The sequence below is a fragment of the Sinorhizobium garamanticum genome (assembly GCF_029892065.1).
Lineage (GTDB): Bacteria > Pseudomonadota > Alphaproteobacteria > Rhizobiales > Rhizobiaceae > Sinorhizobium > Sinorhizobium garamanticum.
The window spans coordinates 3,465,013-3,522,683 of sequence record NZ_CP120373.1 but is presented as its reverse complement, the minus strand read 5'-3'; the positions used below and the strand labels follow the sequence as shown (position 1 = coordinate 3,522,683).

Annotated in this window: 48 protein-coding genes (1 of these 48 running past the window's edge); 19 read left to right on the top strand and 29 right to left on the bottom strand. The window is 61.7% G+C overall.

From position 1 onward, the window contains the following. Positions 1–198 precede the first annotated feature (198 nt). Entirely contained in the window at positions 199–390 is a 192-nt protein-coding gene (locus PZN02_RS16570; protein WP_280659049.1) for a hypothetical protein, read from the top strand. Here PZN02_RS16570 and murI read toward each other — a convergent pair. Together murI and PZN02_RS16560 are read right to left on the bottom strand one after the other, a co-directional pair. Then, positions 387–1,232: a glutamate racemase gene (gene murI, locus PZN02_RS16565; protein ID WP_280659048.1), complete on the bottom strand. Its 846-nt coding sequence runs from the start codon at positions 1,230–1,232 to the stop codon at positions 387–389. The two genes, PZN02_RS16570 and murI, sit on opposite strands and share 4 nt — an antisense overlap. Next, complete coding sequence (locus PZN02_RS16560) at positions 1,219–2,049, bottom strand: RNA methyltransferase (RefSeq protein WP_280659047.1); 831 nt, start codon at positions 2,047–2,049, stop codon at positions 1,219–1,221. The genes murI and PZN02_RS16560 overlap by 14 nt, the downstream gene beginning before the upstream one ends. 227 nt (positions 2,050–2,276) lie before the next feature. Here PZN02_RS16560 and PZN02_RS16555 point away from each other — a divergent pair, with 227 nt between their 5' ends. Both PZN02_RS16555 and PZN02_RS16550 read left to right on the top strand, forming a co-directional pair. Further along, positions 2,277–3,491, top strand: a complete 1,215-nt coding sequence (locus PZN02_RS16555; protein WP_280659046.1) for an NADP-dependent isocitrate dehydrogenase — start codon at positions 2,277–2,279, stop codon at positions 3,489–3,491. A 175-nt stretch (positions 3,492–3,666) separates the two neighbouring features. Beyond that, on the top strand, positions 3,667–4,398 hold the full coding sequence (locus PZN02_RS16550) for an HAD-IIB family hydrolase (RefSeq protein ID WP_280659045.1): 732 nt from the start codon (positions 3,667–3,669) through the stop codon (positions 4,396–4,398). 40 nt (positions 4,399–4,438) lie between these two features. Here PZN02_RS16550 and PZN02_RS16545 read toward each other — a convergent pair whose 3' ends face one another. Then, the gene (locus tag PZN02_RS16545) at positions 4,439–5,290 is read right to left on the bottom strand and encodes an AraC family transcriptional regulator (RefSeq protein ID WP_280659044.1); all 852 of its coding nucleotides are present in this window, start codon (positions 5,288–5,290) and stop codon (positions 4,439–4,441) included. 170 nt (positions 5,291–5,460) lie between these two features. On the opposite strand from PZN02_RS16545, the gene PZN02_RS16540 reads away from it, so the two are divergent. Beyond that, on the top strand, positions 5,461–7,119 hold the full coding sequence (locus PZN02_RS16540; protein WP_280659043.1) for a SulP family inorganic anion transporter: 1,659 nt from the start codon (positions 5,461–5,463) through the stop codon (positions 7,117–7,119). 45 nt (positions 7,120–7,164) lie between these two features. On the opposite strand, the gene alaS is transcribed toward PZN02_RS16540, so the two are convergent. Together alaS and recA are read right to left on the bottom strand one after the other, a co-directional pair. Next, complete coding sequence (gene alaS / locus PZN02_RS16535; protein ID WP_280659042.1) at positions 7,165–9,828, bottom strand: alanine--tRNA ligase; 2,664 nt, start codon at positions 9,826–9,828, stop codon at positions 7,165–7,167. 224 nt (positions 9,829–10,052) lie between these two features. Further along, on the bottom strand, positions 10,053–11,144 hold the full coding sequence (gene recA / locus PZN02_RS16530; RefSeq protein WP_280659040.1) for a recombinase RecA: 1,092 nt from the start codon (positions 11,142–11,144) through the stop codon (positions 10,053–10,055). A gap of 267 nt (positions 11,145–11,411) precedes the next feature. Between recA and PZN02_RS16525 the strand changes: the two genes are divergently transcribed. Continuing rightward, the gene (locus PZN02_RS16525) at positions 11,412–12,359 is read left to right on the top strand and encodes a carbohydrate kinase family protein (protein ID WP_280659039.1); all 948 of its coding nucleotides are present in this window, start codon (positions 11,412–11,414) and stop codon (positions 12,357–12,359) included. Positions 12,360–12,495: 136 nt separating this feature from the next. Then, on the top strand, positions 12,496–13,425 hold the full coding sequence (locus tag PZN02_RS16520) for a pseudouridine-5'-phosphate glycosidase (protein ID WP_280659038.1): 930 nt from the start codon (positions 12,496–12,498) through the stop codon (positions 13,423–13,425). A gap of 151 nt (positions 13,426–13,576) precedes the next feature. Here PZN02_RS16520 and cckA read toward each other — a convergent pair whose 3' ends face one another. Next, positions 13,577–16,186 (bottom strand): cell cycle histidine kinase CckA, encoded by a 2,610-nt coding sequence (gene cckA / locus PZN02_RS16515; RefSeq protein WP_280659037.1) that lies wholly within the window; start codon positions 16,184–16,186, stop codon positions 13,577–13,579. A 370-nt stretch (positions 16,187–16,556) separates the two neighbouring features. On the opposite strand from cckA, the gene PZN02_RS16510 reads away from it, so the two are divergent. Beyond that, on the top strand, positions 16,557–17,528 hold the full coding sequence (locus PZN02_RS16510; protein ID WP_280659036.1) for a flagellar biosynthetic protein FliO: 972 nt from the start codon (positions 16,557–16,559) through the stop codon (positions 17,526–17,528). A gap of 116 nt (positions 17,529–17,644) precedes the next feature. Here PZN02_RS16510 and dksA read toward each other — a convergent pair whose 3' ends face one another. Continuing rightward, positions 17,645–18,064 carry an RNA polymerase-binding protein DksA gene (gene dksA, locus PZN02_RS16505; protein WP_136505565.1) on the bottom strand — a complete coding sequence of 140 codons (420 nt, stop codon included), beginning with the start codon at positions 18,062–18,064 and terminating at the stop codon, positions 17,645–17,647. Between the two features lie 502 nt (positions 18,065–18,566). On the opposite strand from dksA, the gene PZN02_RS16500 reads away from it, so the two are divergent. From PZN02_RS16500 to PZN02_RS16490, 3 genes are all read left to right on the top strand, one after another. Then, complete coding sequence (locus PZN02_RS16500; RefSeq protein WP_280659035.1) at positions 18,567–19,103, top strand: SixA phosphatase family protein; 537 nt, start codon at positions 18,567–18,569, stop codon at positions 19,101–19,103. Between the two features lie 162 nt (positions 19,104–19,265). After that, positions 19,266–20,759 carry a YcjX family GTP-binding protein gene (locus tag PZN02_RS16495; protein WP_280659034.1) on the top strand — a complete coding sequence of 498 codons (1,494 nt, stop codon included), beginning with the start codon at positions 19,266–19,268 and terminating at the stop codon, positions 20,757–20,759. Further along, entirely contained in the window at positions 20,756–21,832 is a 1,077-nt protein-coding gene (locus PZN02_RS16490; RefSeq protein WP_280659033.1) for a YcjF family protein, read from the top strand. The genes PZN02_RS16495 and PZN02_RS16490 overlap by 4 nt, the downstream gene beginning before the upstream one ends. A gap of 139 nt (positions 21,833–21,971) precedes the next feature. Here the strand turns inward: PZN02_RS16490 and PZN02_RS16485 are convergent, their stop codons facing one another. Beyond that, entirely contained in the window at positions 21,972–22,763 is a 792-nt protein-coding gene (locus PZN02_RS16485) for a molybdopterin-binding protein (RefSeq protein ID WP_280659032.1), read from the bottom strand. Beyond that, positions 22,760–23,620 carry a cytochrome b/b6 domain-containing protein gene (locus PZN02_RS16480; protein WP_425336252.1) on the bottom strand — a complete coding sequence of 287 codons (861 nt, stop codon included), beginning with the start codon at positions 23,618–23,620 and terminating at the stop codon, positions 22,760–22,762. The genes PZN02_RS16485 and PZN02_RS16480 overlap by 4 nt, the downstream gene beginning before the upstream one ends. Positions 23,621–23,855: 235 nt before the next feature. Between PZN02_RS16480 and PZN02_RS16475 the strand changes: the two genes are divergently transcribed. Beyond that, positions 23,856–24,407: a hypothetical protein gene (locus PZN02_RS16475; RefSeq protein WP_280659030.1), complete on the top strand. Its 552-nt coding sequence runs from the start codon at positions 23,856–23,858 to the stop codon at positions 24,405–24,407. A 63-nt stretch (positions 24,408–24,470) separates the two neighbouring features. Here the strand turns inward: PZN02_RS16475 and folK are convergent, their stop codons facing one another. The 3 genes from folK to folP are packed head-to-tail and all read right to left on the bottom strand — an operon-like array spanning position 24,471 to position 26,219. Beyond that, positions 24,471–24,995, bottom strand: a complete 525-nt coding sequence (gene folK, locus PZN02_RS16470) for a 2-amino-4-hydroxy-6-hydroxymethyldihydropteridine diphosphokinase (RefSeq protein ID WP_280659029.1) — start codon at positions 24,993–24,995, stop codon at positions 24,471–24,473. After that, positions 24,982–25,353: a dihydroneopterin aldolase gene (folB, locus tag PZN02_RS16465; protein ID WP_136505573.1), complete on the bottom strand. Its 372-nt coding sequence runs from the start codon at positions 25,351–25,353 to the stop codon at positions 24,982–24,984. Before folB ends, folK begins: the two co-directional genes overlap by 14 nt. Beyond that, a complete protein-coding gene (folP, locus tag PZN02_RS16460) occupies positions 25,350–26,219 on the bottom strand; it encodes a dihydropteroate synthase (protein ID WP_280659028.1) in 870 nt (289 codons plus the stop codon). The genes folB and folP overlap by 4 nt, the downstream gene beginning before the upstream one ends. A gap of 205 nt (positions 26,220–26,424) precedes the next feature. Here folP and PZN02_RS16455 point away from each other — a divergent pair, with 205 nt between their 5' ends. Further along, positions 26,425–27,051, top strand: coding sequence for a DUF922 domain-containing Zn-dependent protease (locus tag PZN02_RS16455; protein WP_280659027.1), 627 nt, complete (start codon positions 26,425–26,427; stop codon positions 27,049–27,051). Between the two features lie 561 nt (positions 27,052–27,612). Here PZN02_RS16455 and PZN02_RS16450 read toward each other — a convergent pair. Beyond that, complete coding sequence (locus tag PZN02_RS16450; protein ID WP_280659025.1) at positions 27,613–27,933, bottom strand: 2Fe-2S iron-sulfur cluster-binding protein; 321 nt, start codon at positions 27,931–27,933, stop codon at positions 27,613–27,615. A 202-nt stretch (positions 27,934–28,135) separates the two neighbouring features. Then, positions 28,136–28,501 (bottom strand): Hpt domain-containing protein, encoded by a 366-nt coding sequence (locus PZN02_RS16445; protein ID WP_280659024.1) that lies wholly within the window; start codon positions 28,499–28,501, stop codon positions 28,136–28,138. 513 nt (positions 28,502–29,014) lie between these two features. Between PZN02_RS16445 and PZN02_RS16440 the strand changes: the two genes are divergently transcribed. Together PZN02_RS16440 and PZN02_RS16435 are read left to right on the top strand one after the other, a co-directional pair. After that, a complete protein-coding gene (locus PZN02_RS16440) occupies positions 29,015–35,209 on the top strand; it encodes an apolipoprotein A-IV repeat region-like domain-containing protein (protein WP_280659022.1) in 6,195 nt (2,064 codons plus the stop codon). A gap of 679 nt (positions 35,210–35,888) precedes the next feature. Next, positions 35,889–36,311 carry a VOC family protein gene (locus PZN02_RS16435; RefSeq protein WP_280659021.1) on the top strand — a complete coding sequence of 141 codons (423 nt, stop codon included), beginning with the start codon at positions 35,889–35,891 and terminating at the stop codon, positions 36,309–36,311. Between the two features lie 197 nt (positions 36,312–36,508). Here the strand turns inward: PZN02_RS16435 and PZN02_RS16430 are convergent, their stop codons facing one another. The 5 genes from PZN02_RS16430 to PZN02_RS16410 form a co-directional block, all read right to left on the bottom strand. After that, entirely contained in the window at positions 36,509–37,381 is an 873-nt protein-coding gene (locus PZN02_RS16430; RefSeq protein ID WP_280659020.1) for a cytochrome c1, read from the bottom strand. Positions 37,382–37,413: 32 nt separating this feature from the next. Then, a complete protein-coding gene (locus PZN02_RS16425) occupies positions 37,414–38,694 on the bottom strand; it encodes a cytochrome b (RefSeq protein WP_280659019.1) in 1,281 nt (426 codons plus the stop codon). Positions 38,695–38,708: 14 nt separating this feature from the next. Then, positions 38,709–39,287: a ubiquinol-cytochrome c reductase iron-sulfur subunit gene (gene petA / locus PZN02_RS16420; RefSeq protein ID WP_280659018.1), complete on the bottom strand. Its 579-nt coding sequence runs from the start codon at positions 39,285–39,287 to the stop codon at positions 38,709–38,711. Positions 39,288–39,649: 362 nt separating this feature from the next. Continuing rightward, positions 39,650–41,515 carry an ABC transporter ATP-binding protein gene (locus PZN02_RS16415; RefSeq protein WP_280659017.1) on the bottom strand — a complete coding sequence of 622 codons (1,866 nt, stop codon included), beginning with the start codon at positions 41,513–41,515 and terminating at the stop codon, positions 39,650–39,652. A 150-nt stretch (positions 41,516–41,665) separates the two neighbouring features. Next, complete coding sequence (locus tag PZN02_RS16410; protein WP_280659015.1) at positions 41,666–43,519, bottom strand: ABC transporter ATP-binding protein; 1,854 nt, start codon at positions 43,517–43,519, stop codon at positions 41,666–41,668. A 468-nt stretch (positions 43,520–43,987) separates the two neighbouring features. On the opposite strand from PZN02_RS16410, the gene PZN02_RS16405 reads away from it, so the two are divergent. Then, positions 43,988–44,449 carry a tRNA (cytidine(34)-2'-O)-methyltransferase gene (locus tag PZN02_RS16405; protein WP_280659013.1) on the top strand — a complete coding sequence of 154 codons (462 nt, stop codon included), beginning with the start codon at positions 43,988–43,990 and terminating at the stop codon, positions 44,447–44,449. A gap of 17 nt (positions 44,450–44,466) precedes the next feature. On the opposite strand, the gene PZN02_RS16400 is transcribed toward PZN02_RS16405, so the two are convergent. Next, a complete protein-coding gene (locus tag PZN02_RS16400) occupies positions 44,467–45,705 on the bottom strand; it encodes an MFS transporter (protein WP_280659012.1) in 1,239 nt (412 codons plus the stop codon). Then, positions 45,702–46,277 (bottom strand): NADPH-dependent FMN reductase, encoded by a 576-nt coding sequence (locus tag PZN02_RS16395; protein WP_280659011.1) that lies wholly within the window; start codon positions 46,275–46,277, stop codon positions 45,702–45,704. Before PZN02_RS16395 ends, PZN02_RS16400 begins: the two co-directional genes overlap by 4 nt. A 79-nt stretch (positions 46,278–46,356) precedes the next feature. Here PZN02_RS16395 and soxR point away from each other — a divergent pair, with 79 nt between their 5' ends. Continuing rightward, complete coding sequence (soxR, locus tag PZN02_RS16390) at positions 46,357–46,830, top strand: redox-sensitive transcriptional activator SoxR (protein WP_280659010.1); 474 nt, start codon at positions 46,357–46,359, stop codon at positions 46,828–46,830. A gap of 115 nt (positions 46,831–46,945) precedes the next feature. Here the strand turns inward: soxR and PZN02_RS16385 are convergent, their stop codons facing one another. Together PZN02_RS16385 and PZN02_RS16380 are read right to left on the bottom strand one after the other, a co-directional pair. Continuing rightward, entirely contained in the window at positions 46,946–48,121 is a 1,176-nt protein-coding gene (locus PZN02_RS16385; RefSeq protein ID WP_280659009.1) for an MFS transporter, read from the bottom strand. 157 nt (positions 48,122–48,278) lie between these two features. Then, complete coding sequence (locus tag PZN02_RS16380) at positions 48,279–48,539, bottom strand: hypothetical protein (RefSeq protein WP_280659008.1); 261 nt, start codon at positions 48,537–48,539, stop codon at positions 48,279–48,281. Positions 48,540–48,813: 274 nt separating this feature from the next. Between PZN02_RS16380 and hemF the strand changes: the two genes are divergently transcribed. Then, on the top strand, positions 48,814–49,725 hold the full coding sequence (gene hemF / locus PZN02_RS16375; RefSeq protein WP_280659006.1) for an oxygen-dependent coproporphyrinogen oxidase: 912 nt from the start codon (positions 48,814–48,816) through the stop codon (positions 49,723–49,725). A gap of 79 nt (positions 49,726–49,804) precedes the next feature. Then, a complete protein-coding gene (locus PZN02_RS16370) occupies positions 49,805–50,083 on the top strand; it encodes a BON domain-containing protein (protein ID WP_280659005.1) in 279 nt (92 codons plus the stop codon). 322 nt (positions 50,084–50,405) lie between these two features. On the opposite strand, the gene PZN02_RS16365 is transcribed toward PZN02_RS16370, so the two are convergent. The 4 genes from PZN02_RS16365 to PZN02_RS16350 all read right to left on the bottom strand — a co-directional run bounded on the left by PZN02_RS16365 (position 50,406) and on the right by PZN02_RS16350 (position 54,553). Then, positions 50,406–51,023 carry an ABC-type transport auxiliary lipoprotein family protein gene (locus PZN02_RS16365; protein ID WP_280659004.1) on the bottom strand — a complete coding sequence of 206 codons (618 nt, stop codon included), beginning with the start codon at positions 51,021–51,023 and terminating at the stop codon, positions 50,406–50,408. An 86-nt stretch (positions 51,024–51,109) separates the two neighbouring features. Continuing rightward, entirely contained in the window at positions 51,110–52,480 is a 1,371-nt protein-coding gene (locus PZN02_RS16360) for an MlaD family protein (RefSeq protein WP_280659003.1), read from the bottom strand. Between the two features lie 93 nt (positions 52,481–52,573). Continuing rightward, positions 52,574–53,386, bottom strand: coding sequence for an ABC transporter ATP-binding protein (locus PZN02_RS16355; RefSeq protein WP_280659002.1), 813 nt, complete (start codon positions 53,384–53,386; stop codon positions 52,574–52,576). A 12-nt stretch (positions 53,387–53,398) separates the two neighbouring features. Continuing rightward, a complete protein-coding gene (locus PZN02_RS16350) occupies positions 53,399–54,553 on the bottom strand; it encodes an ABC transporter permease (protein WP_280659001.1) in 1,155 nt (384 codons plus the stop codon). Positions 54,554–54,758: 205 nt separating this feature from the next. On the opposite strand from PZN02_RS16350, the gene dgcA reads away from it, so the two are divergent. After that, on the top strand, positions 54,759–55,742 hold the full coding sequence (gene dgcA, locus PZN02_RS16345) for an N-acetyl-D-Glu racemase DgcA (protein ID WP_280659000.1): 984 nt from the start codon (positions 54,759–54,761) through the stop codon (positions 55,740–55,742). On the opposite strand, the gene PZN02_RS16340 is transcribed toward dgcA, so the two are convergent. Continuing rightward, positions 55,694–56,914, bottom strand: coding sequence for an MFS transporter (locus PZN02_RS16340; RefSeq protein ID WP_280658999.1), 1,221 nt, complete (start codon positions 56,912–56,914; stop codon positions 55,694–55,696). The two genes, dgcA and PZN02_RS16340, sit on opposite strands and share 49 nt — an antisense overlap. A gap of 114 nt (positions 56,915–57,028) precedes the next feature. Further along, positions 57,029–57,671, bottom strand: the 3' portion of a protein-coding gene (locus tag PZN02_RS16335; RefSeq protein ID WP_280658998.1) for a UDP-2,3-diacylglucosamine diphosphatase. It continues 203 nt past the right edge of the window; only the last 643 of its 846 coding nucleotides appear in the window; the start codon falls outside the window, past its right edge; the stop codon is at positions 57,029–57,031.

Genomic DNA, 57,671 nt, shown 5'->3' with positions numbered 1-57,671 from the left:
AGCACGGTTTATCCCACGACCATCCCGCAGATTCCGACAACCCACAGGGAATACTTCGTTGCGGCCGCCCCCTGAAGGGAAACTCACGGGCTTCCCCTTATTGCAAGGGAAAGTTGAATATCGGGGTCGCAGTGTCTTTCTTAGCTCTCCGACCGTCCCCATATGCGTTTGGTCCGTCACAGCTTGCTAGAGGCAGCGATGCACCAGAACGAAACCAAACAACAATTCGAGATGCACAAGCTCGATGAACGCATGCGCGAAGCGCACAAAGACGCCCATCGGGTCATATCCAAGAAGGAAGCGGCGCAAATGAAGGTTGCCAACGCGATTGTCGCGGGCGCCTTGGTTGTCCTTGTCGGCGGACTTTTGTTCTTGCTGGACGTTTTTTAAACGATAGCTTGGCTGGGTTTCGCCCGCTCATCGGGCACGGTGTTTGCAATCACCGTTAACCCAAAGCCCTGCATCAGCCGCCGCGTGGCGAAATCGGGTTTGCCGGAAGTGAAAATGGCCGGGTCATCGCCATTCAATGGCTCGAAGCCGTTCGGTAGCGCCACCAGCGAGCGCGCCCGCCGGGCGATCGCTTCGGCCGGATCCAGCCAATCGACCGGCCAGGGTGCGAGCCGCCGGAAGAGATTCGCCATAAACGGGTAATGCGTGCAGGCGAGCACGATAATGTCGGTCTTCTTCCCGTCCTTTTCGACGAAACAGGGGCTGATTTCCGCCAGAACCGCTTCATCATCGAGGCGATCGCCACGAATATAGGCTTCCGCCATGCGCGCCAGGTTTTCCGAGCCGACGAGCCGCACATGGCATTGCGAGGCGAAGGATTGGATCAGATCGCGCGTATAAGCGCGTTTGACCGTGCCGGGTGTGGCCAGAACCGAAACCAGCCCCGAACGCGTCCGCTCCGCCGCCGGCTTGATCGCCGGCACCGTGCCGACGAAGGTCATCTGCGGATAGGTGGCGCGGAGATCAGCGCCGACGAGCGTGAAGGCGGTGTTGCAGGCGATGATGCAGATTTCCGGAGCGTGCGTGGCGAGCAGTTCGCCGAAGAGCGTGATCACGCGCTCCTTCAACGCCCCCTCCTCCCAACCGCCATAGGGAAACCCGGCATCGTCGGCGACGTAGATGAAATGACGCTCCGGCATCAGCACGCGCGCCTCGCGCAGCACCGTCAGCCCACCAATCCCGCTGTCGAAGACGAGTATGGGTTTCAGTTCACTCGTTGTCACCCCCGCCTTGCACTTTCCTGTTGCGCCCTGCCGGTGCGCCGGAGCCGCGCGGATTTTCGCGCGTAAACCGGTCGAGTGAAGAGATGACGCCGCGCAGCACCTGGATTTCGGACTCGGTAAAGGATGGTCTTGTCAGAACAGCGCGGAGATTTTCGACCAATTTCGGCTTTTTGTCGGCGGAGCGGAAGTAATTGCGCGCTTCCAGGGCGTCTTCCAGATGATCGAACAGGCCCTGCAGATGCTCCTTGGTCGCCGGGCGCTGTGCGATCGCCTGGAAAGACGTTTCCTCTTCCGATTCCATGCCGGTCTTCATCCACTCGTAGGACATGAGCAGCACAGCCTGTGCGAGGTTCAGCGAAGCGAAGGCCGGATTGACCGGGAAGGTCACGATCTCGTCAGCCAACGCCACTTCCTCGTTGGTGAGGCCCGTGCGTTCGCGGCCGAAGATGATGCCGACAGCCTCCCCGCTCCTGAATCGCTCGCGCAGCGTGCGTGCCGCGACGATCGGCGAGCGCACGGGCTTGTAGCCGTCGCGGTCGCGGGCCGTGGTGGCGTAGACGAAGTTCAAGTCCGCGATCGCCTCCTCAAGCGAGCCATAGAGCTTGGCGCCATCGATGACGTGGTCAGCGCGGCTTGCGGCGGAGCGCGCCTTTTCGCTCGGCCAGCCATCCCGCGGATTGACGAGGCGCAGTTCCGACAGCCCGAAATTGGCCATGGCGCGCGCCACCATGCCGATATTCTCGCCGAGTTGGGGATAAGCGAGAATGATTGCCGGACCTTCCGTCAAGAGTTCGCGCTCGCTATTGGTACCTGCCATTGCCGTCGCCTTCTGTTTGGCGCTTCCCTCGCACAATTGCTCGCGAATTTAAAGTCTGCCGTTGAGTCCCGGCGAGACGGCAAATGGCGTCCGATGGCTGCCTCTCCTCCATCCAAAGTTTCACCCAAGCATGCTTTGCCTTGCTGGTTCACAGTGCTATAGGGCTCTGGATTTCTCCCACCGGGGGGCATCGCGTCCGATGCTCCGCAAAGCTACGAGGCATATCCATGGCAAAGATCAAGGTCGCCAATCCGGTCGTCGAACTCGACGGCGACGAGATGACCCGCATCATCTGGCAGTTCATCAAGGACAAGCTGATCCACCCCTATCTCGACCTCGATCTCGAATATTATGACCTCAGCGTCGAGAACCGCGACGCAACCGAAGACCAGGTGACCGTCGACGCCGCCAACGCAATCAAGAAGCATGGCGTCGGTGTCAAGTGCGCGACGATCACGCCGGATGAGGCCCGCGTCGAAGAGTTCAAGCTGAAGAAGATGTGGAAGTCGCCGAACGGCACGATCCGCAACATCCTGGGCGGCGTCATCTTCCGCGAGCCGATCATCTGCAAGAACGTGCCGCGCCTCGTTCCCGGCTGGACCAAGCCGATCATCGTCGGCCGTCACGCTTTCGGCGACCAGTATCGCGCCACCGACTTCAAGTTCCCGGGCAAGGGCAAGCTTTCGATCAAGTTCGTCGGCGAAGACGGCCAGACGATCGAACACGACGTCTATGACGCGCCCGGCGCCGGCGTCGCGATGGCCATGTACAACCTCGACGAGTCGATCACGGAATTCGCTCGCGCTTCGTTCAACTACGGCCTGCAGCGCAAGGTTCCGGTCTATCTGTCGACCAAGAATACAATCCTCAAGTCCTATGACGGCCGCTTCAAGGACATTTTCCAGAAAGTGTTCGAAGAGGAGTTCGCCGAACAGTTCAAGGCGGAAAAGCTCTGGTACGAACATCGCCTGATCGATGACATGGTGGCTTCGGCGCTGAAGTGGTCCGGCGGTTATGTCTGGGCCTGCAAGAACTATGACGGCGACGTCCAGTCCGACATCGTCGCCCAGGGCTTCGGTTCGCTCGGCCTGATGACCTCCGTGCTGATGACGCCGGACGGCAAGACGGTCGAAGCGGAAGCCGCGCACGGCACCGTGACCCGCCACTACCGCCAGCATCAGAAGGGCGAGGAAACCTCGACCAACTCGATCGCCTCGATCTTCGCCTGGACCCGTGGCCTTGCCCACCGCGCCAAGCTCGACGGCAATGCCGAACTCGCCAAGTTCGCCGAAACGCTCGAGCGCGTCTGCGTCGAAACGGTCGAATCCGGCTTCATGACCAAGGACCTGGCTCTGCTGATCGGCCCCGACCAGCCGTGGCTCTCGACCACCGGCTTCCTCGACAAGATCGACGAGAACCTCAAGAAGGCAATGGCTGCCTAAACCGGCCAAACCCACAGGAAGTCTTGGAACCCGGCCACGCGCCGGGTTTCTTGTCTTTCGGTCCCGCGAGCGGATGGGCAAGTGCGCCCATGGAACGCATACAGCACTCGTTCATTTTCCGATGGAAGTTTCCAACCATGGGCAACAGCAGATGGACCAAGCGGGATCAAAACCGGTGCGACTCGTCGCCCTCGATATCGACGGCACGCTTCTCGGCGATGATGGAGCTGTTAATCGCTTTCGTTTGGCCTGGCAGGCGCTCGGCAAGAGCGAGAGGCCGCTGCTCGTCTACAATAGCGGGCGGCCGATCAACGACATATTTTCGCTCGTCGATGTCGATCAGTTGTCCCCGCCTCACTACGTGATTGGCGGCGTCGGGACGATGATAGCGGACGCGCGCATAAGGAAACGGTTGCAGGCGTTCACCGAAGCGCTTGGACCTCCTATCGACGTCAAGGCCGTCACCGCGGTCATGGAGACGGTAGAAGGCGCGGTTCCGCAGGCGGCCGTCGACCAGCATGCTCACAAGGCGAGCTGGCGTTTGCCCGACGCGCGGGAGGAGGAGATCGGCGCCATCGCGGAACGGCTGGCGGCCGACGGATTGGACGTGAAGCTCATCTATTCCAGCAGTCGGGATCTCGACATATTGCCGCGCGCCGGCGGCAAGGGCAGCGCGCTTGCCTGGATCTGCCGGGAGCTTGCGGTCGATCTCGACGAGGTGGTGGTCGCCGGCGACACCGGAAACGACCGCGAAATGTTCGACATGCCGCGCGTGCGCGGCGTGGTGGTCGCCAATGCGCTTGCCGAACTGCGCCAGGTTGGGCGCGAACGGCGGCATTTTCTCGCCCGCAACTCGTATGCCGACGGCGTGATCGAAGGGCTGCGTCACTGGGGCGTCATCAGATAGGTCCGGTCCTTCACCCCGCCCTACAGCGCCGCGCCGCCAGTCATTTCAGCGGAAGAAAGATTTCCGTGACGAGCTCCGTCGGCGGGACTTCCCTTGGATTGTTGAGATATTTCTCGAACATCACGCTGTCGCGGATTGCCCGACCGGATTGCGGCAACCAGGTCGCGTAGAGCCACTGATAGGCCTTCGGCATGTCGGCGTAAGGCCCTTTGTGGCGCAGCACCGCATATTGGCCGCCCTCGATTCTTTGCGGCGTCAGTGGCGCCTCGACCGGAAACTCAGCGGGTGTGGTAACGCAGGCAAAGGAACGGAGCTTGTCTGTGTCTACCAGTTCGGGGTCGTCGAGATAAATGCCAATCATATCCATGCCCGGTTGGAACAGGTTGCGCGCAAACAGCGTCCCATAGAGCGTCTCGAAGGCCTGGCCGATGGCCATGTAGGAGCCGGTGTGGGCCACGCCGACCAGCGCGAGCGGATCGACTTCCCGTAAGTTGACGTCATACATGTCAGGATTTCCTTCCGTCGAAGTGGTTTCAAAGGCTTTGTGGCTCCCTTCATTCCTGTAGCGCGCCGGCGGCAGGCCGTAGACGGCCTTGAAAGTGCGATTGAAGGACTGAACATTCGGGTAGCCCGAGCGTCGCGCGATTGCTTCGACTGGAAGAGTGGTCTGGACGAGATCGGCGGCGGCCTGCTGCAACCGCAGTCTCTTCACCGTCGCCGCCAGAGTTTCTCCGTGGACTGCACGATAGACCCGATGCCAGTGGTGCGGCGACATGCAGGCAATTTCCGACAGCCGATCGAGATCGAGTTCCTCGTCGAGATGCGCATAGATGTAAGCGGAGACGCGGTGGAGCCGCCTCTCATAGCCCGCCCATACCGTTTCTTCATTCATGCCGAACCTTTCGCGTTTCGCTCGGAAATCGATAAAGCATAGATGGAATTGACAAATCCTGCGGACATCAAGCGCCCGATCGCCACTGCTTGTTCGGCGTAGCGACTCATATAGTCTGACCGCGTCCAGTACGCTTTGCCCGCAATAGTGGAATCCCGAAAGTTTCGTCGATGCCCGATTCTCTCGTCCCCAAAACGGTAAGCGTCTTTAAGGAAGGATACGACGGCGCTCGCCTGAAGGCGGACGCCTTTGCCGGGTTGACCGTCGCCATTGTTGCCCTGCCGCTGTCCATGGCCATCGCGATCGCCTCGGGTGTTACGCCTGATCGCGGGCTCTACACCGCGATTGTCGGCGGTTTTCTGGTTTCGCTCCTCGGCGGCAGCCGGGTGCAGATTGGCGGCCCTGCCGGCGCTTTCATCGTGCTCGTGGCTGCAACGGGTGCCAGGCACGGCCTCGATGGCCTGCTGCTGGCAACGGCGATGTCGGGCGTCATGCTCGTTGCCGCAGGTTACCTGCGGCTTGGCAACTACATCAAGTTTATCCCCTACCCGGTGACCGTGGGCTTTACCGCCGGGATCGCGGTGATCATCTTCGCCAGCCAATTGCGCGATCTCTTCGGCCTCACTCTGAGCGGCCGCGAGCCCGGGCCAATCATCGAGAAACTTGCGACGCTTGGTCTTGCCGCCGGTACGGTCAACTGGGCAGCAGTTCTGACGGCCGCGCTAACGATCGGTATCATTCTCGCGCTGCGCAAGCTGCGGCCGCATTGGCCGGGCATGCTGATTGCTGTTGCTGCCGCTTCTGCATTCGTCGCTCTCCTGCAATTGCCGGCGGAAACGATCGGCACGCGCTTTGGCGGCATTCCACGTGGCCTGCCCTCACCGGCACTCCCGCCCTTCTCGCTCGAAAAGGCGGCCGCCGTCTTTCCGGATGCCGTCTCCTTTGCGCTTCTCGGTGCAATCGAGTCTTTGCTGTCGGCCGTCGTCGCCGACGGCATGACCGGTCGCCGGCATCGTTCGAGCATGGAATTGATTGCGCAGGGGATCGCGAATTTCTGCTCGGCGCTCTTCGGCGGCATCTGCGTTACCGGGACGATCGCCCGCACGGCGACGAATGTGCGTGCCGGCGGGACCAGCCCGGTTTCTGGCATGCTGCACTCCATCTTTCTGCTTTTATTCATGCTTCTCGCCGCTCCGCTCGCGAGCTACATCCCGCTTGCGTCGCTCGCCGGCGTGCTCGCCGTGGTTGCCTGGAACATGATCGAGAAGCCGGCGTTCATGGCGCTCATGCGATCCTCCTACGGCGATGCGGTCGTGCTTCTGGCGACCTTCATCATCGTCGTCTTCCGCGAGCTGACGGAGGGCATCGTGATCGGCTTCGCGCTCGGCGCGGTTCTTTTCATCGACCGCATGGCAAAGAGCATCTCTGTCGGAGAAACAAAACCACTGGAGGCCCTGAAGGAGGAGAATGGCGAGGAAGAACACCCGGTCATCGCGGACGACCCGGACACGGTGGTCTATCGGATCTCGGGCATCTTCTTCTTCGGCTCGGCCGCAACCGTCGGCACTGTCCTCGACCGCATCGCCGACCAGCGCCGGAACTTCATTCTCGATTGCTCGGAGGTGCCCTTCATGGATTCGACCGCTGCCAATGTCATTGAGGGGACGCTGCGGAAGGCCGAGCGGACGGGTGTGCGATTTATCATCACCGGCGCCAGGTCGCAGGTGCGCCGCACGCTCCGCCAGCATGACGTTCGCCCGCCACGTGTGGTGATGCGTGCCTCGGTTCAAGCGGCGCTCAAAAGTATCCGCAACGAAAAGAGCGCATGAAAAAGGGCGCCGCAGCGCCCTTTCCCCTGTTCAATCAAGCGTAGGTCAACCGGCGAGCGCTACAGCGACCGCCTCGATCGCTTCGGCGGCACGGTTGCCATCCGGTCCGCCGGCCTGGGCCATGTCCGGGCGTCCACCGCCGCCCTTGCCACCGAGTGCGGCCGAAGCGACGCGCACCAGGTCGACGGCACTGACCTTCGAGGTGAGGTCGTCGGTAACGGCCACCACCGCGCTCGCCTTGCCATCGCCGGAAACGCCGACGAAAGCGACAACGCCCGAACCGAGCGTCTTCTTGCCATCGTCGGCGAGGCTCTTCAGGTCCTTCGGCTCGACGCCGGACACGACCCTGCCAAGGAAGCGAACGCCCGCGATATCACGGGCGGCATCGGCCGAACCATTCTGGCCATCACCGACGAGAGCAAGCTTCTTCTTCGCCTCGGTCAGCTCCCGCTCCAGCTTCCGGCGCTCGTCGAGCAGGGCCTCCACCCGTCCGAGCACATCCGCCGGCTGGACCTTGAGCGCGGACGCCAGCGTTTTCACCCGTTCGTCCTGCTCGTTGAGATAGGCGCGAGCCGCCTCGCCCGTCAGCGCCTCGATTCGACGCACGCCGGCACCGACCGCACTTTCAGAAACGATCCGCACGAGACCGATGTCGCCGGTCGCCGACACATGCGTGCCACCGCAGAGTTCCACCGAGTACGGTTTCCCGGCCTTCGAGCCGCGAACGCCCTGCCCCATGGAGACGACGCGGACCTCGTCGCCGTATTTCTCGCCGAAGAGCGCCATGGCGCCTTCCGCGATCGCATCGTCAACGGTCATCAGTCGCGTCTTCACAGGCGAATTCTGAACGATGATCTCATTCGCCATCTCCTCCACGACCTTCAATTCGTCCGTCGTCATCGGCTTCGGGTGCGATACGTCGAAGCGTAGCCGGTCCGGCGCGACAAGCGAGCCCTTCTGCGCCACATGCGTGCCGAGCACCTCGCGCAGCGCCTCGTGCAGCAGGTGGGTCGCGGAGTGATTGGAGCGGAGCCGGGTGCGACGCGCGTGATCGACGGTGAGCGCAGCCGCCTCGCCAGTCTTCACGCTTCCTTCGCCGACAACGCAGTAGTGGACAAATAGCCCCTCCCCGCGCTTCTGCGTGTCGGTGACCGTCAGCTTGCCGGTGTCGGTCGCGATAATGCCGGTATCGCCCATCTGGCCGCCGGATTCGCCATAGAAGGGTGTCTGGTTCAGGATCACCTGAACGCTCTCGCCCTTGGAAGCGGATTCGACCACGCGACCATCGCGGACGATCGCCTGGATTACACCTTCGGCGGCCTCGGTGTCATAGCCGAGGAATTCCGTCGCACCGTGCTTTTCCTTGAGTTCAAACCAGATCGTCTCGGTCGCGGCTTCACCCGATCCAGCCCAGTTGGCGCGCGCTTCTGCCTTCTGTCGTTCCATTGCCGCGGAAAACGCATCGGTGTCGACCGTGATGCCTTTAGCCCGCAGCGCATCCTGCGTCAGGTCGAGCGGGAAGCCGTAGGTATCATAAAGCTTGAAGGCTGTTTCGCCGTTGAACCGGTCGCCCTCGGAAAGACCTGCCGAGGCTTCGGAAAGGAGGTTCAGACCGCGCTCCAGCGTCTTGCGGAAACGCGTCTCTTCCAGCTTCAGCGTTTCGGAGATCAGCGCTTCGGCGCGGGCAAGCTCCGGATAGGCGCGGCCCATCTGCTCGACGAGCGCCGGCAGGAGCCTCCACATCAACGGGTCTTCCGCGCCGAGCAACTGTGCGTGGCGCATGGCGCGGCGCATGATGCGGCGCAGCACATAGCCGCGGCCTTCATTCGAGGGCAGCACACCGTCCGCGATCAGGAAGGCGGATGAACGTAGATGGTCGGCGATGACGCGGTGGCTTGCGCGGCGGTCGCCCTCCGCCTTGACGCCGGTTGCCTCTTCGGAAGCAGCAATCAATGCGCGGAACAGGTCGATGTCATAATTGTCGTGCTGGCCCTGGAGGACGGCGGCTACGCGTTCCAGTCCCATGCCGGTATCGATCGATGGGCGCGGCAGGTCGACGCGCTCTTCCTTTGTGACCTGCTCGTACTGCATGAAGACGAGGTTCCAGATCTCAATAAAGCGGTCGCCATCCTCTTCGGCCGATCCGGGCGGTCCGCCCCAGATGTGCTCGCCGTGATCGTAAAAGATCTCCGAGCACGGGCCGCAGGGGCCGGTATCGCCCATCGCCCAGAAATTATCGCTGGTCGGAATGCGGATGATCCGGTCGTCACTGAAGCCGGCGATCTTCTTCCAGAGGCCGAAGGCTTCATCGTCGGTATGGTAGACAGTCACCAGCAGGCGCTTGGCATCGAGCCCGTATTCCTTGGTGATGAGGTTCCAGGCGAGCTCGATCGCGCGTTCCTTGAAATAGTCGCCGAACGAGAAGTTGCCGAGCATTTCGAAGAAGGTGTGGTGCCGGGCAGTGTAGCCGACATTGTCGAGGTCGTTGTGCTTGCCGCCGGCACGCACGCATTTCTGCGCCGTCGCGGCCGTCGAATAGGGGCGCTGCTCCAGGCCGGTGAAGACGTTCTTGAACTGCACCATACCGGCATTGGTGAACATCAACGTCGGGTCGTTGCGCGGCACCAGGGGGCTCGACGGCACGATCTCGTGACCGTTCTTGCGGAAATAGTCGAGAAACATCGACCGGATTTCATTCACGCCGCTCATTTTGCGTCCTATCTGTGCACCATTCCCGGTTGCGACCGCACTTCTCGGGCCGCGCACCGCCATCTCAACCTCGCGTCTGTCCGTGACAGTCGCGCCCACCAACGCCCTCAGCCGCCGGAACCACAGGCTTTTATCTTTCGTCTATCATGCTGTCCAGACGGCAGCAAAAAACCGGCCGTCTGGAAGAACGACCGGCTTTATCCAAAACGCGTGCGCCTCAGATCTTACATTTCGGCTGCTGCATCGCCGTCGTCATCGCTCTCCGGTCCACCGTTCTCCAGGAACTTGTCAGCGATCAGGCCGGCATTCTGCCGCAGAGCCATCTCGATCTCGCGCAGAAGATCGGGATTGTCACGCAAGAAAAGTTTCGCGTTCTCCCGCCCCTGGCCGAGCCGCTGGCTGTTATAGGAAAACCAGGCGCCGGACTTCTCGACGATGCCGGCCTTGACGCCGAGATCGATAAGCTCGCCGGTCTTGGAAACGCCCTCGCCATACATGATGTCGAATTCCACCTGCTTGAAGGGGGGCGCCATCTTGTTCTTGACGACCTTGACGCGAGTCTGGTTGCCGACGACTTCCTCGCGCTCCTTGACCGAGCCGATGCGGCGGATATCGAGGCGCACCGATGCATAAAACTTCAGCGCGTTGCCGCCCGTCGTCGTTTCCGGCGAACCGAACATGACGCCGATCTTCATGCGGATCTGGTTGATGAAGATCACCATGCAGTTGGACTTGGAGATCGAAGCGGTCAGCTTGCGCAACGCCTGGCTCATCAGGCGGGCCTGCATGCCCGGCAGGCTGTCGCCCATTTCGCCTTCGATTTCAGCGCGCGGCACGAGGGCAGCGACGGAGTCGACGACGAGGACGTCGATGGCGCCGGAACGGACCAGCGTGTCGGTGATTTCGAGCGCCTGCTCACCGGTGTCCGGCTGCGAGATCAGGAGGTTTTCGAGATCGACGCCAAGCTTGCGCGCATAGACCGGATCGAGCGCATGTTCGGCGTCGACGAAGGCGCAGATGCCACCCTTCTTCTGCGCTTCCGCAATAGTCTGCAGCGCCAGCGTCGTCTTGCCAGAGCTTTCTGGACCATAGATTTCAACGATGCGCCCCTTCGGCAGGCCGCCGATGCCGAGCGCGATATCGAGGCCGAGCGAACCGGTCGAAATAGTTTCGATCTCGATTACGCTGTCCTTCGCGCCGAGCTTCATGATCGATCCCTTGCCGAACGAACGTTCGATCTGGGAAAGAGCCGCTTCAAGTGCCTTGCTTTTATCCACCGATTTGTCCTCTACGAGCCGCAAAGAGTTTTGTGCCATTTGGTCCCACCTTTAGGTTATTGGAGCTATCGAGGCAATGAAGCCGCCGCAGGAGTTTTTGTACATGTTTTGTTCCGCTTTGGCAACAGAGTGGCAACCAATTGAATTGTAATGGTTATTTTCATTGCGTTCGATTCTTGTTCACGGGCATTGTACCACATTTCCACAGGCCATGCCGGACCGCGGCCAGGTTTGGCGATACCAGCGCGATTCGCGACCGTGCCGCGGCTGTGATTTCGGATTGAAGCAATCCAAAGAGGAGCTTTTATGAAACAACGGGAAATCGCCGTATTCGGCGGCGCCCACATCGATCGTCGCGGCCGCATCAGCGGCGTCACCGCTCCCGGCGCGAGCAATCCCGGCTCGTGGTTCGAGGAAGCGGGCGGAGGCGGCTTCAACGCGGCGAGAAACCTTGCGCGCCTCGGTCACAGCGTACGAATGATCAGCCCGCGCGGCGGCGACGCCGCAGGCGAGATGGTGGCGGCTGCCGCGGCCGCGGCTGGTGTGATCGATTGCCCGTTCACCTTTCTCGACCGGAAAACGCCGAGCTATACGGCGATCCTTGAAAACGACGGCAACCTCGTCATCGCGCTTGCCGACATGGAGCTCTACCAGTTGTTTTCGCCTCGCCGGCTGCAGCAGCGCGCGATACGCGAAATATTGTCTGCCAGCGATCTGGTGCTGATGGATGCGAACCTGCCCGAGGAGACACTCTCCACGCTGGTCAGTGTGGCGTCCAGGGACGATCGAATTGTTGCCGCCATCGCCGTGTCACCGGCAAAGGTGATGCGGCTCAGGAAATGCCTCGGCGGGCTCAGTTTCCTGTTCATGAACGAGGCGGAAGCGCGTGCCCTGACCGGGATGGACGCACCAGAGGCTGCGAACTGGCCATCGCTGTTGCGAGCGGCCGGTCTTACTGGTGGCGTCGTAACGCGCGGCGGCAGCGCCGCTGTCGCCTTCGATCGCAGCGAGGCCTGCCTCGTCGTTCCGCCTGCCCTGCCCGCGCTTGCAGACGTCACGGGCGCCGGCGACGCATTGGCCTCGGGGTTCCTCACGGCGCGGCTTTCGGGTTTCGATCTTGCCGGTTGCCTGCGCTACGGGATTGCCGCCGCGGGGATAACGCTCCGCTCGCCTTTTGCCGTTTCGCAGGACATGTCTGCGAGCAATCTCGAACAGGCGGTGGCTCTTGTGCCGGCGCCGCAAATGCTGTCATGAGAACTGACGTCGAACGCCGGCGGGACGAAAATGCGCGCAGCTTCCTTCCGCATCTCGCTTCGAACCTTTTTGGAAACGATCTCGATGATCCTTGGTTGATTTAAGCCCAACATGATCGCGATTTAAGGATAGATCCATGACAAAACCCTCCTCCCCGTCCCTGCCGATGGAATATTCCGATGAAGTCGCGGCCGCCAGGGCGCGTGGCGCGCCGATCGTCGCGCTCGAATCGACGATCATCACCCATGGCATGCCCTATCCCGGCAACCTCAACATGGCCCGCAGCGTCGAAGCGATCATCCGTGAACAGGGCGCCGTGCCCGCAACAATTGCGGTCATTCACGGCGTCCTTCACATTGGCCTCGACGACGCGAAGCTGGAGGCACTTTCAAAAACGGAAGGCGCCATGAAGCTCTCGCGCGCCGATCTTGCCTTCGCCATCGCCGAACGGCGCACGGGCGCCACGACCGTGGCAGCGACGATGATCGCCGCGGCGCGCGCCGGCATCAGCGTCTTTGCCACCGGCGGGATCGGCGGCGTTCACCGCGGCGCGGAGCAGAGCTTCGATATTTCCGCCGATCTCGACGAACTCGCCCGCACCGGCGTCATCGTTGTCTGCGCCGGCGCCAAGGCCATTCTAGACATCCCGAAGACGCTCGAGGTGCTGGAGACACGCGGCGTTCCGGTTGTCACCTATGACAGCGAAACCTTCCCGGCCTTCTGGTCGCGCGATTCCGGCATCAAGAGTCCGCTGATGCTGAACAGCCCCGCCGCGATCGCCAATTTCCAGAAGATGCGCGACTTGCTCGGCATCGACGGCGGCATGCTTGTTGCCAATCCGGTTCCCGAAGAGAGTGAAATTCCGCGCGAGGAGATGGAAATCTACATCACCCGTGCCCTCGACAATGCCGCGAGCGACGAGATCGTCGGCAAGGCCGTCACGCCTTATCTGCTCGACAACCTTTTCCACATGACCGACGGCCGCAGCCTCGAAACCAATATCGCGCTCGTGGAAAACAATGCCCGTCTTGCCGCCGAAATCGCCGTTGCACTGACGGCGAAGTAGGTGAAGCAACTTTGCTGGATCATTTCACTGAAACAGTGAAATGATCTAACTCTTTGAAATTACGCAATTCCGGACGGCTTTTCCTGGAATTGCTTTAACAAGAGGCCCGGCGCTGGACCGGGCCTTTTCATGCGCCGGGTATCAGCGCCGCTCAAGAATCCAGCATCTCGCGAACGGCGACAGCCAGTTGTTTCAGCGAGAATGGCTTCGGCAGGAAACCGAACTTTGCATCGGCCGGGAGGTTGCGCGCAAAAGCGTCTTCCGCGTAACCCGACACGAAGATGAATTTCAAGTCCGGGTACTTCTTGCGCAGTTCGCGCAGCAGCGTCGGCCCGTCCATCTCCGGCATCACGACGTCCGATACGACGATGTCGACCGCGCCGTTGAGTTCCTCCATGATGTCGAGCGCTTCAACGCCCGATCCGGCCTCGTGAACGGTGTAACCGCGCGTCTCGAGCATGCGCTTGCCGCCGCGGCGCACCGCTTCCTCGTCCTCGACCAGGAGCACGACAGCGGAATCGCCAGTGAGGTCTGCAGGCTCCGATTCCGCCTTGGGCGCGGGCGCCACGACCAAGTTGCTGGCCGCCGGCATCGCAACTTCGGTTGCCGACGACGCTTCGGCTGCGACTTCCTCGACATGGCGTGGCAGCAGAATGCGGAAGGTGGTGCCCTTCCCGACTTCCGACTCCGGATAGATATAGCCGCCCGACTGCTTGACGATGCCATAGACCATCGAAAGACCGAGGCCGGTGCCCTTGCCGACTTCCTTCGTCGTGAAGAAGGGCTCGAAGATCTTGTCCATGATCTCCTGCGGAATGCCGGTGCCCTGGTCGGCGACCTCGACCATGACGAAGTCGTCCTCCGGCAGTTCCCGTCGTCCGAGCGCCGCCACCTCGCTTGCCGGCAGATTTCGCGTCCGCAGCGTGATCGTTCCGCCTTCGGGCATGGCATCCCGCGCATTGACGGCAAGATTGAGCAGGACCTGCTCGAACTGGCCGAGATCGGTCTTCACCGGCCAGAGGTCTCGGCCGTAGTCGACCTCGACCTTGACATTGGTGCCGGTCATCCGGTCGACGAGCATTCGCAGATCGCCGATGACGTCGGTGAGATTGAGCACGGTCGGGCGCATCGTCTGCTTGCGCGAGAAGGCGAGCAGTTGTCGCACGAGCACGGCGGCACGATTGGCGTTGCGCTTGATTTCCATCAGATCGGCGAAGGTTGCATCCGCGGGCCGCGCCGAAAGCAGGAGGTGGTCGGAGGAAAGCAGGATCGCGGTCAGCACATTGTTGAAATCGTGGGCGATGCCGCCTGCGAGCGTCCCTACCGCATTCATCTTCTGCGTCTGCGCCATCTGGGTCTCGAGCGCCTTCTGCTCGGTGATCTCCAGCGCATAGATGATCGCCGCCTCCTCCGGTGCCTGATCGCTCTGGTCGATCACGGCGTTGACGTAGAAGCGGAAATGTCGTGCCTCGTCGCTCGGATGCAAGGCGTCGATCGGCGCGATATCGCCCTGCCGGTCCTTTGCCGCCGCAAGCGCGTCCTGAAGGCGGTTTCTTTCGGACTTGTGCACGACCGTTTCGATCAATGCGCCGCGCTCGACGTCGTCCTGCGAAACAAGACCTGCAAACAGCTTCAGGAACGGAGCATTCGTCCGCAGGATCCGCCCGTCGCCGTCGACCGAAGCGATCGCCATCGGCGTGTTGTTGAAGAAGCGCGTGAAGCGCATGGCGGCGTTCGAGGCCGACTGATCGCCATCATCGTCTTCACGCGACATGACTATCGTCCGGCTTTCGCCGGGCGCACCGTCACGGGTCGACGAGACACGGTGGATGAGGCGTACCGGCAGGCTCTGGCCGTTGGTTTTGCGCAGGTCGAGATCAAGAACTTTCGTCTTCTTGAGGCCCGGCTCGGCCTGGACCGACTGGACGAGCGCGAGACCTTCGCCCGCGACCACATCGGCAATGCTGACCGATCCCGGTTGAAACTTGGTGAGGTCGATGCCGAGCCAATCGGCGAGGGTCGCGTTGATATAGAAGATCTCGCCCTTGCGTCCGGCCGAGAAGAAGCCTGCCGGGGCGTGATCGAGATAGTCGATCGCGTTCTGCAGTTCCTTGAAGAAACGCTCCTGGTCGTCTCGTTCGGCCGTGATGTCGGCGATCTGCCAGAGATAGAGCGGGTTTCTGTCGCTGTCCTCCAAGGGCAGGACGCGAGCCTTGAGGCGGAACCAGTGGGCGCCGGAGGCGACCGACGCGCCGTTTGCGAGCGGCTTCAGCAACCGGAATTCCTCGTGTCCCTTCTTGCCTTCGTGGAGGCCGTTGGTGAGGCGATAAATTGCTTCGGTCGCTTCGCGGTTCCTGGAGAGAATAGTCTCGAGCGACTGGACGCCGGCGGCACTCTTGGCGCCGGTCAGCGCGCCATAGGCGGCATTGGCATAGATGATGCGTCCCCTGCGATCGGTGACGATCGTGCCATCTTCGTGAGCGTCGAGAAAGGCACGCGCGAGCTCGTCGGGACGCGTCTGCGGCATGACTTCGATGAAACCGATCACCGACGAGACCAGGAAGAATATGCCGACCATCGCCAGCACGCCGAGGATGCCAAGGACGATTTCGTTCTCGAGCTGGTTCTTGAAGACGACGAAGGCGGCTGCCGACGCGGTGAGCACGATCGCCAGCAGGATGATCCGCAAGACCGTGCCCGGCCGGACGCCGCGGTCAACAACCGGCATCTGGTAGTCACCTGACTGCCGCAATTTCGTCATCGGTCCTCACCTGCCGCTGCGGCCGCGCGCGACCACCCCTGCCATCATACACAGCGCCGTGCCCCTTGTTCAGGCGCGCTAGGCTCGCTGCAATCCCTTGAGTTGCTGCATAATCTATCCTTAAATCGATCCCGGCTTAAGGAATCATGCAGTAGCCGGTGTCCGACCAACGCTTCGCGAAATCCGCAAGTGCCTTTCCCGCGTTGGATCATCGAACTGGAATCACCTTTAACAATCAGAGATAACAGCAAAAAGCGTCTCTGCGGAAGCATCCCGGTCAATTCACAGGGAATGTCGGGCGCAAGCTTGTACCGGCCCGAAAAAAGCCGTCAAATATTGACATGCGGGGGAGGCAGAAGGAGTTCAGCCTATGATCGAAACCATTGTCGGGGACAACGGCAGCCGATTCATCATCGCCGCCGCGGCCGTTGCCGTCGGGCTCTTGTGCCTTGTAGCCGTGCTCTGGATCATGCGCCACAGACCCTCCTCCCCCTTTGTGCGCGGCGGCAAGAACAGACAGCCGAGACTGGCCGTCCTCGACGCCGCTGCGGTCGACGCGCGCCGCCGCCTCGTGCTTGTTCGCCGCGATGACGTCGAACATCTCGTTATGATCGGTGGCCCGACGGACATCGTCATCGAAAGTCGAATTGCGCCGGACGACACCGCACCGGCAGAGACCGGCGCCGCCGAACAAAAGGTCGCCGAGGCGCCCAAGGCCGCGCCGCGACCCGAGCCGAGGCCCGCACCTGCGCCGGCGCCGGTTCCGGCGGAAGCTACAGCCGCCGCCGAGGAGCGGCCTGCCGCGCGCATGGAAGAGCGGGCGCAGGCAGCGGCTCCCCGCGTGGAGCCGGCGCCGCCGATCCGCCTTGCCGCGGAGCAAAGACCCGCGGCGGCGCAACCACTCCAGCAACAGCCGCCAGCCAGGGTTTCGCCGCCCGTGTCCGCGATTCCCACCGTTTCCGCCATTGAACGTGCGGAAGATATTTTCGACGTCGCCCGCGAGCGGGTGTTGCCGGTGGCGCCGCGGCGCGAGCAGGCGCCAATGCAACAGGGCTCGATGCACGCGGCCTCCGCGCCGGCCGCGCAGACACACCCGATGCCGATTCAACCGGCCGCGTCGGACAGGGTTTCGGATTTCGAGCGGATTCTCGATGCGGAGATCAGCGGCGATCTCCAACGGCTGGCGCCCTCCGTTGGGCCCCAGGCGGAGAGCCGGCCAATTGCGGGCGGCCGCCAGGAACCGTTGCTCGGTGGTACACCGGACAATATCCGCAAGGAGCCGACGATCGAAGAGGAAATGAATCGCATGCTCGCCGACATTTCCGCCGGGCGGAAGCCCTGAGCGCGGCAGAAGGATGATCATGGATTGCCAGAAGGCACGTTGGCCCAAGCAACCCAATAACGAAAAACGGCGCGGTTAACCGCGCCGTTTTTTCAGATCAGGAAAACCTGTATCCGTTATTCGTCCCGATAGACCTTCTCGCGACGTTCGTGACGCTCCTGCGCCTCGATCGAGAGGGTTGCAATCGGCCGGGCGTCCAGACGCTTCAAACCGATCGGTTCGCCCGTTTCCTCGCAGTAACCGTAGGTTCCTTCGTCAAGCCGCTGCAATGCAGCATCGATCTTGGCGATCAGTTTCCGTTGCCGGTCCCGGGCGCGCAATTCGATGGCCCGGTCTGTTTCGGAAGAAGCTCGGTCCGCGAGATCCGGATGGTTGGCGCTCTCCTCTGCCAAGTGGTCCAGTGTCTCGCGGGCCTCGCGAAGGATATCATTTTTCCAGGCATTCAACTTTGCACGAAAATACGCCCGGTGGTTGGCATTCATAAATTCCTCGTCCTCGGAGAGAACAAAGGTACTAAGATCGATCTTCTCACTCAACGCGATTCTCCTGAAGAACATCTCATTGCGGCGGTGTATAGACCTATGGAAGCTCCGATTCAAGCCTTGTGCCAGACACTCAACCGCATTTTAGCAATGCTTGCATTTCAGGCTAACTGACGAATATTTCATCAAAATTACACACGAAGTCTTGATCGCCGATTGCGGTCGGCCGGTTTACCTGCAAACCGCCGGCCGACGCCGGCAGCATTTCAGATTGCGACATCTGGTGTGCCTTGAGCGTCAATTCAAGAAGCCTGGGTTCCGCGGAAAACGTATGCCGACGGCTTGATCTTTGCTGCGGCAGCGGGACAAGGTACCCATCCTGCCGGACTCGCGACTGGATCCGGCCTATAGCGCTGCGCGTCTGATCAGACGCGCAGCGCTATAGGGCTTTGAATTGCTGCATGTTCTTAACTTCAGATCGGCTGTGATTTAAGGGAACAGACAGTAGACAGATGACTCCAACCTTCGGGCGACTTGAGCGCCCCCCGGACGATACATGCAAGACAGCGTCGCCCCGGCATTTCGCCTCTTCCTACTCCGCCACGCCCGTTCGGGCTGGGCGCTGCCAGGTCAGCGGGATTTCGACCGCACGCTTGACGATACCGGCTATGCCGAGGCGGAACTGATCGCCCAGAGTGCTGCCGACCATGGCATTCGACCGGACCTGATCCTGTGCTCGACCGCGGTCCGTTGTCGCCAGACCGCCGAACCGTTCCGTCGCACGCTCGGAGAAGACATAGATCTTCGTTACATCGATGCGCTCTATACGGGATCGATGAACGTCTACGCCGAGCTTCTCGAAGCAAATTCCAGCCTGGCCTCACTGATGCTCATCGGTCACAATCCGATGATCGAGGAGTTGTTTCGTCGACTCATCGGCAATGAAGCTGCCGATAGGGTTCTCGCGGACGGCTATCCTCCGGCCGCGTTGGCAGTCATCGACTTTTCGGCACCCCCGAGCGCCGGCGCCAGATGGTTGGCAAGACTTTCGACGCTGTTGCTATCCGTGCCGGAGGAGACGGGAAAATCGTAACGAAATCCTGCCTGCCAACCGAAAGTCCTGCTATGTCGTTGCAGTGGCGGAAAGATTTCCTATATCGCACCACGGCCAAAGCATGTGCGCGGCGTCTTTAATGGCTGCAGGTAAGCAGACGATTCTCATATCGACGAAATCAATCCCGAGGAACGGACAGACTTGGCGCCCATTTTGAGCAGCTTCAAAGATGATGCCCTGATTGCGCTGGACAATCTTGCCGATCGCGCATCCGGGCTCGTCAATCCCGCCGTCCGGCTCGGAGTCACCGGCCTGTCGCGTGCCGGCAAGACCGTTTTCATTTCCTCGCTCGTCCATAATTTGCTGAATGGCGGCCGCCTGCCGGTGTTCGAACCCATTCGATCCGGGCGGGTCTCGAAGGTCCGGCTTGAGCCGCAACCCGACGATGCGGTGCCGCGCTTCCAATACGAGGATCATATCGCCGCCCTCGTGAGAGATCGGGTCTGGCCGGATTCGACGAGGGCGATTTCGCAGCTGCGCGTCACGCTCGACTATGAAAGCGCCAGCGGCTGGAACCGGATGTTTTCGGCCGGGCGGCTGTCGATAGACATCGTCGACTATCCGGGGGAATGGTTGCTCGACCTGCCCCTGCTTGCGCAGGATTTTCGGCAGTTCAGCGAGAGCACGGTGCGGCGCGCGCACACCGGCACACGCGCAGGCCTTTCGCGCGAATGGCTGGCGCTTGCATCAGTGAGCGGCGCGACTGCCGCGGCGGACGAGGGCAGCGCCCGGCGGCTTGCCGAAAGCTTCACCGCCTATCTCCAAGCCTGCAAGGCCGACCACCGATCCCTCTCGACGCTGCCGCCCGGCCGCTTCTTGATGCCCGGAGACCTCGAGGGTTCGCCGGCGCTGACCTTCTCGCCGCTTCCGGACCTGCCTGAGGGCCGCGCGCCGAAAGGATCGCTCTGGGCGATGATGGAGCGCCGGTACGAGGCCTACAAGACCCACGTCGTAAGCCCTTTCTTCCGCGAGCACTTCGCCCGTCTCGACCGCCAGATCGTGCTTGTCGACGCCTTGCAGGCGATCAACCGCGGGCAGGAAGCGCTGAGTGATCTGGAACAGGCACTCGCCGACGTGCTCGCCTGCTTCCGGCCCGGCACCAATTCCTGGCTTTCGTCCCTGTTCACACGCCGCATAGATCGGGTCCTGATCGCCGCGACCAAGGCCGACCACCTGCACCACGAGAGCCACGACCGGCTCGAACGCATTACCGCCCGGCTCGTCAGCCGCGCGGCTGAACGGATCGGCATGAGCGGCGCAGGTCTTGAAGTGATGGCGCTTGCATCCGTCCGCGCGACGCGCGAGGCGACGGTGAACCACGACGGCCACACGCTTCCGGTGATCGTCGGCACCCCCATTGCCGGCGAGCGGATAAATGGCGAAGTATTCGACGGAGAAAGAAAGACAGCGATATTTCCCGGTGATTTACCGGAAGATCCTGAAGTTCTTTTTGAGCCAGCGGACGGGCATAAGGCCTCGAAACCCGCGGAAGCGGAGCGCGCGATGCCTGAGCTGAACTTCGTGCGCTTCCGCCCACCGCATCTGGAAGAGACGCGCGGCGGATTGAAACTCTCGGTACCACATATCCGGCTTGACCGTGCAATGCAGTTCCTGCTCGGAGATCGCCTGGCATGAGCGACGATTTCAAAAACCGTGGGCGCAAGCCGGCCGCCTTCACCGTCGAGCCCGACGAGCAGACCGAACGCAAGGAGCGACAACAACAACGACGCGCGCCGGCAAGCTTCAGCGAGCAGGTCGTCATGACGCCTGATGCCGAAGACCCGTTCATCGAGACAACTGCGGCGATCGAAGCGCTCAACCTGCCGGAAGCAAGCCCGCGTCGTGGTCGGCTTTCCTTCGGCAAGGTGGCGGTGGGCGCACTGGGGATACTGCTTTCGCTTGCCTTGGGATTGTGGGTCGATAGCCTGGTTCGCGACCTCTTTTCCCGCGCCGATTGGCTTGGCTACGGCGCGATTGCCGTCGTCGCGATCGGCGCCCTCGCCTTCCTGGTCGTCATCGTGCGCGAGCTCTTCGGCATGATGCAGCTGACGGCGATACAGCAATTGAAAATAGACGTCGGTGAAGCTGCGGCCAGCAGCAAGACCGCGCGCGCCGCAACCGCGAGGCTCGTCCATCTGCTGGCCGCCAATCCGCGCACGGCAAAAGGCCGGGCGCGCCTCGCGGAAACCGAGGGCGAGATCATCGACGGCCCTCATCTTCTCGAATTGACCGAGCGGGAATTGCTGACGCCGCTTGACCGCGAAGCGCGCCGGATGATCCTGGCCGCCTCGAAGCGCGTGTCGATCGTGACAGCCGTAAGTCCGCGCGCGCTCGTCGATCTCGGTTATGTTCTTTACGAATCGGCCCGGATGATCCGTGCGATGGCGGAGCTCTACGGCGGTCGCCCGGGCACGCTCGGCATGCTGCGGCTCATGCGCGACGTCATTGCGCATCTTGCCGTCACCGGCTCGATTGCTGCCGGCGACAGCCTCATCCAACAGGTTCTCGGCCACGGCCTTGCATCCAAACTCTCCGCCCGTCTTGGCGAAGGGGTCATCAACGGGCTGATGACCGCGCGCATCGGGATAGCAGCGATGGATCTGTGCCGTCCCATGCCGTTCCGTGCGCTGAAGCGACCGGGGATCGGGGACTTCCTCTCCGATCTCGCGCCCGGTGCGTTGCGTTCGGCAGATCGGCCCGAGAGCTGATCGGCGTTAACCTCCTAGTGGCCTGTGCACGCGTGGGCGCTGGATCACTTCATTGTTTCATGGGAACAGTGAAACCTAACTCTTTGAAACCACGCAATTCCGAACGGAAAGCCGTTTCACACTTTTCCTGGAATTGCTCCTATATGCCCGCATACCAGTCGTAGCCGAGGTCCTCCCAGAAACCGCCCTTCCCCTGGCCGTACGGTGCGAGGTCGGAGGCGAGCTCGATCGAGCGAATGTATTTCGCCATTTTGTATCCGAGCTGACGCTCGACCCGCACACGCAAGGGGGCGCCATTCTCGACCGGGAGAGGTTCTTCGTTCAAGCCATAGGCCAGGATCGTCTGCGGATGGCGGGCATCCAGCATGTCGATCGACTCGTAATAGGCGACGTCCCCGGAGAGGCCGAGATTCATCGTGTCGAAGCATCGAAATACCACGTAGCGTGCCTCCGGCTTCGCGCCCGCTTCGTCCAGAACGGCAGCGAGCGGGACACCCGTCCACTTGGCGATGCAACTCCAGCCTTCGACGCAATCGTGGCGGGTGATCTGCGTGCGTGACGGCATGTTGCGCAACTCGTCGAGCGAAAGCCTCAGCGGCCGGTCGACAAGCCCGCCGACGTCCAAACGGTAGCCGGCGAAGCCGGCATCCCGAAGCGCGATGTATGTGGCGTCGGTCGGGTCGGTGGAGCCGTTCGGCCTTTGCCCCTGGCGGATCTCGCTCTCCGAAAATTCTTTTGCCAGACTGTCGGCGCCGATCAGGAAGCGCTGGACGCGATAGGTTAGGCCATTCGCCTTGGCCATCGCATCACGTGCGGTCGCCCCGCTCGACAGCATGCCGTCCAACGCATCGCATCCAGCAAGGGGCAACGTCGAGGCTGCGACACCCGCCGCGGTCAAAAGCCGCCTACGGTTGATGATGATCCGGCTCATCGTTCGGGTCCTCCCTCGGCTACCTCCCGGTCGATTCGGTACCGCCCGGTCACCATTGAGCGCATCTCGTTGATCGGTCCGGCGGCAAAGACCATGAAGATGTGGATGGCAAAGAAGCCCACGAGCAGCAGCATGACTGCAAAATGGATGGTGCGCGCCGTCTGGCGGCCGCCGAAGATCTCCGTGAGCCAGGGCACGGCGGCGTTCATTCCCGGTGACATCGTCAGTCCCGTCAGGATCATCAGCGGGAAAAGCACCAGAAGAACAATCGCATAGGAGATTTTCTGTAGACCGTTGTAGGAGTGGCCACTATGGAAACGGAACCGCAAATGATCGACGAAACTGCCCGGCAGGCCGCGAATATCCGAGAAGGTCGGCAGGATATCGCGCCGCAGATGGCCGTTGATCAGGCTCGCGGCAAACCATGAGATGAACGTCGCCGCGAACAGCCAGGCGAAGAAGAAGTGGACGACCCTGCCTGTCGCAAGATCGTGATAGGAGGGCACGGTCAGCCAGCCCGGGAACGCCTGGTACGCGCGGCTGTCCTCCGGTCCACTGACACCGAACAGGCCGGTCGTGTCGATGCTTCGACCGAACAACGTCGTCAGACCTTCGGCGTTGCCGTCGGCTCCCTTGATCGCGCGGATCGACAACACGCTGTTGTCGAATGCAAAGCCGGATTGCTCGCCGATATAAAGCGATGGGTGGGCATTGAAGATCTGCAAGCCGCTGAGGAGCAGGAAAAACAGTGCGACCGCCCATGTCCAGTGCGTGACCCGCGTCATGAGGCCATGCCGACGAATCGTCGTCCGTTGCAAGTGAATGTCATGCCTCTTTTTGTCTATCGCCGTCGCCATGTCCGAGACCTCCCGCGATATGACAATGACGTAACAGGCGGCAATGGAGTTTCAAAAACACGTCGGCGCCGCTCGCCGCGCGGTGAGGTTTGTGTGAGCCGCGTAAGCGGCACTTCTTCGTGGGGCGATGTTCACGGGAACTGCCATGTATATGAGCAATAAAGAAACCGTCCATTAACCATTTCAGCGCAAATGTGGTTGCCAGTTTCGGACGTTGACCCATCAAGGATCGATCATGTTCTCGCGCCCTTCTTTGATCGTTCGCGGCGTTGCCGCTTTTGCGCTTGCTGCCACTGTCGGCTTGGCGACGCCGGCGTCGTCCGGCGCCCGCGACAAGGCTTTTTTCGAGAGGGTAGCCGGCCAGTGGAAAGGCCCCGGCGAGATCGTCGCCGGCAAATACAAAGGCACGAAGTTTACCTGCGATCTCACCGGCGAACCGACATCGGGTGCAGACGCCGGCATCAAACTCGACGGTTTCTGCCGGGTCGGCGTCTTCAAGCAGCCGATGTCCGCCATGATCACGCAGAAGGGTAACAGCTATACGGGCAAGTTTCTCGATGGCGCCGACGGCAAGGGGCTCGATGTCGTCTCGGGCAATGTTGCCAAGGACAAGGTCGTCGTCGGAATCAACCGCAAGCAGCTCAATGGCGCGATGATAGCCCGTCTCCAGGACGCGGAGACCATGAACATCACGATCTCCGTCAAGGTCGAGGAGACGATGATCCCGGTCATCGGCGTCAACCTCAACCGGCAAATGGACGATATCGCCGTCGGCTCGATCAAGTAGCGACGGAAGACGATTTGATCAGCCCGGCTCGGCGCCGGGCGTTCCGCAAGGCATTACCAGCGTTCAGCTACGCCTGCGCCACCAATCGGCGTCGCCATCCGCCACCTCAATTCCAGTCACATCGGCATCTTTCAACCATTCGCGGACAGTACGCCCTTCTATGCAAAGGTCGGCCGCGAAGTCGGCAAGCGGCATCAGCACGAAACCTCGCACCGTCATGCGTGGATGTGGCAGTTCCAGTTTTTCGCTCGCTGAGCTCACTCCGTCGAAGGTCAGCAGATCGATGTCGATCGTGCGCGGCCCCCAGCGCTCCTTGCGAATGCGCTTCATAGCCCGCTCAATATCAAGGCAGGTGTCGAGCAGCGCCTCGGGATCGAGCGTGGTTTCTACCTCAGCGCAGGCGTTGAAGAACCAGGCCTGATCGGTCTTGCCCCATGGTGGTGTTCGGTAGAGCCGTGACACAGCGTTGATTTTGCAATCCGGTCTTTCGTCGAGTGCGCGCAACGCCTCCGCCATCGCCCGCGGCGGATCACCGAGATTGCCGCCGAGACCGAGCGTCGCGCGCCGCCAGGCCCTATTCTGCGACATGCTCGACCGTGACTTCCACATAATCCAGCACGCCCGGGACCGGCGCGTTCGGCTTGCGGATGGAAACCTTCGCGCGCCGTATTTGCCGGAAGCGGGCGCAAAGGGTCTTTGCAACCTCAAGCGCCAGCGCTTCGATCAGGTAGCGCCGGCGACCGGTGACGATTCTCTCAATTTCCGCAAAGGCAATGCCGTAATGCACGGTGTCGTCGATGCAATCCTCCGCGAGCGCCGTGCCCTGCTCGACCTCGAGCTCGGCATCAACGAAGAAGCGCTGCCCGAGAAACTCCTCCTCATCGAGCACGCCGTGGCGGGCAAAGAAAGCGCAATTCTTCAAGGTGATAATGTAGGTCGCAGTCATGGCTTCATATCCCGTCGGCTGTTCTTTGCGGCCAGCATAGCATCTGCCATTACCAGTGCATCCCTGTTGATTGCGACATCATGCACCCGAAATATCGCAGCGCCTGCGGCCCTGAGAAGCGCGGTCGTCGCCGCCGTCCCGACGTCACGCGCCGGTGCATCTCGCCCCGTGACCGCGCCGATGAAACGCTTGCGCGACGTTCCGACCAGGATCGGCAAGCCGAAGCGGTGCAACTCGCTGAAGCGTGCCATCAGTTCGAGATTTTCATCGGCATCCTTGGCAAATCCGAAACCCGGATCGAGTACGATTCTTTCCCGCGCGACACCGGCCCTGGCTGCGATCTCAAGCGATCGATCGAGAAAATGAAACTGATCTTCGACGACATCATCAAGTTTCTGCCTGTCGCGGCCCGTGTGCATGATGCAGAGCCCTGCTCCCGTTGCCGCCGCGACATCCGCGATCGCCGGCTCGCGCTGCAACCCGTGCACGTCATTGACGATGTGGGCGCCGGCTTCGACGGCGAGCCGCGCCGTTTCGGCGCGGTAGGTGTCGACGGAAATGATCGCATCGGTTTCGCGAGCAAGCCCGGCGATCACCGGAAGGATGCGCGCCTGCTCCTCCTCGGCCGTCACCGGCTCGGCGTCCGGGCGGGTGGATTCGCCACCGACATCGAGGATTTCCGCGCCCTGCTCCAGCGCATGCCGACCGGCAGTCACGGCCGCAGCGGCATCGATGAAACGCCCGCCGTCGGAGAACGAATCCGGCGTGACATTGATGATCGCCATCAAAACGCCACGCGGCCCTAGTTCGAGACTGCGCCCGTGCGCCAATTTCCAGCGAGACACCTGAAATGGAGTTTTCGTCATGTTCTCATGATCCCGCGATGCCGAGAGGTGTGCCACATTGCTTGGCCGCACCAAGATAGATCAGCCTGTTCAATATCAAAGAGTTGCGAAGCTTTCTTCAAGATACTCCGAGAGTTTCGAGCGCCATCTCAGTCGATTTGTGTTGCGCTCGGGCTGGCTATGCCCCAAGCTTCAACGAAGTTCAACCAAAGAGAACCACGCATTGATGTACCGAGTACGCGTTCCGCTGAAAGCCGCTCTCGTCGCGCTCTTCGTCGGCCTTCCGCTGGGGAGCGTCGCGGCAGAGACTGTGTTCAGCAAGAGCTTCACCTATTTCTCGATCGGCGGTCGTACGGCAGCCGAACTCGACAAGGCACTTGCTGCGGCCGGCCCTGTGATGACAAGCACCGGTGCGCGCCATCCCGGAGCCACGCGGATCAAGTTCGGTGGCACGATCACCTATGTCAGCCGCAGTGGGCGCTGCGCCATCGGCACGGCGCGCGTGACTCTCAGCACACGTATCATCCTGCCGCGTTGGAAATATCGCAAACAGGCGGGGCGTGATCTCGCTTTGGTTTGGGACACGCTCGCAAGCGACATAAAGCGCCACGAGGAGCGGCATGCGGAGATCGCGCGCAATCATGCGCGCCAGATGGAAAAAGCGTTTCTCGCGCTGAAACCGGAGGCGGATTGCGAGCGGATGCAAGCCAAAGTGGCTCGGACAAGTGCGACCGAAGTTGAAAGCCACGATAAGGACCAGGCACGCTTCGACCGCACTGAGGCCGCAAACTTCGATCGTCGCATGATCCGGTTGCTGCAATACCGGCTGGATAGCCTCAAAGACGGGCGCTGAGGCCGTCGCCCCCCTGCTCTCCGCGGGCCTTGCGCTGCTATTCACAACGCGACTGCCCGTGTTGTTCAAGAAGCAAAAAATTCGCCCCCAAGAACAGGGTGACTGCAGCCTGACAGTGCGCAAAGCGGCTGCTCAAAACCCACGGTATTTTATTGGCGAATTCTAACGATGGCAGTGGGACGCCGACTCAGCTATATTGTTACTATGAAGTGAGAGGTGGAGTTGAAGTTCAACCTCTCGACGAGATGAATGTTTAGCTGTCGGCCGATAGTTAAGACGTTGTACTCGTATATGGCTTTATTTTGGTTTCGCGTCGTTGCTTTGAGCGTTTAATACAGCGCCGAAGCAATGAAGCAAAAACAGGTTCTCCTGGCGTGTCCTGGTGCTGCAGATGTTCCCTCCCTCATCTGTATGCGATACGCCCTCCTTGCCTCGCTCGTCGGCGTGACCAGCGAGGCATTTTTTTGTGCGCTATGCAGAAATTCAAGGTTCTACAGCGACCTTTGCGCATCTGGTTAGACGCGCGGCGCTGTAGAGTAGCCGCCGACAACGGCCCCGGGATCAGGCCTGGCGTTCCGGAACGTGGACGACCAGGCCGTCCAGTGCCTCACTCATCTTGATCTGGCAGGAAAGCCGCGACGTCGGACGAACGTCGTAGGCGAAGTCCAGCATGTCCTCTTCCATAGCCTCCGGCGCGCCGACGGCAGCCGCCCACTCGTCGTCGATATAGACATGACAGGTCGCGCAGGCGCAGGCTCCGCCGCATTCGGCTTCGATGCCCGGTACAGAATTGCGAACCGCATTCTCCATGACCGTGGAGCCGTTCTCGACATCGAGTTCGTGGCGCGTGCCGTCAAAGGCTACGATCGTAAGTTTTGTCATTTCACTTTCCGGAATGGATTGTAGGATTGGCCACCAGCACAAGATCCTGCTCCAACAGGCGGCGACGGCGCGAATTCAGGGCACGTTCTTCCAACAAATTGGCCAGCCAGTCAACAACAGCCGGTCGTGCCCTCGTGGCACATGCTCGTCGGCACGGCCACGAAGGGCGTTTAATACACGAGGTACCGCGACAGAGTTGAAGTCAGCGGCAAAGCTTCAGGATGAAAAGCTCGGTCACGAGCACGGCCGCGCCGAGCGCCCCGGCAAGGATCGCGTTTCCTGGTTCGCGCTCGATCGCGGCAGCCGCCTGTGCGACGTCGACGGCACCGACAGCGAGCGCCGCACCTTTCAGGCGATGCGCAGCCTGGACGCGCCGATCGGCGTCACCGGCAGCGATCTCGCCCACCGCTTGCCGTGCCTGCCGCGCAAACAACTGCAGGACTTCGATCTCCAGTTCCTTGTCCCCCATCGTCTGCTTGCCAAGCTGGGCGAAGTCGATGGGCTTTTTGCCGAGGGATGAACTCCCCTGGTTGTCCGGTGTCTCGAAGGCTATCTTGAGTGCCGCCATGGGTCAGTTTCCTGTCAATAGGTGTCATGTTCGCCGGCGTTGTCGTGCCGCATAGAGCATGCGTGGATCATCGACCGGTGCCGCTGCCATCCGCTTAAAGCGCGATGCAAGCGGCGCAGGAATCTGAGGAAATGGTTAACGGACGTTAAACGGGCTGATTTCCTTGGCTTTTCCCGCCGGAAGGCCGTCATTCTGTTAAGAAATCATTAGGATTTTAATGAATGCGGATTGCGCTTAATTGTAAGAACCTGGCTAATGTGTCACTACGATACGGTCAGGAATGTGTTTGCGTACGAAAGTGGCAACTGTTCCGGTGGATAAGCTGTGTGCTCGGTGCCGAAAGGCCTTAGTTCCGGCTATCCATCGAGGCAATGGAATGGGTGATCAGGCAGGGTATTACGCAGATGTGGTGTGTGTATCCTGGTGTCACCGCCCTGTTTCGGATGTCTTCGGGTGCCTCCCCGGCGCTGCGGAGATGGCCATCGGCGGGCAATAGTAGTGAGGCGTATCCCTATGGCGACGAAAAAGAGCAGTGAGTCGATCGACGAAAAGGCGTTCCAGGCACTGGAAGCGGCCCTGAAAATCGACTTTGACGACCTTAAGTCGGCTCTGAATGACAAGACTTCCTTGGATGAACCGGAGGAAACCGTGTCTGAGCCCAGCAAGCAGGCGGCGGCAGCATCTGGTCAGGCGCAGGCTCCAAAGGCGCAGCAGGAAGCGCCGAAGGCGGTACGCAGCCTCGCGCCAGAACCCGCGCCGAAACAGCCACCGCTTTCGCCTGCAAATGACGATACGCGCCGATCGCCGGCCGCAATGCTGCGTTCTCTCGAAGTCCGCACCAGCCGCGCGGCAATCCGTACCGCTGCGCTGGTGTCGCTGCTTTGGGCCTTCGCCGGTCTCGCCGTTGCCCACCTCCTCTACGCCCCGCAGATTTGGCAGATCCGTTCGCCTGCCGATCTCGCCGCCACGCCGGGTGCAATCGGCATTCTTATCGGCATCGCCCTGCCCGTGATGGCGTTCTTCTCCTTTGCCGTCATGATCGCGAGGGCGCAGGATCTGCGCAATGCGGCGCGCTCGATGGCGGAGGTCGCACTGCGTCTTGCCGAGCCGGAAACAACCGCCGCAGACCGCGTGATGACCGTCGGCCAGGCCGTCCGTCGCGAAGTGTCAGCAATGAATGAAGGTATCGAGCGGACCATCGCACGTGCGACGGAACTCGAAACGCTGGTCCACTCCGAGGTCAATGCGCTCGAACGCAGCTACAGCGAAAACGAACTTCGCGTTCGCACCCTCGTCCAGGAACTGGGGCTTGAGCGCGAAGCGATCATCGGTCACGCGGACCGTATCCGCACGTCGATCGCCGGTGCGCACACCAAGCTGAAGGACGATCTGGAACTGGCGAGCGAGGATATCGCCTCGCGCATTGCTGTGTCCGGCGAAGCCTTCGCTTCTTTGATCGATACGCGCTCGGCCGCCCTCAGCGAAAGGTCGGAAAACGCGCTGCAGACCATCAGCACGATGCTGTCCACCCGTACTGATGCGCTGCTTTCCGGACTGACGACGGCCGGTGTCGCGCTCAGCAATGAATTCGACGCACGGCTCGACGCATTGAGCGAGACCCTGGAGAAACGCGGCGAGCAGCTGCTCGGCCAGTTCGAGACCCGCGCTTCGACCCTCGATGCCAATACCGAAAAACTGAATGCCGCCCTTAACGAGCGTGCGCGCCAGCTCAACGAAACGCTGATCGCACGGACCCGCGACCTCAACGAGAGCCTGAGCGTCGGCCAGCAGGCGATCGCCGGCGGGCTCGATGACGTGCTTGCCTCGCTCAACTCCGCCCTTGACGAAAAGGGCGCAAGCTTCAGGCAGAGTCTTAAGACAAGCGCCGACGACGCGATCATGGATCTCGATCTTCGCGGCGGTTTCTTTGAAGAGAAGCTGCAGACCACGGTTGGCCATTTGGCGACGGCCTTCGACGAACGCTTCCACGAATTCGCCAGCGCCTTCGACAAGCGAGCTAGCCTCCTCGACACCAAGCTGATGGAAAGCCTGCACCGGATCAACGAGACCGTTTCCGGTGGCTCGGAGGCGATCGGCAGCGCGCTCGATAGCGGTATCGACAAGATCGGTTCGGCCCTCTCCGACCAGTCGCTGACGCTTGCCACGGCCCTTGGCGCGACACAGGATTTCATCGAGGAAAGTATCGGCAGCCGTACGTCCGAGCTCGGCAACCTCATTGGTGGTGCGCAGGAGCGCATCGAGAGCGTGCTTTCTGAGAAAACCGGTTCGCTGATGGGGGCGCTTACCGAGGCACAGGAACGGATCGAGAATGGCTTCGGCCGGCGTGCCGATGCGCTTACCGATGCGCTGACGACCAGCGAGCAGCGCCTGACCGAGGGGCTTGATTCGCGCACGTCCGCCTTCATCGACGGCCTGCAATCCGCGCATGCGCGGATCGAACAGACACTCACAGGCACGACCGACGAAATCACCAGCGCGATCGCGGCAAGCCAGCATCGCCTGGACAACACGCTTTCGGAGCGCACTGCCGCCATCTCGACCGCCCTTACCTCCGGCGTGAGCCTCGTAGAAGGTGCCGTCGCCGGTACCGCTGATCGACTGGAGCGCGTCCTCTCCGAGCGCGGACAGGCGATCTCCGAAGCGCTCAGCAGCCAGACCCAAACGCTCGAGGGTGTGCTGTCGCAACGCGGCGAGGCGATCACCGACGCGCTTAGCAACCAGACGACGGCGCTCGATGGCATCCTTTCGGAGCGCGCAACGCAGATCAACTCGACGATGTCGGCCCGCGCCAATGAAATGGCCGACACTCTCAGCCGCCACGCCGAAGACGTTGCCGACAACCTGACGTTCCGCGCAATGGCTGTCGCCGAGACGATGACGGACCGCGTCGGCGAGATCGAGAACAAGCTTTCGCAAAGCGTATCGGAGGTAGCCGAGAACCTCGGCAGCCGCGTCAGCCAGATCGCCGGCACGCTCACCGAAACAAGCGCTCGTATCGCCGAAGATCTGAGCGGCCGCGTCGGCAAGATTTCGGACGCCTTGACCGGCACCAGCGCCGAGATCGCAGAGGCGCTTACTGCCCGCACATCCGAGGCGACCGCCTCGCTCGCCGGCAAGGCTGCGGAAATCGAACAGGCGCTTTCCGGCAAGACCGAGCATCTGCGCGATACGCTCACGACGACGCATGACCAGATACGGGCGACGCTCGATGATCGGATCCACGCGATCAATCTGGCCGTCGGCCAGGGCCGCGAACAGCTTGAGGATCTGTTGTCCGATCAGTCCATGGCGATCGCGACGACGCTCGCGACCAGCGCCAGCATGCTGGAGATGTCGCTTGAGGAGCGACAGGCATCGATCGCCGGTGTCATCGACCGCAGCGCCGAAACACTCGACGCGCGCATGCGCTCGACCACCGGCAATATCGCTGAGCGCCTTGCCGAGACGGCCGACCAGATCAGTATTGCGGCCGACACGCTCACCAATCGCGTCGACATTTCGATCAACAGCATCAACAACCGCCTCGATGATACCGGCACCCGCATTGAGGCTAGCCTCGGCTCGCTCGAAGATCGCGTTCAGGGCAGCGCTGTTAGCGTCAACGCGTTCGTCGACGAAGCCGGCACGCGCATCGAAACGAGCCTTGGTTCGCTTGAGGAGCGTATTCGCGGCACTGTCGGTACCGTCAGCGGCATCGTCGACGATACGGGTATCCGCATCGAGAACCGCCTCGGCGCCGTGGAAGAGCGCATCCGCGGCAGCGTTGGCAACGTCAGTGCGATCGTCGACGACACCGGGGCGCGCATCGAAACAAGCCTCGGTTCGCTCGAAGAGCGCATCCGCGGCAGCGTCAGCAACGTCAGTACGATCGTCGACGACACGGGGGCGCGTATCGAAACAAGCCTCGGTTCGCTCGAAGAGCGAATTCGCGACAGTGTCGGCAGCGTCAACGCCATCGTCGACGATGCCGGACAGCGGATCGCCGACAGCCTTGGCGAACGCGCCGGGGAGATCGATCGGATCAGCGAGACGGCGGCAACCCGCATCTCCACGGCGATCGAGGCCGGCACAGGCCGTATCGAAGAGCGGCTCGGTACGATGGATCGTGCGCTCAACATCGGTCTCGAAAACGTCAACCGGACGATCGAAGGCAAGGCAGCCGCTCTCGTTACCAGCTTGCGCGGTGCGGTAAGCAGCGCAGCCCAGGAGCTCGACGCGGAAGCTGCGCGTTCGGCCGACCTTTTGTCCCGGGCCGGCGCGGATTTCGCCGACGCACTTGCCGCACGCAACGCCGAATTCGCGACCTCGATCGAGCAGACCGCGTCGTCTACGGCCGCCCGCCATGCCGACCTCGCCCGCTCGGTTACGGACGCCGCGGATACGGCGACCGCCCGCCTTGCCTCCACCCATAACCAGGTGGCAAGCCACGCCCAGGGCATCCAGCAGAGCCTCTCGGATGCGGAAAAGGCGCTTGAGGCCCGCGGCCAGGCCATTCGCAGCACGCTCGACGAACGCACCCGCGAACTCAATTCGATGCTCGCCGGTCGCTCGCTCGAGCTTTCCCGCCTTCTCGACGAGCAGGCACGGCCCGTCATTGAGCAGTATGCTGCAACCGGCAAGGAAGCCGCCGAGCGGATCGCTACCCTCACCCAGGAAAGCGCGGATCGCCTGCGCGCTGAAAATGCGGCGCTCATCAACGCGATTACCGAGCGGACCGACGAAACGCTCAACGCCATCACGCTGCGCGCGGAAGAGACGGCCAAGGCCATGAAGATGGTCGAGAACCGTCTCCAGTCGACGGCGATGGGCCTTATCGACCAGCTCGCCGCCAACAATTCGGCGATCGCGACCGTTATCGACCAGGCGAGCGACAATCTCGGCGACATGGACCAGCGCCTCGAGGCGACGGCATCGAAGTTCTCGGAAACGACACGGCAGGCGTCCGACATGCTCTCGAGTTCCGCGCGCCTCATCGAAGGCCGTGTCGACAAGTTGTCCGACATCGCTGGCTCGACGCTTTCTCAGATCGGTGGGATCGTCGGCCGCTTCGAGGATCACTCGAAGGTTCTCGGCCAGGCGTCCGACCTGCTGGCCGCCGCCCAGTCGAACCTGGTCAGCACGCTCGAAGAGCGTCAGGGCGCACTGCGGACCCTTTCCGTCGGCCTGGTGCAGCGCTCGGAGGAAATCGAACGGACGATGCGGGCACTGGAAGGCTTCGTCGACGGCGCCTTCCAGCGCGCCGAAGAACGCTCCGGTCAGGTCGCCGGCAATCTTCGCAATGGCATCCAGTCTTCCTTCGCGGACGTCGGCCGCCTGCTGTCGAGCACCGAACAGCGTGCGAACGAGGCTGCCGAAGCGATGCGCAACGCTCTGGCGCAGGCTGGCGAGGAAGCAGGCGCGTCGGTCGAAGGCGTCTTCGCGCGCGCCGAGGAACGGACTCGCCAGATCGCCAACACGTTGCGCTCGGGCGTTGAAACCTCGTTCGCCGACGTCAACAAGACCCTGTCGCAGGTGGAGGGGCGCGCGCTCAGCGCCTCCGAGGCACTTCGCCAAGCTATCGCCAAGGCAGGCGAGGATGCCGGTCAATCGATCGAGGGCGCCTTCGCAAACGCCGAGGAACGTTCTAAGGAAGTGGCGTCTCGCCTGCGCGGCAGTGTCGGAGCCTCGGTGTCCGACATCGAGCGCATGCTGGCGGAAAGCGGCAAGAAGTCTGACGGCGTCGCCACCCAACTGCGCGAGGCCGTCCGTCAGGCAATCGATGAGGCGATCAACCGCTTCAGCGGTGCGACCGACGATATCCGGCGCTCCGCCACCGAGATCCGCAAGGAACTCGACATGACCCGCGAGGAACTGAAGCGCGGCGCCTTCGACCTGCCCGAAGAGGCAAAGGAGAACGCCTCGATGATGCGGCGCGCCGTCTCCGAGCAGATCAAGGCGCTGCAGGAGCTTTCCGAAATCATCGGCAAGTCGTCCACGCAGCTAGAGGTCGCGCAGCCGGTTCGCCAGCAGGCCGTTTCGAATGCTCCGGCCCCTGCCGCCCCTCGCCCGGTCGTCCAGCAACCGCTCGCGGAGACGCGGCGTGAGCAGCCGGCCCCAGCACCGGCTCCCGCTCCCGCTCCGGCGCCGGCTCCCACCTTGCGCGGAAGCCTTGGGCTGGAGCAGGCCACGCGCCCGCAGCCGCCTGCCCGCCAGGATGTGGCCGAGGACCGCTCGGAGGAAGGCGGCGGCTGGATGCGCGACTTGCTTCGCGCGGCTTCGCGTGAAGAAGCGCCCGCCACCGCACGCCAGCGGCCGGCGGAAAGCCAGCCTTCGGTGCGCCCCGGCGATAACCGCAATCCGCGCCATGTGGTCGAGTCGTTGAACTCGCTTTCGGTCGACATCGCCCGGGCGATCGACCACGACGCGTCGGTGGATCTCTGGCGGCGTTATCAGCGCGGCGAACGCGATGTGTTCACGCGCCGGCTCTACACGCTCAAGGGCCAGCAGACATTCGACGAGATCAAGCGCAAGTATGATCGCGAGCCGGAATTCCGGACGGCGGTAGACCGCTACATTGCTGATTTCGAAAAGCTTCTCGCCGATGTGGCGCGGAACGATCCCGACAAGCGCATCACGCAGACCTATCTGACGTCCGATACGGGCAAGGTCTACACGATGCTCGCCCACGCGGCCGGTCGCTTCAACTGATCCGGAAGAGAGCTCCTGCAGGCAACGGCCCCGTCGAAAGATGGGGCCGTTTTCGTATCCGCCGTACCGCAGGCGACCACAGAGATCCTCGCAGGCGCGAGCGACGCGGCGTCAACCGTGTCGACCGCGGTTGCCCACGCTCAGAGAATTGTTCTCCTTCTCCGCCGACGGGTTGTCCTCGCCTCTGACGATTGTGGTGGCGCCCAACCAATCGCGCTCTTGTAGATCGGCCTTGCGGGAACAGTCAGCACGCGCGAGAGACGGCGTCGTTCGCTACTGCATGTTCCCTTAAATCGTGACCGATTTAGGGATGAAAACATGCAGCAATTCAAAGTGCTACAGCGTCCTTCGCGCGTCTGATCACAGTGCACGACAGAAGCCAGTTTCGGCCTCGTCAGTTGCGGTACGGCAAGGCTTCTCGTCTCATCCTCATTCCTGTGCTTGTCACAGGAATCCAGCCCAGGTCTTAGGCTGAAAAGACGCGCCGCGGACTTGGGCCGCCGCGTCTGATAAGACGCGCGGCGCCGTAAACGACAAAGCAGCGCCGTCGAGGCGTATGACGCCCAGACGGCGAATGGTCCTTAAATCGGCTCCGATTTGAGAACAGAATCACGGCAATTCAAATGCTGCAATGAGCTGTGCGCGTCGGATATGGCGCGCGGCGCTCGAGGAGGCCGAAATGAAGCCGCGGATCAAAGTCCTTACCCTTGGCGTGAACGATCTCGAAAAGTCTCTTGCCTTTTATCGCGACGGAATGGGACTGCCGACGGAGGGGATTGTCGGGCAGCAATTCGAGGATGGTGCGGTGGTCTTCTTCCATATGGGCGAGGACCTGATTCTGGCACTGTTCCCGACAACTTCGCTTGCGAAGGACGCGAAGATAACTGCGCCACCAGTGCGGCTCGGTGCGGTGTCGATCGGGCACATCGTCAAATCGAAAGAAGAGGTCGATGCCGTCATGAAGCAGGCTGAGAACGCCGGCGCAGTCATCACCGATCCGGCGCATGAACGCGTCTGGGGCGGCTATTCGGGTTATTTCCACGACCCGGACGGCCATCTCTGGGAGATCGTCTGGAACCCGCAATGGACGGTAGCCGATTGAACGCCGAGCGCCGGGAGAGGCCTGGCATCAGTGAAAGCGGTCAGGATCCTCTAGAATCAAGTGCTAGTGCGTCCTTTGTGCGTCCATTTGAACGCACGGTGCTGTAGACGCGTGGCGCTGTAGAGCAAAAAGAAAGGCCCCGGATGAATCGGGGCCCTCGAAGTTCCGCTGATCGGTCCGGCCCTTGCCGGATTCGATCAATGTTTCTTGTTTGCGTAAACCGACTTCTTCGTCAGGTAGATGAGGCCGGTGAAGATGAGCAGGAACACCATGACCATGAAGCCGGTGCGCTTGCGATCTTCGAGATGCGGCTCGGCCGCCCACATCAGGAATGCCGAGACGTCCCGGGCGTATTGGTCCACCGTCTGCGGCGTGCCGTCGTCATAGGTGACCTGGTCGTCGGCGATCGGCGGGGCCATGGCCAGCGCTGCGGCGTTCGCGAAGTACGGGTTGTAATGCGTTCCCTCATCGACCTCAACGCCTTCCGGCGGCTCCTGATAACCGGTCAGCAGCGCATGGATGTAGTCCGGTCCGCCTTCCTGATAGGGCCAGAACATGTCGAAGACGAACTGCGGGAAACCGCGCTCGATGCCGCGTGCCTTCGCGATCAACGAAAAGTCCGGCGGTGCGGCGCCGTTGTTGGCGGCAGCCGCTGCTTCCTTGTTCGGGAAGGGCGACGGGAAGTGATCAGACGGAACGGCCTTGCGGGTGAACATTTCGCCGTCCGCGTTCGGTCCGTCCTGAACTTCGTAGTTTGCCGCGAACGCCTTCACCTGAGCCTCGGAATAGCCGAGATCCTCGAGGGTACGGAAAGCAACGAGGTTCATCGAGTGGCAGGCAGAACAGACTTCGGTGTAGACCTTGAGGCCGCGCTGCAGCTGGCCCTTGTCGTAGTGGCCGAAGAGGCCGGCAAAGGTCCAATCCTGCTGTTCCGGCTTGTGGATCGGGAAGTGCGGCGTGCCGGTGGTGGCATGCTCCTCCCCGCCTGCCGGTTCCTGGGCGACGGCAGCGCCCAAGCCGAGACCGGCGACGACAGCGAGTGACAGAATGCCTTTAACAAGCTTTTTCATTGTTGTGGGTTCCTTATCAATCACTGTTCTGATCAAGCGCGTACGGTTGCCGGCTGCGCCTTTGCATTCTGCTTTTCCAGCACCGCTTCAGTGATGGAGTTTGGAATGCGCTTTGGCGTTTCGATCAGGCCGAGAACCGGCATGATGACGAGGAAGAAGGCGAAGTAGTACAGCGTGCCGAGCTGCGACATCACGACATAGAGGCCTTCTGCGGGGCGCGAACCCAGCCAGCCGAGCATGATCGCGTTAGCCACGAAGATCCAGAAGAACAGCTTGTACCACGGGCGGTAGACGGCCGAGCGGACCTTGGACGTGTCGAGCCAGGGCAGGAAGAACAGGACGAGGATCGAGCCGAACATCACCAGAACGCCGCCAAGCTTGGAGTCGATCGGTCCGATGTTGAATGTGATGGCGCGCAGCATCGCGTAGAACGGCAGGTAGTACCATTCCGGAACGATGTGAGCCGGGGTCTTCAGCGCATCAGCCGGAATATAGTTGTCCGGATGGCCGAGGAAGTTCGGCATGTAGAAGACGAACCAGGCGTAGACGATCAGGAACACCGATACGCCGAGCGCATCCTTCAGCGTTGCATAGGGCGTGAAGGGGACCGTGTCGGTCTTCGACTTCACTTCGACGCCGGTCGGGTTGGTCTGGCCGACTACATGCAGAGCCCAGATGTGCAGGACGACGACGCCTGCGATCATGAAGGGCAGCAGATAGTGCAGCGAGAAGAAGCGGTTCAGCGTCGGCTGATCGACGGCGAAGCCGCCAAGCAGGAACTGCTGGATCCACTCACCCACCAGCGGGAATGCCGAGAAGAAGCCAGTGATAACGGTCGCGCCCCAGAAGGACATCTGACCCCAAGGCAGAACGTAGCCCATGAAACCAGTTGCCATCATCAGAAGATAGATGACGACGCCAAGGATCCAGAGGATCTCGCGCGGTGCCTTGTAGGAACCGTAGTAGAGCCCGCGGGCGATGTGGAGATAGACCGCGATGAAGAAGAACGACGCACCATTGGCATGCAGGTAGCGCAACAGCCAGCCGTGGTTGACGTCACGCATGATCTTTTCGACCGAATTGAAGGCGACGGACGTTTCGGCCGCATAGTGCATGGCCAGCACAATGCCGGTCAGGATCTGGACGACCAGCATCACCGACAGCATGGCGCCGAAGGTGTAGGCGTAGTTCAGGTTGCGCGGAACCGGATAGGAGACGAACGAGTCGTGAACCAGGCGCGGCAGCGGAAGACGGGAATCAACCCACTTCTCGATGCCTGTCGTTGGCGTGTAGGTTGAATGATCAGCACTCATTATCAGTAGTCCCCTCAACCGATCTTGATAACTGTGTCGGAAACAAACGAGAAGGTCGGCACAGGGAGGTTTTCCGGTGCCGGGCCTTTGCGGATACGGCCGGCCGTGTCGTAGTGCGAGCCGTGGCAGGGACAGAACCAGCCACCGAAATCACCGGCCTGACCGAGCGGAACGCAGCCGAGATGGGTGCAGGAACCGATCATGACGATCCAGTTTTCCTTGCCCTCGCCGGCCGACCGGTCGAGATCGTTGGCCGCGGCGTCGTCAGCAAGATTGGCATTGCGCGCAACCGGGTCCTTGAGATCTTCCAGAGGAACGGCCTTGGCGTCTTCCACTTCCTTGTCCGTGCGGTTGCGGATGAAGACCGGCTTGCCGCGCCATTTCGCCGTCAGCGACATGCCGGGCTGCAGGCTGGAAACATCGACCTCGATCGAAGCGAGCGCGAGCGTCGATGCGTCGGGGCGCATCTGGTCGATGAACGGCCAGGCGGCGGCAGTGGCGCCGACGACGCCGGCCATGCCCGTGGCCAGGTAAAGGAAATCGCGGCGAGTGGGCTCGCCCAAGGTCTCGCTTGAAGTGTCGTGTTCGCTCACGGCTAAACCATCCTCTCACGCAATGTTGCGGAACCGCATCCGCCCCGGCGAGATTCCTGTTCAGGCCTTCACCCAATCCAAGGAACCACGCCCTCTCAACTCGCTGGCGCCCCAGCCGGCCCGCCGAGACAAGCATGGACCGGACACCAGTATCCGGAAAATCATGCGCACGCACTGCACGCAGATTCCCCGTCAATCGGCCGCGTTCTATGCCTGATCGCAAATTATGTCCAGCCTTGACAAGGGGATGTGGGCAGATTGTCGCGGCTAAAAGCGCGACCAATTGGCACAAGGACTTGACGGGGTTGCAGGCCGTTTCCCGGAAGGTCTCGCGGACGGCCAGCGAGCGACATTTAAGCGCCCTATTCCGCCGCTTCTTCGCGCGCCAGAAAACCGCCCGACTGACGCGACCAGAGGTCGGCATAGAGCCCGCCGCGCGCAATCAGCTCCGCATGGGTGCCATCCTCTAAGATGCGTCCCCTGTCCATTACGACTAGTCGGTCGAGTGCGGCGATCGTGGACAGCCGATGGGCAATCGCGAGCACCGTCTTGCCCTCCATCAGGCGCTCCAGATTCGACTGGATGGCGGCCTCGACTTCGGAATCGAGCGCGGAGGTCGCCTCGTCGAGAACGAGAATTGGCGCATCCTTCAGCATGACACGGGCAATCGCTATTCGCTGCCGCTGGCCGCCGGAAAGCTTGACGCCGCGTTCGCCGACATGCGCGTCGAAACCCTTTCGGCCACGCTGATCCACCAGGTTTACGATGAATTCGTATGCCTCCGCCTTGCGGGCTGCTTCAATCAACTGCTGTTCATTCGCGCCGGGCCGTCCGAAGAGGATGTTGTCGCGGATCGACCGGTGCAGAAGCGAGGTGTCCTGGCTGACCATGCCGACATGGGCGCGCAATGATTCCTGACGGATCGCGGCGATGTCCTGGCCGTCGATCAGAATGCGGCCACCCTCGAGATCGTAGAAGCGCAGCAGCAGGTTGACGAGCGTCGACTTGCCCGCACCGGACCGACCAACGATGCCGACCTTCTCGCCTGGCCGAATGGTGAGCGAGAAATCGTCGATGACGCCGCCGCCTTTTCCGTAGTGGAATTTCACGTGCTCGAAGCGGATCTCCGGTCGGTGCACCTTCAGATCAGGCGCACCTGGGCGGTCGACAAGCCCGATCGACTGGGAGACGAGCTCGGCGGAATTCTGCATCGTGCCGATATTGCGCATGATCGCGTTGAACTGCGACATCATGCGGCCGAGCAGCATGTTGAGGCGCAGGACCAGCGCCAGCGTGAACGCAACCGCCCCGGAACTGACGGCGCCAGCGAGCCACAGATGGATCGAATAGACGGCAATCGCCGCAATCATCAGGCCGGACAGCAGCGCCAACGACGACCGCACGGCCGTCAGCAACCGTGTGAAAGGGATCACCGCTCCCTGGAACCGGTCGAAGCCGGCGCGAATATAGCGGTCGTTCTCCTCATCACTGCCGAAGAGCTTCAGCGTCTGGATATTCGAATAGGCATCGACCATGCGACCATTGAGCATCGACGCCATCTCGGCCGTCTCGCGGGCATGCTTGCGCACACGGGGGACGAAATAGCGGGCAAGCGCAAGGAAGACCACAATCCAGAATGCCACCATTGCCGCGAGCCGCCAGTCGAGCTGGGCGATCAGCGCCATGGTCGAGGCCGTGTAGATGACGATGAACCAGACGACCTGGAGGAGCGAGACGATGAGGTCGCTCGTGGCCTGCGCGCCGGACCAGACCTTCGTGACGATGCGGCCGGAAAAGTCGTTCTGGAAGAAGGTCAGCGACTGGCGCGCTACGTGGACATAGGATTGCCAGCGCACCAGGTTGAGAAAGCCGGTGATGATCGCCTGTTCCTCGACGAGCGCGGCGAGCGCAACGGCGAGAAAGCGGAACACCAACACCGTCAACAGCATGAAGAGCAGTTCCGGTCCATTGGTGGAAATCAGGCCGCTCCACCCGGCCTCCGGCTTCACCGTGTCGAGGACATCGACCAGCCGGCCGACGAAATAGAAAAGTCCGGCTTCCAGCATCGCCACAAGGCCGCCGAGCACCGCCATGGCAACGAACGGCCCCTTCGCCTGGCTTGCGTAGAACCAGGCGAAACCCCACAGCGATTTTGGTGGCTGCAGCCTCTCCCGCGGCGCGAACGGCTTGATCCAGTTCTCGAAGATGGTGACGATGGCCCGCAGCATGGTTTCCGATATAGGTGGTTGTGCAGCGGCGGCAAACGATTTCGGATGCCGGCTACATTACAAATGCGTGAGTTGCGCGCGCCATGCAGCCGGCGAGCGCGAGAAAAACGCTTTAACCAATTGCTATCAAACGACAATCGAAGCGGCGGATTACTCCGCCGCTTCCTCCTTCTCCAGGTCGTCGGCAATGAAGCCGCCGGACTGGCGCGACCAGAGATCGGCATAGAGCCCGCCCTTGGCGACGAGTTCTTCATGCGAGCCGGTTTCGACGATTCGGCCGGCCTCGAGGATCACCAGGCGATCCATCTCGGTCAATGTCGAGAGCCTGTGCGCGATTGCGATCACCGTCTTGCCTGACATCAGCGCGAACAGGTTTTCCTGGATCGCCGCCTCGACTTCCGAATCGAGCGCCGAGGTTGCCTCGTCAAGGATCAGGACCGGTGCGTCCTTGAGGAAGACGCGCGCGATCGCGATGCGCTGTCGCTGGCCGCCGGAAAGCTTGACGCCTCGCTCGCCGACCTGTGCATCGAGGCCGCGCCTGCCAAGATTATCCTCCAGCGCCTGGATGAAGTCCCAGGCGTTCGCCTTCTTCGCCGCCGCGATGATGTCCGCGTCGCTCGCTCCCGGATGCCCGTAGGCGATGTTGTCACGTATAGAGCGATGCAATAGCGACGTGTCCTGCGTGACGACGCCGATCTGCGAGCGCAGGCTATCCTGGGTGACGGTGGAGATATCCTCGCCGTCGATCCGGATGGAACCGGACTCCAGGTCGTAGAAGCGCAGCAGGAGATTCATCAGCGTCGTCTTGCCGGCGCCCGACCGCCCGACGAGCCCGATCTTCTCGCCCGGGCGGATGTCGAGCGACAGCCGGTCAATCACGCCCTTCGCCTTGCCGTAGTGGAAGCGGATGTTGTCGAAGCTGATCGCGCCCTTGTCCGCCTTCAGCATGGTCGCATTGGGCTGGTCGACAATGTCATGCGCCTTGGTCATCATGCCCATGCCGTCATAGACCGTGCCTATATTCTCGAACAGCGCCGAGACCTCCCACATGATCCACTGCGACATGCCGTTGATGCGCATCGCAAGGCCGATCGCGATGGCGATCGCACCCACCGAAATCGCGCTCGTCAGCCACAGGTGGATGCCAAGGGTGCTGATGGCGAAAAGCGCCAGGCTGTTGTTCGTGTAGACGAACACGTGAAACAGCGTGACCTTACGCATCTGCCGGTGAACGGTGTCGAGGAACTCGTCCATCGCCGCGCGGGCATAGGTTTCCTCGCGGCCCGCATGCGAGAACAGCTTGACCGTCGCGATGTTGGTGTAGCTGTCGACGATACGGCCCGTCATCATCGAACGCGCATCGGCCTGCTCCTTCGAGATCCTCTGCAGCCGCGGCACGAAGTAGGTGACGATGGCGATATAGACGACGAGCCAGACAGCGAGCGGCATTACCAGCCGCCAGTCGGCCGTCGCGACGACGATCAGCATCGTCACGAAATAGCTGACGACATAGACAAAGACGTCGAGAATCTTCATCACCGTCTCGCGCACGGCAAGTGACGTCTGCATGACTTTCGTCGCCACGCGTCCCGCGAACTCGTTGGCAAAGAAGGTCATGCTTTGGCGCAAGAGGTAACGGTGCATCTGCCAGCGCGCGATCATCGGGTAGTTGCCGAGCAACACCTGATGCATGACGAAGGAATCGACAGCGACGAGACCCGGCAGGCCGATGAGGACGAGCGCCGCCATCCAGAAGAGCTTGCCGCCCTCGGCCGCCAGGAAAGTCTCGCGGTTGGCGCTGGTGAGCCAATCGACCATGTTGCCAAGGAACTGGAACAGCGCCACCTCGCCGATTGCAATCAGCATCGTGCAGACCGACATGATCAGAAGCCATGGGACCGCCGGCTTCGTGTAGTGCCAGCAGAAGGCAAAAAGGCCCTTCGGCGGAAGCGTCGGCTCTTCCGTCGGATAGGGATTGAGGCGGGATTCAAACCAGCCAAACATTGTCGAGCTCCTTCAGAGTATTTTGAAGGAAGGCGGGTCGCCCCGCATTCTTATCTTGAAAAATCGAAACCGGAAATGGGCCCGCAAAACAGGCTACGACCTCCGGAGAACCGGAGCGCGCGTCAATCGATCGATAGAAAGAAAAGGCGCGGAACCGGTCAGACCAGGAAGGACCCGGCCCAGAGGCGTGTCATCACGGGAATATGCATGCATGCCTCCATCGGTTCGCGTTGAAGATGAGCGAGCTTTAAACCCATTCGCGCGCCCGCGCCAGATTGTCGCGGGTATTTTCTTGCCCATTTTGTAATCATCGTGCCTGCTGTTGCCAATACGGCACAGATTAGCGAGCACAAAACCAGCGACGTGAAATGTACCCTCCCATGGCGAGGGCCCGGGTGGATCGCGGGACAATTCACTGTCATAGAAGCCGTCGCTTTTCCACGCTTCCCTACGTTCCGGTGAAGGCCCATGAACACTCTCCGCATCGCGCTCTACCAGCCGGACATTCCGGGTAATACCGGCACGATCCTGCGGCTCGCTGCCTGTCTCGGCCTCTCGGTCGACATCATCGAACCAGCCGGCTTCGATCTGTCGGACCGCAACCTCAAGCGCGCCGGCATGGACTACATTGCAGCCGTCACCCTCACCCGCCACGTCAACTGGGAGCGCTTCGAAGCCTGGCGGGCGACTACCGGCAGGCGGCTTGTGCTCGCCTCGACCAAGGCGGCGGAGCCCTATACGCGCTTCGCCTTTCGCCCGGACGACATCCTGCTGTTTGGACGTGAAAGCGCGGGCGTGCCGGACCAGGTGCACGAGCGGGCTGACGGCCGTGTCGTCATCCCGATGGCCCCCGGTCAGCGTTCGCTCAATATCGCCATCTCGGCCGCCATGATCGTCGGCGAAGCGATCCGCCAAACCGAGCCTGCCTGACCGGACGGCGAAAAGCGTCATGCCCTGTCCTCCTGTTGCCGGAAGCGCACGGTGAGCAGCATCCGGCTTACCAGGCAGATCAGGGCGAGCGCACCGAGCAACGCACCCGCGCCTGTGAAGGTGGCCGCATAGCCCCAGCCGCGGACGAGCGGCTGACTTGCAAGCGGTGAGATGAATTGGCCGGCAAAGATGCTGGCTATCAAAGCGCCCGAAAGTCGCCCGCGTAGTGCCGGCGGCGCGATTGCCAGCAGCGAAGCCGAGAGGTTCGGCGTCATCAAACCCATGCTGATCCCGGTTATCGCCGTGGCGGCAAGGATGCCCGCATAGGATTGAGAGCTTCCCAATCCGATGTAGCCGGCACCAAGTGCCGCGAAACCGAGGGCGAAGACGCCCATCCGACCGATGCGGCCCCTCACCCGCGAAAAAGAAAGCGCCGCCAGGACGCCAACAACCTGCCCTGCTCCGATTGCGATACCGGCGCGGCTTGGCTGCGCGATACCGAGGCTCTTCAGATAGAATGGGAGCTGGGTCGGCAGCATGTAGAAGATCGCGAAGTGCAGGCATGCCGCGAAAAGCAAGAGGACGAGCGGCAGCGCGAAACCGTGGCGTTCCTCCTTTCTTACATCCGCAACCGGCGAGGCGTGGTGTCTTTGCGGCTCCGGGATCAGCGCGAAGACTGCCGGCAACAGCGCAAAGGCAAGGCAATAGATCGCAAAGGGCCCGCGCCAGTGGATGTCGGCGAGCAGACCGCCGCCCGACAGGAAGATGGCACCGCCGATACCGACGAAGGCGGCCTGAAACCCCATGTAGCGGTCGCGCGCTACCCCCTCGAAGAAATCGCCGACCAGCGCCGTTGCCGTCGTCATGATGCCTGCGACGGAAACGCCAAGGACCGCGCGGCCGACAAGCAAGGCCGGCAGGCTGTCAAGGACGAGGCCGGACGATCCAGCCAGCGCGAAGACGACAAGCGAAAGAAGCAGCAGGCGCTTTCGACCGAACCGGTCGGCAATGACGCCGGCGACGGGCGCGAGTCCGGCGATGAAGATTGCCGGGAGCGTCAGCATCAGCCGGCTGAGCAGCGCCGCGCCCTCGGCCTCGGCGAAGCGAGCCTCGATGCCGGGCAAGGACGCGGAGATTGTGGCGCCCGACATGATCGTCAACGCGCTCACGCACAGAAGCGTAAGATTGCGCCCCCGGGTGCCGGGGGAAAGGACCCCCTGCGCACCAGTCGCCATGTTGAAGGTCGGACCGCTCATGCTGCGATCTCATTGTAAGGTGTCGCCTTGCGCGCGGTCTTCAACGTCCGCGCCCACCAGGTCAGCCGATCCATCATCAGGAACAACGGTGCGCGCATTTCATCGGGCTTGTAGAGATTTCCGGGCGCATCGAATTTGGACCAGGCTTTCGGGATGCTGATGCCATCGCGCAAGGTGACCGCATGCAGTTCCCCGAAAACCTGACGGAGCTGCTCTACGGCCCGGATGCCGCCGGATGCGCCGCCATAGGAGACGAAGGCAACCGGCTTGGCATGCCACGGTTCGTAGACAGAATCGATCAGTTCCTTCAACGCGGCCGGATAGCCGTGATTGTATTCAGGCGTGACGACGATGAAGGCATCTGCTTCGGCGACCTTTCGCTCCATCCATTCGGCTGGATCGACGGCTTTTTCGACACCACGAGAGGTCCTCAGTCTCACCGGATCGATGATCGTCAGACTGAAGACGCTGGAAGTCGAAATTTCACGCATAAGCCAGCTGGCGACGGTATCGCAGAATCGGCCCTGCCGTGCGCTGCCGTAGATCACAGCGAGGGTCATCTTCTCTGTCATGGGGAATCAGCTCCTTGTTGTCGGTATCAGGGAGCTCATGCTATAGAACCTCAACCATAGTTGAGGTCAATAGCATCCCATGGAAAAAGGCAAAGTCGGTGATGTTTCGCGTGAGTTGACGGTCGGCGAGGTTGCCGAACGCAGTGGTCTTGCAGTCTCCACACTCCATTTTTACGAAACCAAAGGGCTGATCAGAAGCAACCGGAGCCGCGGCAACCAGCGGCGATATCCACGTGCAGTCTTGAGGCGCGTTGCGGTCATCAAGGTCGCTCAGCGCACGGGCATTCCGCTGGCAGAGATTCAGTCGGCGCTTTCGGTCTTGCCACACGATCGACCGTTGACCGTCGAGGACTGGGCGAAACTCTCCATGACGTGGCGGCACCAGCTGGACGAGCGCATCGCCAAGCTGACGGCGCTGCGGGACCATCTGACGGGGTGCATCGGCTGCGGCTGTCTTTCGATGCGCGAGTGTCCCTTGCGCAATCCATACGACGTACTTGGCGACGAAGGAGCCGGCCCGCGCCTGATCGATCCGATGGATGGAACCAATTAACGCCAGCGCGGGATGAGGAAAAGTGTGTGCGGTTTTCCGCCCGCATCCCGCGCTAACTTATTAGAATCGATCACGTTTATGATTTTAGGTCGATCCGACCTAAAATCATCGTGATCTAAGCCGGCCTCATGCGGTCGAGAGCAATCATGCTTGCCAGCGTGCCAAGGGAGCAGACAAGCGCGATCGCCAAGGCCCACCAATTTCCGGCCGCGCCGAGAATGAATGAAAAGAAGGGTGGAGCGGCGGCGAAGGCAAGATTGAGGGGAAGACCGAGGCGCGCCATTACCGATGCATAGTGTCCTGACGTGAAGAATACGAGCGGCATCGTCGCCCGGCTGACCGACATGGCGCCGCTCGACAGGCCATAGAGCACGAGAAACACGATGATCGACCACTCGGCGCCGTTGCCGAAAATCAATGCCAGCAGGGCGAGCGGCATGATTGCTGCCGCGACCAGGCCGGTCGTCAGGCCATCCCAGCGGTTACCGCCCAGAAAGTCAAAAAGCCGCGCGGACAATTGGATGAACCCGATCGCTGAACCGAAGCCGACGGCCAGATAATCCGGCACTGCGAAGCTGCGGAAAAGGTCGATCACCACCAGTTGGAAGCCCCAGGTGACGAACCCGTTGAGCGCGACGGCGGTCGTGATCAGCGCTGTGACAAGCCGATTGCGTCCCGTTTCCTGCCGGGTCGGAGCCTTTAACGACTGAGTTTTGGGCGCGCCGGCATGTGCCGCAGTCTTTGGCAGGGCGAAGAAATGCAACGGCGCGCAGACAAGCAGCATCACCGCGCCATAAAGCGCGAAGGTGCTGCGCCAACCGAACAGGCCCTCGAGATAGACAGTGGCAGGCCAGGCAAGGCTCGGCGCGAGTGCCATGGCGAGCATCTGCGCCCCGATCGCACGCCGGGCGCCCTCACCCGCCACTTCATTCAGGAAGACATGGGCGGAGGTCGTCAGGGTTGCAGCGCCTGCCATGCCAAGGACGGCCCAGGCGGCGAAATAGGAAAACGCTCCGTCCGCTCCTGCAAGGAGCCAGAGACCGGGTGCTGCGAAGAGCGAGCCGAGCGCCAACACCCGCCGGGCACCATGGCGGGCATAGACCGCGGCGAGCGGCGGCGAGCACAGCGCCATCGCCACCAGCATGACGGTTGGCCCAAGATAGACGCTCGACGGGTTGAGGCCGAGATCGCCGGCCATTTCGGCTGCCGTCACCGAAACGGCCATGAACATGGCGCCCCAGGCAATGATCTGCGTTGCGGACAGAATAGCGACTGAGCGGAAGACGAGCATGAAATACGACGTCGGGAGAGGGAGGATGGAACGGCTTCGAGATGTTCCGCCTGCCCTTGTAGCGCAAAGGTTGCACTGTGGCGACCATGTTTCTGGATACGTCACTGGTTTTATGCGAGCGCGCCGCTATCGCGACATGCAGAGATAAGGGGCGGGATCAGTCGGCGCTCGGCAGCCGGCGCATGGTGAACTCGATCTCATCGCCGTCGAGCTGGCGCCAGCTCTCTACCTCGGTCCAATAGGCCGCCTTGGGCCAGGTCTCGAACCATTCGCGCGCCTTGGCGCGGGCCGCGCTTCGCTCAAGCCGAAACGTCTCCCGCACGAAGAGCCTGTCGCTCCGCGTGGGGTTTTCCCGGCGGTGCCGGGCAATCTGACGCCGCAAGCCTTCAAGCGGCGGTGCTGCGGGTATCCTTGCCATGGGCCGTACCTCTAAAATGAAGATAGGATGACTGCCGCGCGATTGCCAGCCCCTCTCCCAGCTGGTGCAGACCTCTCTCGGGAGGCACCCGTCCCGACTGCATCACCGGGATCTGCCCAGTGAGATCATTTCTCATCGGGGGCTTATTCCTACAGTAGACTATCGATGGGGTCGCGCCGACGTTGCCATTCGGGGAAAAATATGGACTGTGGCGAAACCACTCGAATCGGCGGCTTCTCCCGCGCGAGAAGCCGTGAATGGAAGCAGAATTCCCATGGAAAGACCGCAACTGCCGCAGGGGCTGCCTGCTGACATTGAAGACAAGAAGGCCGAGGCAAAGGCCTGGTTCGAAAGCCTGCGCAACACGATTTGCGCGGCCTTCGAAACGCTTGAGGACGACTTGGCTGGGCCGCTCTCCGACCAGCCGCCGGGCCGCTTCGTCGGCAAGGATTGGCTGCGCGAGGGGGGAGCCGGCGGTGGCGGCCGGATGTCGATGATGGAAGGTCGCGTCTTCGAAAAGGTCGGCGTCCACACGTCGACCGTCTATGGCGAGTTTTCTCCCGAGTTTCGCGATCAGATTCCTGGTGCCAGCGAGGATCCGCGTTTCTGGGCGTCCGGCATTTCGCTGATCGCCCATCCGGTCAACCCCAACGTCCCGGCCGTGCATATGAACACCCGCATGGTCGTAACGACCAGTCACTGGTTCGGCGGCGGCGCCGACCTCACGCCGGTTCTCGATCGCCGGCGTGTGATGGCCGATCCGGATACGATGCTCTTCCACCGAGCGATGGAGATCACCTGCAGCCGCCACGCAGTCGCCGATCACGCGAAGTTCAAGGCATGGTGCGACGAGTATTTCTTCCTGAAACACCGAAACGAACCGCGGGGGACGGGCGGTATCTTCTACGACTGGCTCCACTCGCCCGATGAACTCGGCGGCTGGCAGGCGGATTTCGCCTTTACCCGCGACGTCGGCAAAGCCTTTTCTCTCGTCTATCCGAAAATTGTCCGCGCGAATTTCAATACGCCGTGGACGGAAGAGGATCGTGACGAGCAGCTGGTCCGCCGCGGGCGTTACGTCGAATTCAACCTGCTCTACGACCGTGGCACGATTTTCGGCCTCAAGACCGGCGGGAACGTCGAATCGATTCTCTCCTCCCTGCCCCCGGTTGTGCGCTGGCCCTAACGCGAACCGGCGTCGAGCAGGGTCGAGTGAACAAATTCCCGCGACCAGCGTTCTTCCCGCGAGAGAGAAGGACCCGCGCATGATTTTCAAGAAACGGACGTTCTTCGGCGACGACCCGGAGAGACAACCGGCCGAGCACCCCGCTGAACTCGAACGCCGCGTCGCGCACTATCTTGCCGTCTCACCGGGGCTCGACGCGATCGACGTCACGGTGACGTGCAGGGGCAACACGGTTGTGCTCGCTGGAACGGTGGCGACCAGCGAGGAAGTCGCGCGCGCAGAGGAAGCGGCAGCGGCCGTCGAGGGCGCTGCCGAAGTGGTCAACCACATCGAGATTTCGAAAGTCGGCACTGGCTGAGCGCAGCACCGACCGAGCTTAGCTTTTGAAGAGCCGAAATTCGGAAGCTTAGAGCCCTTCAGGGTTAAATGGAAGCAGTTCTGCCGGAGCAGGTTTTCGTCAGGGCAGAGGCGATTGGCGAAGGGGCGTACCCGGATGTACGTGCGAGCCGATCGCCTCTGAGCCTGGCGGAAAGATGCCCGGCCCTTCGGGTTGGCTGAAACGGGCCGCCTGATCGACCGGCCGGCTTGGCCGTATGCTTTGGCTACGCCGCGCGCCGGCCGGTCGACCATCCGACTCCGTTTGAGCCAACAGAACTGTTTCCATTTAACCCTGAAGGGCTCTAGATCGAGCCGAGGGTCCAGCCGACGATCTCGGCGGCGACCTGGGCAAAAGCCGCATCGAGGGCGGCGACGAAGGCGGAGCTGTTCGCGCCTCGCGCAGGCGCAGCCGCGCGGAAGGCCTTCTGCGTCCGGACAGTGCCGTCTCGATCGTTGAGGAGCTTGGCGTAGATCTCGACAACCGCCGTGTCCGGCCCTTCCGTGGAGATCTCGAAGGAACGGATTTCGGTGATGAGCTGGTAGTCGATCGCGAGGCCCTGCCCCGGTTTTCCGACACCTCCCACCTTCCCGGTATTATCGAAGGTCTGGACGAGTTTGTCCTGCACCATCCTCGGGAGCCGGTCGCCCCACTGCGCCCTGGCGAGATATTGCAGTTCCGACCTGGACAGCCGGATCACGATCCGATCGGTGTTGATGGTCTGGAGCGCGGTCGGCTCGGGCACGAGGATCTGTCTGTTGGTCGATGCCCGCCCTTTGACAATGGGCGCGGTTGCAAGACTGAACGTATCGTTGACGGCGGCGCGCGTTCCACAACCCGCGAGCGCCAGCGCCAACGAGAATATTACGGCAGACCGGGTTGCTCTCCCCCTACGCACAACTACCAGCCCCCGAAAATCCATACTGCCAATATCCCCATCCACTTCGGCGCAATTTCCAGCGTAGGCCGTCGGGTGCATGCCGCCCTGCAACACTCGATCGACGCGAATCACCGCCGCGTGCGGCCATCATACTGCTTTACCGTTTCGCCCCCGAAAAGCAGTCTCTGCGGATTTCTGTCGAAGTTTGAAATCGTGCTCTCCAGCCCCTGCACCGTACGGCGCGTCTCGGTGACCAGCGCCTCCACGTCGCGCAATCCCGAATTCGAGAAGCGTCTTATGTTCTCGGCGATCGGACCGATCTGTGCATTGAGGCTGTCGGCCACCTTGCGGAACGCCTCGAGCGTCGAGCGCGCCTCGGCGGAAAGCGACGGTGCGTCGGCATCGCCCAGGAAGCCATCGATTTTCACAAGAATGCCGTCGACCCGGTTCGATGCCGCGTTCAGCTTGTTCGACATCTGCGTGAAATCGGTAATCGTCTGGTCGATATCCTCCTGCCGTGCGGAAATCTTCGACGCGAAGTCGGATATCCGCGCGACGGTCTGGCGAGCGTCCGCGCTGGCAGCCGCGATGTCGTTGACGACAAGTTCGACCTTCTGGGTGTCGACCGACTCGACCAGCGTATCGACGCGCTTCAGCGTCTGCTGGGCGTTCCTGCCGACCTCTTGATAGGTCTCCACCGTTCGCCGGAACGTGGCGATCGTCTCGGTAACGCCGCCGGACGCGTTCTTGAGGTCATTGCTCACCTGCTCGACATTGCTGACGATGCGGTCGATTTTCTTCGGGTCCACCGATTTGATCAACGCGTCGGCGCCCGCAAGCGTCGTGTCGAGCTTCTTCGACGCGGCGCTGACTGTTGTCGAGAGTTCCCCGACACTCTTCAGGAAATCGTCGATCGCGCCGGAATTGTCGGCAAGCGACTTGGAAAAGCGCTCTGCATTGCCGATCGTCGTCGTGAGCGGGCCGCGTACGTCCGTGACGAAGCCCTGTATGTCGCCAATGGCGCTGTTTGCGCGGTCGAGGATCGCGTCCGCGGTCGCCAGCAGGCTGGTAACGCTCGACTGATCGGCGAGGATGCGCGCCTGCGTTCCGTTTTCAAGGGCGGTTTTCAGGATGTTCTCGTCGCCCTTGTTGCCGCCACTGAGCTCGATATAGGCGGCACCGGTCAACCCCTGCACCTCGAGCGTAGCCCTGGTGGATTTCAGCACGGGCGCGTCGGCGGAAACCTCGGTGATGGCAAGCGAAAAGCGCGGATCGTTCGCGTCGATCGCGAGGTTGCGGACGGTGCCGACGTTGATGCCGTTGAATCGCACCGGGGAGCCGACCGAAAGGCCATTGGCCGAGCCCGGGATGTTGACGATAAGGTCGACCATTTGGCCGCTTCGCCCATACTGCGACATCCAGTAGACGAATCCGAATGCGGCCGCGATGACGAGCACGGTGAAGAAGCCGACAATGGCATAGTTCGCTTTGGTTTCCATGGCTCCGACCACCTTCGCGACTTTAAGCCGCTCATTCACACTGCTTCGACAAGCGGGCTTGCCCGAAGCTTGTCACCATGCGCCCTGTGAGCATTAGCCATGCTCCCGAACGATCGATCGTGCCCGCTTGCCTCGGAAATAGGACTTCACCCATGGCTCTTCACAGGCGAGCATATCCTCGATCGTGCCGGAAACCAGAACGCGCTTCTTTCCGAGAACCGCAATCCGGTCGCAGACCGAGAACAGGCTGTCCAGATCGTGAGTCACCATATACACGGTCAATCCAAGCGTGTCGCGCAACTTGGCGATCAACTCGTCGAACTCCGCAGCGCCGATCGGATCGAGACCCGAGGTCGGCTCGTCGAGAAAGACGAGATCCGGATCGAGTGCGAGAGCGCGCGCAAGTGCGGCGCGCTTTATCATACCGCCTGACAGCTCGGAAGGATACTTATCCGCGGCCTCCGGCGCGAGCCCCACCAATTCGACCTTGAGCCGCGCAAGCTCGTCCATCAGGTCCTGCGGCAGATCGAGATATTCGCGCATCGGCACCTGGATATTCTCACGCACCGTCAAGGCGGAAAAGAGCGCGCCATGCTGGAAAAGAACGCCGAGCCGCATGTCGAGTGCCATGCGCTCGGCATCGCTCACCTTGTCGTATTCGGCTCCAAGGATCTCGATCGTGCCGGAACGCTTCGGCAAGAGTCTGAGCACTGTGCGCATCAGTACGGACTTGCCGGTACCGGACGCGCCGACGAAGCCCAGAATCTCGCCGCGCAGCACTTCGAGATTGAGCTTGTCGAGCACGATGTTGTCGCCGAAACCGACCGTGAGGTCGCGAACCGAAAGCACCGCTTCGCGCCGTTCCGCTGCGTTGTCCGGTTGTTTTTCCATGACTGCCTGAACCATGTTCCGTCCGCCTCAGAAGTCGATTGCCGCATAGAACATGGCAAACAATCCATCGATAAGGATGACGACGAAGATCGACTTGACGACCGACGAGGTCACGCGACGTCCGAGTGACTCGGCGCTGCCGCCGACCTTGAGCCCTTCGACGGCGGCAACGACGCCGATGATCAGCGCCATGAACGGCGCCTTGATCATGCCCGCAGCCACCGACGAGAAGTCGACAGCTTCCTGAAGCCGTGACAGGAAGGTCGCGACCGTGATGCCCGAGTAGCTCCACGCAACCAGCGCCGCACCGGTCAACGCCGCGAAGTTCGCGATGATCGTCAGGAGCGGCAGCGCGATCGTCAGCGCTACGAGGCGCGGAAAGACCAGAACGCCGACGGGGCTGAGGCCCATGACCTTCAGCGCGTCCACCTCTTCGCGCATCTTCATCGAACCGATTTCCGCGGTGATCGCGCTGCCAGATCGGCCGGCAATCATGATTGCGGTCAGCAGCACGCCGATTTCGCGCAACTGCAGAATGCCGACGAGGTCGACGACGAAGATCTCGGCGCCGAACGACCTGAGCTGGAAAGCTCCCTGCTGCGCGATGATGGCGCCGATCAGAAACGACATGAGCGTGATGATCGGCACCGCCATGACGCCCATGCGGTCGATCTGATGCACGATCGCGGCCGGCTTAACCCCCGCGTGGCGCCCAAGCTTCAACTGGGCGCCGCGCACGGCCGAGCCGAGAATGAACATCGCGGCGACCGTGTCGGTCCATATAGACACGGTTACCTCGCCGATCGGCGCAAACAGCCGCTGGAAAAGCGGAGGTCTCGTGGTGTCGCGTTCCGGCGAGCGCAGCTTTTCCGGAAGTGCCTGCACGAGTTCGACGTAACGCTGGCCGCCGCTCGCGAAATGCACTTCCGCACCGGCCTCGCCGCCAATACCGTTCATGAAGCGGCGGATGATCCAGGCGCCCGCTGTATCCATCGCCGTGACGCCGGAAAAATCGAACTCATGCCGTCCCCCCGAGGGGCGGCCAAGCTTCTTCAGCTTCGCGGCCATCGCCTCGGCTGTCTCGTGTCGCCAGTTGCCGCTGAAGACATAGCGCCGACCCTGTACGCCGGCGCTCTCCTCAAGCGTGACATCTGCAACGATCTGGGATTGGGAATTCGTCACGTGATCTTGGTCTTCCCGGTTGGCCCTTGCATAATTCTTTAAACCAGATTCGATTTAAGGACCAAATCTTGCGGAAATTCAAAGTCGTAAAGCGCGTTTTGTGCGACTGAAAAGCTACACTGGTCAAAAGAGTTCCAAAAAAACGTAGAACGTCACAGCGGGTGATGGCGGAGATGCCGCCGATCAACCCGGCGGAGAAGATCCAATGCCACTTTCGCTTACTGCAACCGTCCAACATTTTCCGATTGCCGGCGCCTTCACGATTTCCCGCGGTTCGAAGACGACGGCGAGCGTCGTCACCTGCCGGATCAGCGACGGCAAGGTGACCGGTTGGGGAGAATGCGTACCCTATGCCCGCTATGGTGAATCCCTGGAATCGGTCCTGGCTGCCATCGAGGCTGTGCGCTTGTCGATCGAAGCCGGCTTGACGCGCCCTGATCTGCAGAAGGCTATTTCGCCTGGCGCGGCTCGGAACGCCGTCGACTGCGCCCTTTGGGACCTGGAAGCGAAGCAAAGCGGCAAGCGCGTCCATGAGCTCGCCGGCATCGCCGCTCCCGGCCCTCTGACGACCGCCTACACCCTCTCCCTCGGCGAACCGGAGGAGATGATGAAGCGGGCACAAAAATATTCCCATCGCGCGCTGTTGAAAGTGAAGGTCGGCACAGCCGACGACACAGCGCGCATTCGCGCCGTGCGCCAGGGGGCGCCGGAAAGCGACATCATCCTGGACGCGAACGAAGGCTGGACGGAGGACAATCTTGCCGCCCATTTCGCGACCTGCGCGGAAAACGGCATCTCTCTCATCGAGCAGCCATTGCCGGCAGGCCGAGATCAGGCGCTCGCGTCGATCGCGCGCCCGGTTCCGGTCTGCGCTGACGAAAGCGTGCACGGAACAGACGATCTCAAGGGATTGGCCGGACGCTACGATGCCGTCAACATCAAGCTAGACAAGACCGGCGGGCTGACTGAAGCGCTGCGCATGCGCGCCGCAGCCGAGGCGCTCGGGCTGAAGATCATGGTCGGCTGCATGGTCGGCAGTTCGCTCGCCATGGCGCCGGCGATGCTCGTCGCCCAAGGCGTCGATTTCGTCGATCTCGACGGCCCGCTCCTGCTTGCCGAAGACCGCAAGCCGGGCCTGCGCTACGAAGCCTCTCTCGTCTTTCCGCCTGAGGCCAGCCTCTGGGGCTGAAGATACCAGCCGGCAAAGGCGAAACAGCAGCCGGTAAAAGCGACGGCCGACATCGAATAGAAGCCGTCGACGCCGAACCACGCGTAGAAATAGCCGGAAAGGAACGTGAAAATCGCCGTGAAGAAGCCGGTGTAGAAGAAATAGAGGCCCTGTGCCGAAGCCTCCTGCTCTTCCGCAACCCTCTCGATCAGCTTGTGCTGCATGCCCGTGTGCATGATCGCATAGGTGAAGGCGTGGAAACACTGCAGGATGAAATAGCCGGAGAAGCCGAGATCCATCGGGAAGATCAGCCAGCGCACGACGGCAAATCCGCAGCCGGAGAAGATCATTGTCCATACGCTGAAGCGCCGGATGATGGCCTTGGCAAAAACGAACATCAGCACCTCGGCTGCCACGCCGGCGCTCCAGAGAGCTCCGATCTGCGTGCCGCTGTAGCCGATATGCTGCCAGTAGATGGCCGAGAAGGCGAAGAGCATGGCATGGCTGCTGTTGACCAGCGTGACGCCGATCAGCAGCAACTGCAGGTCCGGCTGGCGCAGCGATTTCGGCGGCGGCTCGGTTAGAGCCGTGATCGGTGAAGGGCGGCGCGGCCGGCCGACGCGCGGGGCCGCCAAGGCCATAAGGACCATCAGCCCGAAGCCCACGGCCATCGCCGGCAACACCACGGGGCCGCCAAATCTGCCGATCATCCAGCCGCCCAGCATGGTCGCACCGATAAAGGCGACCGATCCCCAGACGCGCATATGAGCATAGTCGAAGCCCCAGCGCCTCACGCCGGAAAGCGCGATCGCCTCGACGATCGGCACATAGGGCGAATAGACTGCCGATTGCAGCGCGTAGATGACGAGCACCGGCCAGAAGCTCTGCGCGTAGAAAAGGATGAAGGCCGTCGCGAGGGAGAGCACGGCCGACCAGATCAGCACGATCACCCGCTCGCCGATCCGGTCCGCAAGCAGGCCCGCGAGCGGCGCCGTGATAACGCGAATGAACATCGGAACGGCGAGAACGACGCCGATCTCGAAATCGGTCATCGACAGCGTGCTGAGCCAGACCGGAAAATACGGCATGGCAAAGCCGTTGACGATTAACGGCGCACAAAAGAGCAGCGCTATGCGGAGCGCGAAACGACGCGGCGGAGGCCCCACATTAGAGGGCGCGGATGAGGGAATCATGGAGTGACCTGATGGCTGTAAGCCATCCTCTAGCACAACCGCGCCGCAGCTCACATAAGCTAGTTTTCGCCACAGGCGCGGCGCGAAAAACAGCGAGGGAAATGCGGAACGGGGTTAGGCGGCCTGCGGCGCGAGGACGCGCGCCAACATCTTTTCGGCCTCGTCGGAGCTTTCCACCTCGATCATGCCGCCGCGCATCCGGTGCCAGGTGATAAGCTCCATCCTGCCGTCGTGATGTTCGGCGATTGCCGTGCAGCTTTCGACCCAGTCGCCAGTGTTGATGTAGCGGACATCGCCGATGTCCTCGATCACCGCGTGGTGAATATGGCCGCAGATGACGCCCTGCGCGTCGTGACGGCGCGCCTCTTCGGCGACGACCTTCTGGAACTCGCCGATGAAATTCACAGCGTGTTTGACCTGCAGCTTTGCCCACGACGAGAACGACCAATAGGGCATGCCGAGACGGCGGCGGATCGCCGCCAGCCCGATATTAATGGCGATCGCCATGTCGTAAGCCCAGTCGCCGAGATAAGCGAGGACGCGCGCATTGCGCACCACGACGTCGAATTCGTCGCCATGCAGGACGAGATAGTTGCGCCCGTCTGCGGCTTTGTGCATGTAGCGCTGGGCCACCTCGATGCCGCCGAAATGCACGCCCGGAAAATCCCGCATGAACTCATCGTGATTGCCGGGAATGTAGATGATGCGGGAGCCTTTGCGGGCCTTGCGCAACAGCTTCTGGACCACGTCGTTGCAC

Bases quoted from the DNA above. Each gene is read 5' to 3' on its own strand.
- PZN02_RS16570 (WP_280659049.1), top strand. From the start codon at position 199: ATGCACCAGAACGAAACCAAACAACAATTCGAGATGCACAAGCTCGAT.
- PZN02_RS16560 (WP_280659047.1), bottom strand. From the start codon at position 2,049: ATGGCAGGTACCAATAGCGAGCGCGAACTCTTGACGGAAGGTCCGGCA.
- PZN02_RS16555 (WP_280659046.1), top strand. From the start codon at position 2,277: ATGGCAAAGATCAAGGTCGCCAATCCGGTCGTCGAACTCGACGGCGAC.
- PZN02_RS16545 (WP_280659044.1), bottom strand. From the start codon at position 5,290: ATGAATGAAGAAACGGTATGGGCGGGCTATGAGAGGCGGCTCCACCGC.
- PZN02_RS16540 (WP_280659043.1), top strand. From the start codon at position 5,461: ATGCCCGATTCTCTCGTCCCCAAAACGGTAAGCGTCTTTAAGGAAGGA.
- alaS (WP_280659042.1), bottom strand. From the start codon at position 9,828: ATGAGCGGCGTGAATGAAATCCGGTCGATGTTTCTCGACTATTTCCGC.
- recA (WP_280659040.1), bottom strand. From the start codon at position 11,144: ATGGCACAAAACTCTTTGCGGCTCGTAGAGGACAAATCGGTGGATAAA.
- PZN02_RS16525 (WP_280659039.1), top strand. From the start codon at position 11,412: ATGAAACAACGGGAAATCGCCGTATTCGGCGGCGCCCACATCGATCGT.
- PZN02_RS16520 (WP_280659038.1), top strand. From the start codon at position 12,496: ATGACAAAACCCTCCTCCCCGTCCCTGCCGATGGAATATTCCGATGAA.
- cckA (WP_280659037.1), bottom strand. From the start codon at position 16,186: ATGACGAAATTGCGGCAGTCAGGTGACTACCAGATGCCGGTTGTTGAC.
- PZN02_RS16510 (WP_280659036.1), top strand. From the start codon at position 16,557: ATGATCGAAACCATTGTCGGGGACAACGGCAGCCGATTCATCATCGCC.
- PZN02_RS16500 (WP_280659035.1), top strand. From the start codon at position 18,567: ATGCAAGACAGCGTCGCCCCGGCATTTCGCCTCTTCCTACTCCGCCAC.
- PZN02_RS16490 (WP_280659033.1), top strand. From the start codon at position 20,756: ATGAGCGACGATTTCAAAAACCGTGGGCGCAAGCCGGCCGCCTTCACC.
- PZN02_RS16485 (WP_280659032.1), bottom strand. From the start codon at position 22,763: ATGAGCCGGATCATCATCAACCGTAGGCGGCTTTTGACCGCGGCGGGT.
- PZN02_RS16480 (WP_425336252.1), bottom strand. From the start codon at position 23,620: ATGGCGACGGCGATAGACAAAAAGAGGCATGACATTCACTTGCAACGG.
- PZN02_RS16475 (WP_280659030.1), top strand. From the start codon at position 23,856: ATGTTCTCGCGCCCTTCTTTGATCGTTCGCGGCGTTGCCGCTTTTGCG.
- folK (WP_280659029.1), bottom strand. From the start codon at position 24,995: ATGTCGCAGAATAGGGCCTGGCGGCGCGCGACGCTCGGTCTCGGCGGC.
- folB (WP_136505573.1), bottom strand. From the start codon at position 25,353: ATGACTGCGACCTACATTATCACCTTGAAGAATTGCGCTTTCTTTGCC.
- folP (WP_280659028.1), bottom strand. From the start codon at position 26,219: ATGACGAAAACTCCATTTCAGGTGTCTCGCTGGAAATTGGCGCACGGG.
- PZN02_RS16455 (WP_280659027.1), top strand. From the start codon at position 26,425: ATGTACCGAGTACGCGTTCCGCTGAAAGCCGCTCTCGTCGCGCTCTTC.
- PZN02_RS16450 (WP_280659025.1), bottom strand. From the start codon at position 27,933: ATGACAAAACTTACGATCGTAGCCTTTGACGGCACGCGCCACGAACTC.
- PZN02_RS16445 (WP_280659024.1), bottom strand. From the start codon at position 28,501: ATGGCGGCACTCAAGATAGCCTTCGAGACACCGGACAACCAGGGGAGT.
- PZN02_RS16440 (WP_280659022.1), top strand. From the start codon at position 29,015: ATGGCGACGAAAAAGAGCAGTGAGTCGATCGACGAAAAGGCGTTCCAG.
- PZN02_RS16435 (WP_280659021.1), top strand. From the start codon at position 35,889: ATGAAGCCGCGGATCAAAGTCCTTACCCTTGGCGTGAACGATCTCGAA.
- PZN02_RS16430 (WP_280659020.1), bottom strand. From the start codon at position 37,381: ATGAAAAAGCTTGTTAAAGGCATTCTGTCACTCGCTGTCGTCGCCGGT.
- PZN02_RS16425 (WP_280659019.1), bottom strand. From the start codon at position 38,694: ATGAGTGCTGATCATTCAACCTACACGCCAACGACAGGCATCGAGAAG.
- PZN02_RS16415 (WP_280659017.1), bottom strand. From the start codon at position 41,515: ATGCTGCGGGCCATCGTCACCATCTTCGAGAACTGGATCAAGCCGTTC.
- PZN02_RS16410 (WP_280659015.1), bottom strand. From the start codon at position 43,519: ATGTTTGGCTGGTTTGAATCCCGCCTCAATCCCTATCCGACGGAAGAG.
- PZN02_RS16405 (WP_280659013.1), top strand. From the start codon at position 43,988: ATGAACACTCTCCGCATCGCGCTCTACCAGCCGGACATTCCGGGTAAT.
- PZN02_RS16400 (WP_280659012.1), bottom strand. From the start codon at position 45,705: ATGAGCGGTCCGACCTTCAACATGGCGACTGGTGCGCAGGGGGTCCTT.
- PZN02_RS16395 (WP_280659011.1), bottom strand. From the start codon at position 46,277: ATGACAGAGAAGATGACCCTCGCTGTGATCTACGGCAGCGCACGGCAG.
- soxR (WP_280659010.1), top strand. From the start codon at position 46,357: ATGGAAAAAGGCAAAGTCGGTGATGTTTCGCGTGAGTTGACGGTCGGC.
- PZN02_RS16385 (WP_280659009.1), bottom strand. From the start codon at position 48,121: ATGCTCGTCTTCCGCTCAGTCGCTATTCTGTCCGCAACGCAGATCATT.
- PZN02_RS16380 (WP_280659008.1), bottom strand. From the start codon at position 48,539: ATGGCAAGGATACCCGCAGCACCGCCGCTTGAAGGCTTGCGGCGTCAG.
- hemF (WP_280659006.1), top strand. From the start codon at position 48,814: ATGGAAAGACCGCAACTGCCGCAGGGGCTGCCTGCTGACATTGAAGAC.
- PZN02_RS16370 (WP_280659005.1), top strand. From the start codon at position 49,805: ATGATTTTCAAGAAACGGACGTTCTTCGGCGACGACCCGGAGAGACAA.
- PZN02_RS16365 (WP_280659004.1), bottom strand. From the start codon at position 51,023: ATGGATTTTCGGGGGCTGGTAGTTGTGCGTAGGGGGAGAGCAACCCGG.
- PZN02_RS16360 (WP_280659003.1), bottom strand. From the start codon at position 52,480: ATGGAAACCAAAGCGAACTATGCCATTGTCGGCTTCTTCACCGTGCTC.
- PZN02_RS16355 (WP_280659002.1), bottom strand. From the start codon at position 53,386: ATGGTTCAGGCAGTCATGGAAAAACAACCGGACAACGCAGCGGAACGG.
- dgcA (WP_280659000.1), top strand. From the start codon at position 54,759: ATGCCACTTTCGCTTACTGCAACCGTCCAACATTTTCCGATTGCCGGC.
- PZN02_RS16340 (WP_280658999.1), bottom strand. From the start codon at position 56,914: ATGATTCCCTCATCCGCGCCCTCTAATGTGGGGCCTCCGCCGCGTCGT.